This is a genomic window from Mesorhizobium sp. B2-5-3 (genome assembly GCF_006441005.1).
Classification (GTDB): Bacteria; Pseudomonadota; Alphaproteobacteria; order Rhizobiales; family Rhizobiaceae; genus Mesorhizobium.
This window is the reverse complement of record NZ_VFUS01000002.1, coordinates 1-55,408: the sequence shown is the minus strand read 5'-3', so window position 1 is coordinate 55,408 and position 55,408 is coordinate 1. Positions and strand designations below refer to the sequence as shown.

The window sequence follows — 55,408 nt, the reverse complement described above, 5'->3', positions numbered from 1 at the left end:
TATCTGCGCGACGCCGGCGTCTATTACCGCGTCTACGACAAGGCCGGCGCCAACGAGCGCGAATGGCCGCTGGCGCATGTCCCGGTGCTCATCGAGGACGCCGAGTGGGCAGCGATCAGCGCCGGCCTGGTGCAGCGCGCCGAGCTGTTCGAGGAGATCATCGCCGATATATACGGGCCGAACCGGCTGGTCGAAAAGGGCATCCTGCCGGCCGGACTGATCGCGGCGAGCCCCGAATATTTGCGGCCCGTGGTTGGCACTCGTCCGGCCGACGGCCATTTCCTGCATTTCTGCGCCTTCGAACTCGGCCGCGGGCCGGACGGCCGCTGGTGGGTGTTGGGCGACCGTACTCAGGCACCATCCGGCGCCGGTTTCGCTCTGGAGAACCGCGTCGCCACGACCCGCGCGCTGTCGGACATCTATGGCGAGATGCATGTGCACCGGCTTGCCGGCTTCTTCCGGCGCTTTCGCGATGCGCTGATCGGCATGGCCAGGGAAGCTGACGGCCGCGTCGCCATTCTGACGCCTGGACCGCTCAACGAAACCTATTACGAACACGCCTATATCGCCCGCTATCTCGGCATCATGCTGCTCGAAGGCGAGGACCTGACCGTTTCCGGGGGCCGGCTGATGGTGCGCACCGTTTCCGGGCTGATGCCGATCAGCGTGCTGTGGCGGCGGCTAGACGCGGCGTTCGCCGATCCGTTGGAACTGCGCTCGGAGTCGCAGATCGGTACGCCGGGCCTGATCGAGGCGATCCGGCAAGGCAGCGTGTCCACCGTCAATGCGCTCGGCTCGGGCCTGATGGAAACGCGCGCGCTGCTTGCCTTCCTGCCCAAGATCGCGCGCGAATTGCGGGGCGAGGAACTCAAGCTGCCCACCGTCGCGACATGGTGGTGCGGTCAGGCATCCGACCGAGCGCATGTGCTCGCCAATATCGACCGCATGGTGATTGGGCCGGCGCTGTCGACGAGGCTGGCCTTCGAGGACGACGACCAGACCAAGCTCGGCGCGGCGCTGTCGGCCGGGGAGCGGGCCGACCTGGTGGCGCGCATCGAGCGCGACGGCGACGCTTTCGTCGGCCAGGAAGCGGTGACGCTTTCGACGACGCCCGTCTATGTGGGCGGATGGCTGGAGCCGCGGCCGGCGAGCCTGCGTGTCTACCTGGCGCGCACGCCCGAGGGCTGGACGGTGATGCCGGGCGGGTTCGCCCGCGTCGGCCTGTCGCTCGATCCGACGGCAATCGCCATGCAGCGCGGCGGCCAGGCGGCCGACGTATGGGTGGTCAGCGACCGGCCGGTGGAGCGCGAGACGCTGCTGCCACAAGAGGGTGACAGCTTCAGCCGCACCAGGCCGGGCAGCCTGCCCAGCCGCGCAGCGGAAAACCTGACCTGGCTGGGCCGCTACATCGAACGCTCGGAAGACACTGTGCGCATCCTGCGCGCCTATCATGTGCGGCTCGCCGAAACCTCCGACCCGGATATGCCGTTGCTGGCCGACATCAGGGATCATCTCGAACCGTTCGGCATCGATGTCGAAACAGCGATCCCATCGGGGCTGATCGGCACGCTGGACAGCGCCGTCTACAGCGCCGGCCAGATCCGCGACCGTTTCTCGCCGGATGGCTGGCTGGCCCTCAAGGACCTGTCGAAGACCATCCATCAGTTCGCGACGACGGTGGCGCCGGGGGATGATGCGACACGGGCCATGACCGTCATCCTGCGCAAGCTCGCCGGTTTTTCCGGCCTGCTGCACGAGAACATGTACCGCTTTGCGGGCTGGCGCTTCCTTGAGATCGGCCGGCGGCTGGAGCGCGGCATACAGATCGCCAGCACGCTCGCCCGGCTGACCAGTGACAAGGCGCCGGACGGCTCGCTCGACATGATGCTGGAGATCGGCGACAGCGTCATGACGCACCGGCGGCAATACCCTGTGCAAGCCGGCCGCCGCACGGTGATCGACCTTCTTGCGCTCGATCCGCTCAATCCGCGTTCCATCCTGTTCCAGCTCGAACGGCTGAAGGCCGAGATCGGACTGCTGCCGGCGATCGGCGGCGAAGGGCACATGTCGCCTGCGGCCAAGGAGATCCTGCAGCTCAACACAGCCATCGCCATCAAGGAGCCAGCGGACATGAGTGTGAAGGCGCTGAACGATCTCGCCGGCGAGATAGGCGGGCTCTACAGCAGCCTCGCCAAGGCCTATTTCGGGTAAGGCGGCGCTCCGGCATGCTCTACGACATCAGGCTTCACCTTCACTACGATTACGCCGCCGTCGCCGGCGGCGGCCGTCACCAGGTGCGCGTACTGCCGCCGACCATCGAGGGCGTGCAGCGCGTCGTCGCTGCGTCGCTGTCCTTCGCGCCGGCGCCCAACGAACGCTCGGATTTTTCCGATTTCTTCGGCAACAACATCACCTCGATCGCCTTCCGCGACGCGCATGACGCACTCGACATCAGGATGAGCGCGCGCGTGGCGGTGTCGCGGCCCGAGCCCGGGCTCGACGTGTCGCCCGACCTTAGCCGGCTGCGTCAGGAGCTCGCCGCCGTGCGCTCGCTGGCACCGGATACACCGCACCATTTCCTGGCCCCCAGCGGTCACGCCGGCATCGATGCGGCGATCACCGCCTATGCGCGCGATAGCGTCGGCGGCTCGGCCGCCGGTACGGCGATGAACCTCTGCAATCGCATCCACCGCGATTTCACCTATGATGGCGAGGCGACAACCGTGCGGACCCTGGCTGGCGACGCATTCCGGCTGAAGCGCGGGGTGTGCCAGGATTTCTCGCATATCATGATCGCCGGCCTGCGCGGGCTCGGCATACCGGCCGGCTACGTCAGCGGCTTCCTGCGCACCATTCCGCCCAAGGGCAAGCCCAGGCTGGAGGGCGCCGACGCCATGCATGCATGGGTCAAGGTGTGGTGCGGGCGCGATGCCGGCTGGCAGGAGTTCGACCCGACCAACGGCATGCGGGCCTCCAACGATCACATCACCGTCGGCTATGGCCGTGACTATTCGGATGTCGCGCCGATCGTCGGCGTTCTCAAGACCACCGGCGGACAGGTCGGAGAGCAAGCCGTCGACGTTATTCCGGTGGTGCTGGAGAAGACCTGACGTCAGGCCTGCTTGCGCAAAGCGCTTTGCAGGGTTCCGCCCCAGCGTGGGTGGCCGCCGACTTTTCGGACAGGAATGGAACCAGTGCTCGGCCCAGAGGCTTATCTACGGGTGTTTTCCGTGGGGCCAGCATGCTGCAGAAATCCGGATTGACTATCGACGGCGAGGCCGCACCAAAGAACGGCGCTCAGATCTCTGCCGAGGAAGCCGCACTGATCTATGTCAGCGATACCGAGCCCGGTATCCGCCGGCTGAAGTCGGGCAAGGGATTTTCCTACAGGGGACCTGACGGAAGGCCGGTCTCGGATGCCACCCGAGCGCGCATCGAGGCGATCGTTATCCCGCCGGCCTGGACGGATGTGTGGATCTCGCCCGAGGCGGACGGCCATATCCAGGCAACCGGCAGGGATCAGCGCGGGCGCAAGCAATATCGCTACCATCCGCGTTGGGCCGAGGAACGCGACAGCGCCAAATATTCGAGCCTTGTCGCTTTCGCCGAAAGCCTGCCGGAGCTTCGGCGCAGGATGGACAGCGACCTGCGCCGCCATGGCCTGCCGCTCGAACGCGTCGTCGCCGCGATCGTCTGGCTGCTCGACAACACCATGATCCGAGTCGGCAACGCCGCTTACGCCCGCGACAACAAGAGCTTCGGCCTGACGACGCTGCGGGACCGCCATGTCGACATCAAGGGATCGAGCCTGCGGTTCGCCTTCAAGGGCAAATCGGGCAAGGAATGGAAATTGAAGCTGGTCGATCGCCGCATCGCGCGAATCGTGCGGGGCGCGCAGGACCTGCCGGGCCAAAAGCTGTTCCAGTATCTCGATGAGGACGGCAACAGACACCCGGTGCGCTCCGAGGACGTCAACCGCTACATCCGCGAGGCCATCGGCGATGCATTCAGCTCGAAACATTTCCGTACATGGGGCGGCACCATTCACGCCGCGTCGCTGTTCGCGCAAACGGTGCTGCCCGACAGCCAGGCACAGCAGAAACGGGCGATGAACAGTGTCATCGACAGGGTCGCCGAGCGGCTGGGCAACACGCGCGCCGTCTGCCGCCAATGCTATATCCATCCGCAAGTCTTCGAAGCATGGCTGCAGGGACGGCTGCTTGCCGAAATGGCGGAAGCCAACAAGCGCAAACGGTCGATAGACGGTCTCGATGACGAGGAAGCGCTCGTGCTGCGATGGCTGAAGACGCACGAAAGCGGACCCGCGGCAACCACCGGCCGCTGAATCCACGGCGCCTCGATTTTTTTATCGACGCCGTGTCGGGATCGGTCCTAGTGTTTCGTCCTTTGACACAGAAGAGGACAAACCATGCTCTACGCGATCTTGTGCTATGCTTCCGAAGACGTCGTCTGCTCCTGGAGCAAGGAACAGGACGACAAGGTCATGGCCAACATTCTCGATGTCCAGCAGAAATACGCGGACGCCGGCCGGCTTGGCCCGGTGGCGCGGCTTTTGCCGACGACGGCGGCGACGACGCTGAGGAAGGTCAAGGGCGAATCGATCGTCATCGACGGGCCGTTCGCCGAGACCAAGGAACAGTTCCTCGGCTTCTACACGCTCGAATGCGCCGATCTCGACGAGGCGGTGGAGTTCGCGCGCGAACTTTCCGAGGTCAATCCGAGCGGCGGCTCCTACGAAATCCGGCCGGTATCCATCTTCAATCCCACTAGGGTCGCCGTATGACCGAACTTGCCTGGATCAGCTCAGCGATCAGCGCCGCCCGCCCGCAGGCGATGGGTGCGCTGCTGCGCTATTTCCGCGACCTCGATACGGCGGAGGAAGCTTTCCAGGACGCTTGCCTCAGGGCGCTGAAGAACTGGCCGCAGAACGGTCCGCCGCGCGATCCGGCGGCCTGGCTGATCTTCGTCGGACGCAACAGCGGCATCGACGCGGTGCGCAAGCGCGCCAAGCAGGCGCCGATGCCGGAAGAGGACCAGATATCTGATCTCGAGGACGCAGAGAGCGACATCGCCGAGCGGCTCGATGGCGCGCACTACCGCGACGACATACTGCGACTGCTGTTCATCTGCTGCCATCCCGACCTGCCGGCAACGCAGCAGATCGCGGTGGCGCTCCGCATTGTCTCCGGCCTTACGGTCAAGCAGATCGCGCGCGCCTTCCTGGTCGGCGAAAGCGCCATGGAGCAGCGCATCACCCGCGCCAAGGCACGTATCGCCGACGCCGGCGTGCCGTTCGAGACGCCGGGCGCGGTGGAGCGCTCGGAGCGGCTCGCCGCGGTCGCAGCCATGGTCTACCTGATCTTCAACGAGGGCTATTCGACCAACAGCGGCGAGGCGCCGGCCCGCGCGCCGCTGTGCGAGGAGGCGATCCGGCTGGCCCGGCTGCTGCTCAGGCTGTTCCAGACCGAGCCGGAGATCATGGGGCTGACGGCGCTGCTGCTTCTCCAGCATGCGCGCGCACCGGCCCGCTTCGATGCGGACGGAGAGATCGTTCTGCTCGAGGATCAGGACCGCAGCCTGTGGAGCCGCAAGATGATCGATGAGGGGCTGGCGCTGGTCGACAAGGCGCTGCGCCACCGAAAGCCCGGCCCTTACCAGGTGCAGGCGGCGATTGCCGCGCTGCATGCGCGGGCTGAAAAGGCCGAGGACACGGACTGGGTGGAGATCGACCTGCTCTACGGCCTGCTCGAACAAATGCAGCCGTCGCCTGTCGTCACCCTCAACCGTGCGGTTGCGGTCTCCAAGGTGCGTGGCCCGGAGGCCGCGCTCGCCATGATCGAGCCGCTGGAGCAGAGGCTTTCCGGCTATTTCCACTTCTTCGGCCTCAAGGGCGGGCTTTTGATGCAACTCGACCGGGGCGAGGAGGCGCGGGTCGCCTTCGATCGCGCCATCGCGCTTGCCAACACCGCGGCGGAAGCGGCCCATATACGCATGCACATCGACCGGCTGATGAAGGACAGCGCAGCGCGCACCGCAAGCTGACCCTGGTTCAATGGTCTGGCCCGGGCTTGGACCATGCCGGGGTGGCGATTTTTTCCTGAAACCGCTATTGGCACGCCAAGACAGCGCCACCCTGCGCCTGACCGCACAGGGAATGCACGGCGCAATGCTTGACCACGCCACATGAATGGCGGGATCTGAAAGGGACAGACATGACGATAGCGAAGGAAACCGCCGAGCTGCTGGCGAAACTGGGTGTTGCCAAGGAGGCGCTTGTCGGCGGCGACCTGATCGTGCGCAGCCCGGTCACGGGCGAGCAGATCGCGGCATTGAGCACGATCTCACAGGCCGATGCGGCCAGGACCATCGATGCCGCGCACAAGGCGTTCCAGGCCTGGCGGCTGGTACCGGGCCCGAAGCGCGGCGAGCTGGTGCGGCTGCTCGGCGAGGAATTGCGCGCGCACAAGGCCGAACTTGGCCGGCTGGTGTCGATCGAGGTCGGCAAGATCCCCTCGGAAGGGCTCGGCGAAGTGCAGGAGATGATCGACATTTGCGACTTCGCCGTCGGTCTTTCCAGGCAATTGTACGGGCTGACCATCGCGACCGAGCGTCCAGGACACCGCATGATGGAAACCTGGCATCCGCTCGGCGTGGTCGGCGTCATCTCCGCCTTCAACTTCCCGGTCGCGGTGTGGTCGTGGAATGCGGCGCTGGCGCTGGTCTGCGGCGATGCGGTGGTATGGAAGCCTTCCGAAAAAACGCCGCTGACGGCGCTTGCCTGCGAGGCGATCTTCAAGCGCGCCGTCAAGCGCTTCGGCACTGATGCGCCGGAAGGGCTCGCGTCGGTGCTGATCGGCGACCGCGCCGTCGGCGAGATTCTGGTGGATCATCCCAAGGTGCCGCTGGTCTCCGCCACCGGCTCGACCCGCATGGGCCGCGACGTCGGCCCGCGCCTGGCCAAGCGTTTTGCACGCGCGGTGCTGGAGCTCGGCGGCAACAATGCCGGCATCGTCTGCCCGACCGCCGATCTCGACATGGCGTTGCGCGCGATTGCCTTTGGCGCGATGGGCACGGCGGGCCAGCGCTGCACGACGCTGAGGCGCCTGTTCGTGCATGATAGCGTCTACGACGCCTTGGTACCGCGGCTGAAGAAGGCCTATCAGAGCGTCTCTGTCGGCAATCCGCTGGAGACGTCGGCGCTCGTTGGACCGCTGATCGACAAGGCAGCCTACGAAGCCATGCAGAAGGCGCTGCAGGAAGCGTCCGCCCACGGCGGCAAGGTGACCGGCGGCACGCGGGTCGAGAATGGCCATCCGGACGCCTATTACGTGCATCCGGCGCTAGTCGAAATGCCCAGCCAAGTGTCGCCGGTGACCGAAGAGACGTTCGCGCCGATCCTCTATGTGATGAAGTATTCCGATTTCGACGCCGTGCTTGACGAGCACAATGCGGTGGGAGCGGGGCTGTCGTCGTCGATCTTCACCCGCGACCTGCAGGAGTCCGAGCGCTTTCTCGGCGTCGACGGCTCGGACTGCGGCATCGCCAACGTCAATATCGGCACGTCGGGCGCCGAGATCGGCGGCGCCTTCGGTGGTGAAAAGGAAACCGGCGGCGGCCGCGAGAGCGGCTCCGATGCGTGGAAAGCCTATATGCGGCGCGCCACCAACACGGTGAACTATTCCAAGGCGCTGCCGCTCGCCCAGGGTGTCTCCTTCGACATCGAGTGACATTGCGCACCCGGGCCGTTCTGCGGCCTGAGGTTCACTGCTGAGGGCAGTTATGCTGTCATTCTTCGTATGGTGCTGACGTCCCGCCGCCGAGGCGGCTTTTTTGTTTCGAGGATACGCAGCGGCACGGACCGCCTTCATAGCCTGGGCAGTGGCGAGTCTCAGTGGTCGGTGGAAAAACACGCTGCGAAGGCGGCATCCACGACGGCCAGCTTGGCGGCCTGGACGGTCATGTATTCCTGAAAGAAGCGGTGCGAGACCCACATCACGGAATTGCCGCGCTGGCCCAGCCAGCCGATGCTGCCGAGCGCCTCGGCATCGCGTAGTTTTCGGGCGAGGTGGGTGCGCGACAGTTTGAGCCAACTGGCGAATTCCGCCACCGAGACCACGCTGGTCGGAATCCGATCTAGGCCGGCATGGTCGGGGTCGATGCCGGACATGAGCCGATCCATGACGATGCCGCCATTGTTGAGCCAGATGAACAGGGAAAAGGTCTGGTTGGGTTCGCGCACCGGTTTGGACGAAAGCAGGCCGTCGGCCACGAGGGGCTGCAGGGCGGCGAGCATATCGGGCCGCTCCAGGTATCTCGCCAGCCGGTCCGCGCCGTCGAGTCGGTCAAGGGTCCGTAGATGTGCGTGCACCCATCCGGTGAATGTCCGCACCGTGTCCGCTGTCGGCTGCAACGGGTGGGTGCGCCCGTCTCCGCCCGCGACGTATTCGGCGATGCGGTAATTCAGCATCTCCTTGATGAAAGCGTCGGCGGTGTTGCGGCTGGCGACCTTGTGCTGATGCACGAACTCGATGAAGCGCGACACCGTCAACGCGGTGCGACGGTCGCCCGGGTCGCGCCTGAAATGCATGGCAAGGCCGACATGGCCCATCAGCCAGCGCTGCTGCGTGGCGAATATGGAAGCAAGCCGCGGGCTGGCTTCGTAGATGTGGATCAGCGCCAACGACTGCTCCTGGACGTGGCGGTGCAGATCCGGATGAGCGGCTATGTCCTCGATGTCCAGCATCCGCCTCCTTCTGGTTGGCCAAGCTTACTGCGCTCCAAGAGCGGGTCGCGTCGAAGCGGATTCATGCGACGCGCTTTTGGCTTTTTTCGTGCATGTCGTCCTCCCAAAACCGAGGTTACTTTTGGGCGACATGCATTAAGACATTTTCAGCCTTGCGCTTTTGTGTCCAGATGAGACAGCTCGGACTAAAGTCCAGTTCTGTAGCCAATGATGGCGGCGAGACGTCGGCGGCAACCCACACGGCGGCAAGTACGGCGCGCTTAGCGATCTGGACAACCGCAGCTACGCCCCGGGTGTCGTCCTGCCGCCCGGCCATGATGGGCTGACGCGGGGTCCGCCGGCGCATACGCATCGGGAGGCCGCCGATGGCGGGTTCTGCCGCCTACTCGGCCGCCTGAACGCGATGTGCCTGGATGATGGCGCGGATCTCAGAGCGGCAGGAGCCGCAATTGGTGCCTGCCTTCAGCGCGGCGCCGATGGCTTCCACGTTCGTGCAGCCGGAAGCCACCGCCGCCGTGATCTGCTTGATCCCGACGTTGAAACAGGAGCAGACGGTCGCGCCGGCATCGGGCCGTTCGGCGCCGGCGCGGCCGGCGACGATGCGGAAGCGCTCGCGTTGGCTGGCATGGGCCTCTTCGAGCTGCTGCGTTGCCCATCCGCGCGACACGGCGACCGGGCCGGGAGCGACGAACAGGGCGCCCGCGAGCTGTACGCCATCGAAGGCGGCGATGCGATGCTGGCCGGCATCGCGGTCGTGATAGGCGAGTATTTCGGCATCGGTCGAGGCGCCGAACAGGGATTGGGCAAAAGTCGTCCAGTCGATTTTGTCGTCTGCAAAGGCGAGCTCGACCCGCCAGCCATCCCTGCAGCGGGCCACGGCCCAATAGTCGCCGGCGATCGCTTCGGGCCTTTGTCGGGTCACGGCGAAGCCGAACGCCATCGCGGCGAATTTCTCGATGTGCACCGCGACGTGCTTCAGTGCCGGCTGGCCGGAAACTGGGTCGGTGAGTGGCGCGGTGAGCGTGTCGAGCCGGCCCTTGGCGGTGAACTGGTCCGTCCAGTGCATCGGCGCGAAGATGCTGCCCCGGCGCTGGCGGGACGTGATCAGCGCGCGCACGAGCACGGCGCCGCGCGGGCTGGAAACGCGCGCGATGTCGGCGTCGCCGATGCCGTATCGCGCGGCGTCGTCGGGATGAATCTCGACGAAGGGTTCGGCGATGTGCTGCGACAGACGCGGGCTTTTGCCGGTGCGTGTCATGGTGTGCCAATGGTCGCGGACACGGCCGGTGTTGAGGATGAGGGGGAATTTCTCGTCCGTGCGGGTTTCCGTGACAGGGCGGACGGCGATGAAGCGCGCCTTGCGGTCGGGCGTGTAGAAATTGCCGTCGGCGAAGAAGCGGGTGTTCGGTGGCCCTGCTTTATCGTTCTCCGGTTGGGGCTCAGCTTGAACGTTCCCCTCCGAGAGATGTCGAGCCCAGGCGCCCCCCTCTGTCCTGCCGGACATCTCCCCCTCTAGGGGGGAGATCGGCAGTTTTGTCGACGGCGCTCGTCCTGCGGTATCGGCGATTGGCGAAGGCCGTCGTGGCATCCAATCTCCCCCCTTGAGGGGGAGATGGCCGGCAGGCCAGAGGGGGGCGCCTGGGCTCGGCGCCGGCCATTGGAATGGCGCAAGCGCTTCGTAAGCTTTCTCATCGACACCGGCATACCAACCAATATCGAAATCGCGCGCGCCATCATTCTCGAAGCCCGACAGCGCCGCGTGCTCGGCGAATATCCCGGCCGGCGCGTCATAGGAAAACGCCTCGCCAAACCCCATCCGCCGCGCCACTTCCGCAATGATCCACCAATCTGGCCGCGCCTCGCCGGGCGCGGCCAGGAACGGGCGCTGGCGCGAGATGCGGCGCTCGGAATTGGTAACGGTGCCGTCCTTCTCGCCCCAGGCGGTGGCCGGCAGCCGGACATGGGCATGGCGCACCGTGTCTGTGTCGGCCTGCACGTCCGACACCACCACAAACGGGCAGGCCTTGATCGCTGCTTCGACGGCGTCGGCATCGGGCATCGAATCGACAGGATTGGTGGCGAGGATCCACAGCGCCTTGATCCGCCCGTCGGCGACCGCCCGGAACATGTCGACCGCTTTCAGGCCGGGCTTTTGCGCGATGTCAGGTGCATTCCAGAAGCGCTTCACGCGTTCGCGATGCCCCGAATTTTCAATCTCCATATGCGCGGCCAGCATGTTGGCCATGCCGCCGACCTCGCGTCCGCCCATGGCGTTGGGCTGGCCGGTGACCGAGAACGGCCCGGCGCCGGGCCTGCCGATGCGACCGGTGGCGAGGTGGCAGTTGGTGATGGCGTTGACCTTGTCGGTGCCGGACGACGACTGGTTGACGCCTTGGCTATAGACCGTGACGGTCTTGGCGGTCGCGGCGAACAGGCCGTAGAAGCGGGCGAGCTCGTCCTCGCTCAGGCCCGTGGCGGCAGCGATGCCGGCAAGGTCGAGTGCCGAGGCGGCGAAAAGGGCTTGTCCGAAGCCGGTCGTGTGAGCGGTGATGTAGGCGCGGTCGAGCGCATTGTGCTGGCCGAGCCAGGCGAGCAGGCCGGTGAACAGGGCGACGTCGCCATCCGGTGCGATCGCCAGGTGCATGTCGGCGATATCGGATGTCATGGTGCGGCGGGGGTCGACCAGGACTATCTTCATTTCCGGGCGCTTCTCACGCGCGGCAGCTATGCGCTGGTAGAGCACGGGATGGCACCAGGCGAGATTCGAGCCGACCAGCACGATGAGATCGGCAAGCTCCAGATCCTCGTAGGTTCCGGGCACCGTGTCGGAGCCGAAGGCGCGGCGATGGCCGGCGACCGAGGAGGCCATGCAGAGGCGCGAATTGGTGTCGATATTGGCCGAGCCGATGAACCCCTTCATCAATTTGTTGGCGAGATAATAGTCCTCGGTCAGCAACTGGCCGGAGACATAGAAGGCGACCGCATCCGGCCCATGTTCGGCAATGGTTTGCGAGAAGGTCGACGCGACAAGATCGAGTGCCTCATTCCAGGAGGCGCGGCGGCCGTGGATCTCGGGGTGGAGCAGCCTGCCGTCGAGGCCGATGGTCTCGGCAAGAGCAGAGCCCTTGGAGCAGAGCCGGCCGAGATTCGCGGGATGGTCGGGGTCGCCGCGGACCGACACCTGTCCGTCCGCGGCGACCTTCGCCAGCACGCCGCAGCCTACCCCGCAATAGGGGCAAGTGGTCCTCACCTCGCGTGCTTCGCCAATCTGCATGGGTCAGGCCGCGCGGCTTGCCAGCGCTTCGAGCGCGATGAACAAACGCTCGCCCTCGATCTTCACCGGAATGGTGCGCACCGCGCCCTCGTCGGCGCCGAGCGCCTTGCCGGTCTCCAGCGAGATGACCCAATTGTGCAGGGGGCAGGTGACCGCCGCGCCATGCACGATGCCCTGGCTCAGCGGCCCGCCTCTGTGCGGGCAATGATCGTCGATGGCGAAGACCTGATCCTCGGCGGTGCGGAAGATAGCGATCTTGCCCTGCGGCGTGGCAACACAGCGCGCGCCCCGGCGGGGGATGTCGGACAGGGAGCCGATCGGTGTCCAGGTCATTGGGTCGCCTTTACTTGATACGAATGCGCCCAGGCGCCCCCCTCTGTCCTGCCGGACAATTCCCCCTCAAGGGGGGAGATCGGCAGTTTTGCTGATGGCGTCCGTTCTGCGAAGTTGGCGATTGGCAAAGGCCGTTGTGGCATCCAATCTCCCCCCTTGAGGGGGAGATGGCCGGCAGGACAGAGGGGGGTGGCTCGCGCGAACATCTCCATCACTCCGCCGCCTCCGCGAACCCGACCGAGGCCATCGGCCGGAACTCGTGCTTGTCCTTGCCTGACACGCGTTCCGACCACGGATCGACCTGGGCGAATTTCTGGGAAAAGACGAAGCGGTCGTAGAAGGCCTTGCGCTTGTCGCCATCGTTCATGATCTGGCGCTTGATCTCGGCGATGCCGACGCGCTTGGCCCATTTGTAGATGCGTTCGAGATAGCGGGCCTGCTCGCGGTACATCTGCGTCAGCGCCACGATATGCTCCAGCGCTTCGTCCTCGGTCTTGACCAGGCCAAGCACTTCGGTGCCCTTGATGTCGAGGCCTGCCGCACCCGCGAAGTGGATCTCGTAGCCACTGTCGACGCAGATGACGCCGACGTCTTTGCAGGTCGCCTCGGCGCAGTTCCTCGGACAACCCGACACCGCCATCTTGACCTTGGCCGGCGTCCACGAGCCCCACATGAATTTCTCGATGCGGATGCCGAGGCCGGTGGAATCCTGCGTGCCGAAGCGGCACCAGTCGGAACCGACGCAGGTCTTCACCGTGCGCAGGCCTTTGGCATAGGCGTGGCCGGAGACGAAGCCGGCCTGGCCGAGATCGGCCCACACCGCCGGCAGGTCTTCCTTGCGGATGCCCAGCATGTCGATGCGCTGGCCGCCGGTGACCTTGACCATCGGGATATCGAACTTATCGACGACATCGGCGATGGCGCGCAGTTCGGCGGCATTGGTGACGCCGCCCCACATGCGCGGCACCACCGAATAGGTGCCGTCCTTCTGGATGTTGGCGTGGACGCGCTCGTTGATGAAGCGTGACTGGTAGTCGTCCGCGTATTCGTCCGGCCAGTCGCAGACGAGATAATAGTTGAGTGCCGGCCGGCATTTGGCGCAGCCGCAGGAGGTTTTCCATTCCAGTTCCTGCATGATCGCGGGAATGGTCTTCAGCGCCTTGGCCTTGATCAGCCGGCGCACCTCGTCATGGCCGAGCGTCGTGCAGGAGCACATGGGCTGTACGGCGGCCGGGTTGTACTTGTCGCCGATGGTCAGCACCATCAGTTTTTCGACCAGCCCGGTGCAGGAGCCGCAGGAGGCCGACGCCTTGGTGTGCGCGCGCACATCGTCGAGCGAAGTCAGCCCCTTGGCCGCGATCGCGCCCGTGATCTTGCCCTTGCAGACGCCGTTGCAGCCGCAGATTTCCGCATCATCCGGCAAGGCTGCAACGGCCGCCATAGGGTCCAGTGGGGCACCCCCCTGGTAGGACTGGCCGAAGATCAACGTATCGCGCATTTGCGATATGTCTGTTTGCTTCTTCTTGAGGTCGTTGAACCAGGCGCCGTCCGCGGTCTCGCCGTAGAGCACGGTGCCGATGATGCGGTCGTCCTTGAGCACGAGGCGCTTGTAGACGCCGGCCGCCGCGTCGCGCAGCACGATCTCCTGGCGGTCCTCGCCCTCTGCGAAGTCGCCGAGCGAGAACAGGTCGATGCCGGTGACCTTGAGCTTGGTCGGCGTGTCCATGTGGACAAAACCGACCGCCTCGTCGGCGGCGAGCTGGCGGGCGGCGACGCGGGCCATCTCGTATAGGGGGGTGACCAGCCCATAGATCTGGCCGTTGACCTCGGCGCATTCGCCGAGCGCGTAGATGTCCGGGTCGTTGCTGCGCATGCCGGCATCGACGACGATGCCTCTGTTGACGGCGATGCCCGCCTCCTTCGCCAGCGCTGCGTTCGGCCGGATACCGACGGCCATCACCACCAGCGTCGCGGGGATGACGGTGCCGTCGACGAGTTCGACCTGCTCGACCTTGCCGTTGCCCGTGATCGCCTTTGTATTGGCCTTGGTGACAACCTTGATCCCGCGCTGCTCGACGGCGCGCTGTAACAGATAGCCTGCCGCCGGATCGAGCTGGCGCTCCATCAGCGTCGGCATGACATGCAGCACGGTGACGTCCATGCCTTGCGCGTTGAGGCCCGCTGCTGCTTCCAGTCCGAGCAGTCCGCCGCCGATGACCACAGCCTTGGCGCGCGACTGGGCCGCGAGCATCATCGCCTGGACGTCGTCGAGGTCGCGATAGGTGAGAACGCCGGGCAGGTTGTGGCCGGGCACCGGGATGATGAACGGCACCGAGCCGGTGGCGATGACGAGCTTATCGTAGGGTTCGGTGACGCCGTGGTCCGACGTGACGGTCTTCGCTGCGCGGTCGATGGCGACGATCTTGTGGCCCTTGTAGAGGGTGATGTTGTTGGCGATGTACCAGCCGTCGCCATGGATGATGATTTCTTCGTAGGCCTTCTCGCCCGAGAGGACCGGCGACAGCATGATGCGGTCGTAATTGACGCGCGGTTCCGCGTTGAAGATGGTGACGCTGTAGCGGTCCGGCGCCTGTTCCAGCAGGTGCTCCAGCATGCGCCCGGGGGCCATGCCGTTGCCGATGATGACGAGTTTTTGGGTCATGTTCCTAATCCGCTCCGGTGTCACTCTGCAGCATAGGAAAGGGTCGACGCCTTGGTTGATGCGGCCCGCCCCATCCGCCTGACGCTGACATGCATCCAGGCAAAGCAGGCGACGACCAGGACGAAGAGCAGCATGAAGCAACTCGACCAGACGCCGGTGAGATCGTTCAGCGCGCCAAAGGCGATCGGCAGGATGAAGCCGCCAAGGCCGCCGATCATGCCCACGACGCCGCCAACGGCCCCGACGCTCTGCGGATAGTAAGCCGGGATATGTTTGTAGACGGCGGCCTTGCCGAGGCTCATGAAGAAGCCGAGCACGCAGGCGACGGCGATGAAGGCGAGCGGGCCGATCTCGAAATGGAAGGCGATCGGCCCGCTGATGCCGCGCACCACATAGTCTGCCGAGGGGAGAGACAGCACCAAGGTCGCGACGGCACAAACGGAGAAGGTCCAGTAGAGTACGGTACGAGCGCCGACGCGGTCGGAAAGCACTCCGCCATAGGCGCGGAAGATGCTCGCGGGAATCGAATAAGCCGCGCCGATCATGCCGGCGGTCGCCAGCCCGAAGCCGTAAACGCCGATCAGGTAGCGCGGCAGCCACAGCGACAGCGCCACGAACGCACCGAAGGAGAAGAAGTAATAGAAGGCGAAGCGCCAGACCTGCGGGTTCTTCAGCGGCGCGAATTCCTGCCAGAAGCTCCTCGCAGGCGTGGTCTTGCCGGCGCGGCGCTCGCGAATCACGGGATCGTCGCCGGTCGTGAACCAGAAGATGGCGGCCATGATGACGAGTGCTGCCGCCCAGATCAGCGCGACCGATTGCCAGCCCCAGGCGAGAAGCACGAAAGGCGCCAGGAATTTGGTGACAGCGGCGCCGACATTGCCGACACCGAAGATGCCGAGCGCCGTGCCCTGCCTGCCCGCCGGGAAGAAGCGCGAGACATAGGCGACGCCAACGGCGAAGGAGCCGCCGGCAAGCCCGACGCCGAGTGCAGCGATCAGCATCTGTCCGTAAGTGTGCGCAAAAGCGAGCAGGAAGGTCGCTACCGCCGCAGCGAGCATGGTGGCGGTGTAAACCAGCCGTCCGCCATAGCGGTCGGTCCAGACGCCGAGCACCATGCGCACGAGGGAGCCGGTTAGGATCGGCGTGCCGACGAGCAGGCCGAACTCCGTCTCGTTCAGCCCAAGTTCCTGCTTTATGCGCACGCCGATGATGGAAAAGATCGTCCACACCGCAAAGCAGACTGTGAACGCGATGGTGGACATCACGAGCGCCTGCCGGGGGGCATTGTCCTGGCTGGGCGCGGCTGGGAGGATTGCGGTCATGTCAGGCTCCGGTTTGCGATGGAGAAGCACCGCGCGTGTTTTCTTGATCGATGGTCAGCGGCGCGGCATCAGCGCGGCGAGCTTGGCGCGTTCACTTGGGCACCTTTGCCCTCGGCCACGGCGCCAACCGGGAACAGCATCTTCGCTGCGACGAACAGCGCCGCCGCCAGCGCGCTGCTGGCGACAAAATCGCGGCGCGTGAAATCCTTGAGGGTTGTTCCAGTTCCGATCCGTTTCGTCATCGTCGTCTCCGGTTGGGCGCTGCCTGGGACCAGCACCGTCGATTGCGTGTTCGGCCAAACAAAAAAGCCGCCGGCCAGGTCTTCGCGTCCGGGAATCCGGATCGCGTCTTGACCTGAGCGGCAGCTTTGCCTGTGGGCGCCCGCCATTGGACGCTTGTTCCGTGACCCGCTAAGGGTCCGGTTATTTCAATGCAGGAACCGTGCCAGTCTCGCCTTAGAAAGGAATTTCGAATGAATTCAGCTGAATAGCCGATTCACGGGCAGATCCGGCCACCAGGTGACAAGGCCAAACATTGGTCAGCTACGCGATCAGTCCGCATAAATTTTGTGCAATGCACAAGAATGGCGCGGAAATGATCACCCTGGCCGCTGCGCCCCGATATAAGCGTCGATCTGGTCCGGATCGAAGATGCGGCCGTCGAAGAAACCGTCGGGGCCGAGCACCAGGCTTGCCCCGGCCGAGCCGACGGGCGTTGCGATCTTCAACGCCCCCTCGACCTTGGCATTGGCGCCCGGCAGCGCTACGCCGAGCGGCTTCAGCGCCGCCCGATAGAGGTCGGGCCGGTAGCAGTCGCGGGCGACGGCGAGGTTTTCAGGCGTGTGCGCGATATCGCCCCAGCGCACCATCTGGGTGTAGAACCACAGCGCATGGCTCTTCCAGGGAAAGTTCGCCGCCTTGTCGAACGGAACGAAGAAGTCCTCGACGTTCCGCTCGGCGGCGCTGCCGAGGCGGAGATGTCCGGTCAGGACCGGCATCTGGATCTCGGTGGACTGGCCAAGGAAGCCGGGCTGCGCCATCAATGCCGCCAGTTCGCCTCGATTGGCCGGGTCCTGGCACCAGCGGGCGGAGTGGTGCAATGCCCTGAGCAGCGCCGCCAGCGCCTCCGGCTGCGCTTCGGCCCAGGCCTTGCGCGCACCGATCACCTTTTCGGGGCTGTTGCGCCACAGCAGCGCCTTGACGGTGACGATATGGCCGGTGCCGGCCGAGACGGAGGCGCTGTTCCAGGGTTCGCCGACGCAATAGCCGTCGATGCGGCCGGCGGCCAGCGCGTCGGCCATGAAGGGCGGCGGCACGATGACGATCTCGATCTCACCGTCGGGGTCGATGCCGCAGGCGGCGAGCCAATAGCGCAGTTCGTAATTGTGCCCGGAATGCGGATGCACGACGGCGAAGCGTAGCGGGTCGCGGCCGGCCGCCGCGCGTTCGCGGATAAACGCGCCGAGCGCCGCGCCGGCGCGGGCCGGATCGAGATCCGATACGGCGCCGTGCGCCGCCATGCCTTCCCAGACGGCGTTGGAGATGGTGACGCAATTGCCGCCGAGGCCGAGCGAAAAGGGCACGATCGTCTCGGATGCCAGCGGCGTGAGCCCGAGGTTGCAGGCGAGCGGCATCGGCCCAAGCATATGGGCAAGGTCGAAATGGCCAATGGCGATGCGGTCGCGGATGTTGGCCCAGGAGGTTTCGCGGTGGAGGACGAGATCGACGCCTTCGCGCGCGGCAAAGCCCATTTCGCCGGCCGCGACCAGCACGGCGCTGTCGAACAGGGGCATGAAGCCGGCGGTGATCTGATGCGCAGCTGTCATGCTCATTCATCCTCCAGCGGCCCGAGCAGCCCGGCTGTCGTCACCAGGCTATGGGCGATGTCGCTGATCTTGCGGTTCTGGTTCATCGCCGTCTTGCGCAGCAGCGTGTAGGCCGCGTCTTCGCTCAGACCCCGCGATTTCATCAATATTCCCTTGGCGCGGTCGATGACCTTGCGGTTCTCGAGTTCGCTGCGCGCTTCCTCCAGTTCGCGTGCCATGCGAGAAAAGGCGTTGAAGCGGCTGACGGCCATGTCGAGGATCGGCTTCACGCGTTCCTGCCTGAGGCCATCGACGACATAGGCGGACACGCCGGCATCGACCGCGGCCTCGATAGAGGCCTGGTCGGAACGGTCGACGAACATGGCGATCGGGCGCTTCACCGCGCGCGACAGCTGGAACATGTTCTCCAGCATGTCGCGGTTGGGATTTTCGAGGTCGATGACAATCACGTCGGGTTCGATCTCGGCGATGCGGCGCGCAATGCCCGCCACGTCATGGACGACGGTCACCCGCTGATGGCCGGCCTCGCGCAGTCCCGCCTCGATGATCGAGGCGCGGATACGGTTTTCGTCGATCACCAGGACGGCTAGGGAGGATAGGACCATGCCCCGCATTGTGGGCAAGGTCGCGGAATTGTGCAATGCGGCATAGCCAGTGCAGCAGAAGGGGCGTGGCCGCAGCTTACCGCATTGCAATCAGGCCACGCAGATGCACTTCAGCGATCCTCGGGTCAGGTGCAGACACGAACCTCTTCGATCACCCTGTGATGGTGGCGCCAGTGTTTCACCAACTCGATGTGGCAGCGGTGGTGACGATGGTAGCGGCGGTATTCGCGGTCGCTGTAACGAACATCGCTGTCCTCGTCGTCGTTATAGCGATTGTCGATATAACGCTGGCGATCGTGATGGCGGCGCACGACGACCTCGCCATTGTCATAGTCGTCGTCGGGCGAATACTGGGGCTCGTCGCCGGACTGGATGGTGACGCTCGCGGCCTGCGTCGGCGCAATGACGGAAGCCGAAGCGGCCAACGCCATCATCGAGGCCAGGAAAAAGCTTCTCATGTCTCGTCCTCCTGTTGTCCAAGCCATATCAACTCGCAAAAGGAGCCGCCGTTCCGATACCGCCCTACACGCTTTCCAACGCGGTCGACATCAAGGCGTTATCGGCGCGTGGCTACAGGCGGACAAAGGCGGTCAGCGGCAGATGGTCGGAGGCGACCCGCGACAGCGGCGTGTCATGCGCTTCGACGGCCGCGATCATTCCGTGCCGGTTGGCCATGATGCGGTCGAGCGCCAGCAGGGGCAGGTTCGAGGGGAAGGTGGGAACAGCCGGAGGCAACGGTCCAAACGTCAGATGCAGCGTGTTCAGCGCGGAGCGGTTTCCGAGGCGCCATTCGTTGAGGTCGCCGAGCAGCAGCGTCGGCTTCTCGTCGGGGCTGTTCATGATATCCAGTACGACCTGTGCCTGCTGCGACCGCGAACGGCGCAGCAGGCCCAAATGCGCCGCGATGACGCGCAGGGACTGGCTTCCGTCGAGGTCGATTTCTGCCACCAGAGCGCCACGCGGTTCCAGCCCGGGAAGCCTGATCTGATGCACGTCGCGCACGACGCCCTTTTTGAAAAGCAAGACGTTGCCGTGCCAGCCATGGCCTTTGCCGGTTGCCGAAATCGGCACCGGCACCAGGCCGGTTTCCAGTTCGAGCCGGGACAGGTCGAGAAGTCCGGTCCGGTCGCCGAAACGATTGTCCGCTTCCTGCAGGGCGATGACATCCGGGTCGATCTCGCGGATGACGCGACTGGTGCGCTCGGGATCGAACTTGCGGTCGACGCCGATGCATTTGTGGACATTGTAGGAGGCGACCAGCGTTCCGGTGGCGTCCGCCTTGTTGGTCGACGTGGCATTGGCCTTCCGCATCCGCTTGTCGCGAATGGACAAAAGCATGCTTGCCGGCAGGCTGCGCCCGTTCACCCGCATCGTTTGCCCGCCATTCCTGCTGCTTGCACCATGCACCTCAAAAAATAGAACCTTTCGGCATCTGTTCCATCATCGATTTCAAGCTATCTGGCAAACACGTCCTTTTGTTAAAGATAGGGCGAGCCCAGCCACAGGATGCGATCGAACAGACGGATGACGAATGGCCGCGCCCGCAATGCTTCCAGCGTGACAGGGACGGCCGTCTCGATCGCCGCCGCGATCCGCTTTTCGACCTCGCTGGCGAAGCCGGCGTCGAGTACCTCCAGGTCGATCTCGAAATTGAGCCGTAGCGACCTGGCGTCAAGGTTGGAAGACCCGATATAGGCCCATGCGCCATCGATCGAAAGCAGCTTCGAATGGTCGAAAGGTCCTTCCGTGCGCCAGACGCGGCAATAGTGCTTCAGAACCTGGTCGAATTGCGCCGTCATCGCACGGTCGACAAGGAAAAGATTGTTCACCGCCGGCACCACGATATCGATTTCGACACCGCGTCTTGCCGCGGTCGTCAGGGCGCTGATCAGTTCGCGGTCCGGCAGGAAATAGGGCGACATGAGGCGGATCGATTTGCGCGCGACGGAGAAGGCGCCGATCAGCAGCTTGTGATTGGTCTCGACGCTGGCGTCCGGGCCGGACGCGACCGCCCGCACCAGCATGGGCGTGGCGGGCGCCGGCGACAGCGGGGCAATTCGCCAGGCATCGCCCGTCAGCGCCTCGTTGCTGGCGAAACGCCAATCTTCGGCGGCAACCGAAAAGAGGTCGGCTACCACTGGACCGGTCACGCGAAAATGCGTGTCCCTGGAACTGTTGGAGCCGGCAAACTCGGCGGAAAAGCCCTTGCGAATGTTCATGCCGCCGGTAAAGACAACCGTGCCGTCGACCACCAGGATCTTCCGGTGGGTCCTCAGATTGGCATAGGGCAGGTGCAGGCCCATGACGATGTTGCCGTTGAAGAGCCCGGCGGTGATGTCGGCGCCGCGCAGGTGGCCCAATATGCTGGGCACGGAATAGCGGGCGCCTACGGCGTCGATCAACACGCGCACGCTGACGCCGCGGCGGACCGCCCGGGCAAGGGATTCCACGAAGAGCAGGCCGACGGGGTCATTGTCGAAAATATAGGTTTCGAGCAGGACGCTGCGTTCGGCGCCGTCGATGGCCGCACACATCGCGGTATAGGCTTCGTCGCCTGTTTCCAGGACCGTGATGGCATTTCCCGGATGAAGCGCGCGCCGCGCCACCCTGTCGCCCAGCGTCCTGAGGCCGATGAAGCGCGGCCCGTATCGTTCGACGATCAGGGCCTCCTCGGCGGCAATGTCGCGGTCGTGCCTGGCGGACGCCAGATCGCCGGCAAGCGAGCGCTGTGCGCTGATCGAGGCGCGCCGGATGCGGTTGATGCCGGCCACGGCATAGATCAGCACGCCCAGGATCGGCGACAGCACCATCACGCCGACCCAGCCGGTGGCGGCCCGGACGTCCTCCTTGGTCATGACGGCATGGGCAATGCCAACGCTGGCGATCATCACCGAGATGATCGCCAGGATTTGAGGCCAGTGAGTCGTCAGGCTCTGCAGCATGGCCGGAACTATCCAGCGAGCGGGTACAGAAGGCAATGCGGCGGGTCATTCGCCCGTTCTCATGCTTCCGCGGGTTATCGCGTCCGCACGCCGGCTACGCGCTGGCCATTCCTGATCGCGTCAGACCGCGCGGCCCTCGCCGTCGAAGAAGTGCAGGTTCGTCGGGGCTGCGTCCAGGCCGATCTCGGCGCCGATCTCGGGCGCCGTTCCTTGATTGTGGATGACAAGACAAGTCTGGCCCGCGTCCAATTCAACGTGGATGAGCGTGACGGCGCCAGTGTATTCGGCAAGCTTTACCTTGCCGCGCAGCGTGGCGGACGAAGGCTGGGCCAGCGACAGGTGCTCGGGCCGAACGCCGATCGAGACGGCCGCCGCAGGCACGGACGCCCCGTGGGTGATTGGCCGTCCATCGGCGAGCGGCAGGATGTTCATCTTCGGGCTGCCGATGAACTGGGCGACGAAAATGGTTCGGGGGCTGTCGTAGAGCTCGCGCGGTGAGCCGACCTGTTCGATCTTTCCGTCGCGCAACACCACGATCTTGTCGGCAAGCGTCATGGCCTCGATCTGATCGTGGGTCACGTAGATCATCGTCGTCGACAGGCGCTGGTGGAGCGCGGCGATCTCGGAGCGCATGTGCACACGCAGTTCGGCGTCGAGGTTCGAAAGCGGTTCGTCGAAAAGGAAGACGTCGGGATTGGCGACGATGGCGCGGCCGATGGCCACGCGCTGGCGCTGCCCGCCCGACAGCTGACGCGGGAAACGGTCGAGCAACGGCTCGAGCTTCAGCGTCGCGGCGGCCTCCGAGACGCGCCGGGCGCGCTCGCCGGCCGGCACTTTGCGGACCTTGAGGCCGAAGCCCATATTGTCGCGGACGGTCAGGTGAGGGTAGAGCGCGTAGGACTGGAACACCATGGCCACGCCGCGCCTGGCCGCCGGAACCTCATTGACCAGACGGCCGCCAATGTGGAGTTCGCCCTCGCTGAGATGCTCGAGGCCGGAGATCAGCCGCAACAGCGTCGACTTCCCGCATCCCGACGGGCCGACGAAGACCACGAACTCGCCATCCTCGATCTCGAGATCGACGCCACGGATCACCTCGACCGTTCCGAACCGCTTGCGGATGTCCTTGAGCAGAAGCTTTGTCATGACTCCCCTTATCCCTTGACGCCGGAGAGGGCGAAGCTCTCGATGATCTGGCGCTGGGCGATCAGATAGATGATGAGGATGGGAACCACGGCCAGGCTCGTCGCCGCCAATTGCAGGTTCCACAAGGGCAGGCCGTAACTGTCGTTGAAGTTGGACAGCGCCAGCGGCAGCGTGAATTTTTCAAGCGAACTGAGGAAGATCAGCGGTTCGAGGAACAGGTTCCACGAATGCAGGAAGGTGATGATCGCAACCGCCGCAAGCGCCGGCCGCGCCATGGGCAGGGCGATCTTCAACCAGACGCCGAAGCGCGAGAGGCCGTCCATCTTGCCGGCCTCTTCGAGTTCCCTGGGCAGCGCCAGGAAGAACTGACGCATCAGGAAGGTCGCCACCACGCCCTGCGGGCCGAAGACCGGCAGAAGGATGAGCGGCCAGTGCGTGTCGATCAGGCCCATGGCGCGGATCAGGAAGAAATTAGGGATGATGGTGACCTCTTCCGGCACCATCAGTGCCATCATCAGGAACAGCATCAACAGCCCGGCGCCGGCAAAGCGGATGCGCGCCAGCGCGTAGCCCGCGAGCGAGGCGATGAACAAGGTCAGCACCGTCACCGTCGCGGCGATGTAGAGCGAGTTGAAATACTGCCGCGCGAAGGGCTGATAGGTGAACACTTCCGCGAAGTTCTCGAAGCGCCAGACGCGGGGAATCAAGGTCGGCGCGCCGAAGATTTCGGTGGTGCTCTTGAAGCCGCCGGAAATCATCCACAGGAACGGGAACACGAAGGGCACGGCCAAAAGCAGCAGCGCCATGGTCCAGCAGATGCGATAGAGAATCTCGGTCCGGCGCTGGGTCACTCCATCTCCTTCCGCCGCAACATCACCTGCACGAGGGTGAGCGCCATCACGATGACGAACATGATCAGGGCCAGCGCGGCCGCGTAGCCGACGTTGAAGAATTTGAAGCCTTGCTGATAGATGTAGAAGGCCAGCACCAGGGTGCCGTTTTCCGGGCCGCCGCCGGTCATCTGGTAGATGTGGTCGAACACCTTGAACGAGCCGATCGTCGTCAGAACCATGATGACCAGCGTCGTCGGCGCGAGCAGCGGCCAGGTGATCATGCGAAAGACCTGCCAGCGCGAGGCGCCTTCCAGCGCCGCTGCCTCCTCGTAGTCGCGCGGTATCGATTGGAGCGCGGCGATGTAGAGGATCATGTTGAGGCCGACCATCTTGATGACTCGGGTGACGATGACGGCCGCCATCGCCCAGTTGGGCTCGCGCAACCAATTCGGGCCATCGATGCCGATCCAGGCGAGCATCTGGTTCACGGCGCCGCCTTCGCCCTGCAGCATGAATTTCCAGACGATGGCCCAGGCGATTGCCGATGTGACCACCGGCGCGAAGAAGACCGTGCGAAAGAAGACGACACCGAAGAACGGCCGCGAAAGCGCCAGCGCGAGGGAGAGCGCCAGCGCCATGTTCAGGGGAACGAGCCCCAGCGCGAAGATCACGGAATTGCGCACGACATGCCAGAAGTCGGGGTTCTCCAGCAGCGCATTCTGGAAATTGCGAAGCCCGACGAAGGTCGCCTGCTGGCTGAGCAGGTTCCACTCGGTCGTCGAATAATAGAAGATGGCGACCAGCGGCCCAAGGAAGAAGACCAGGAAGCCGATCAAGGTCGGGCTGACGAACAGCCATGCCTCCAGCATCTCCCTGGCCTTCAAGCTCAGCCACGGCGCGCTGGCAGGGCGCGCCGCATTGTCCCGGGATGCCATGCCGGCCATGAACCGAAATCCTGTCAGAGCAATGGCTGAATGGCGGCGCAGACGCCCTTCAGCGCCTCTTCGACATTGGCGTCGGCCCGCCACAGCGCGTCGACGCGCGGCGCCATCGCGGCGAATATCTGCGGCACATGCTCATGCGAAGGGTGAACGCGGCCGTTGACGATCGCTGCGGCGACGCTTTTCATCTGCTCGGGCGGGATCAGCTTGTTGGAGTTGACGAAGGCGTCGCTCTCCAGGACGCTCTTGCGGGCCGGCGGAAAGAACTGGGCCATGACAGCCACATTGTCCTTGCTGGTCATGTCGGCCACCAGTTGCGCGGCAAGCTCCTTGTTCTTGCCGGACGCAAAGACTGTCAGCGCGGCCTGGCCGATGACCGGAGCTTCGCCGGCGGGTCCCGAAGGCAAGGGGGCGATGCCCCATTTGAAGCCTGCCTCGGGCATCTTCGAGGCTCGCGAGATCTGGTTCACGGTCATCGCCGAATTGCCGGAGAAGTAGTCGCCCTGCTCTCCCGGCGGCACGATCGACCTGTCCTTGAACACCATATCATGGAGCTGCTTGATGGCAGCCACCGCTTCAGGCTTGTCGAGGCCGCACTGGCCGTCGGCCCACAGATCACCGCCGTAAGCGCGCACGGGCGGCAGCAAGGCGTGCGTCATACGCGATGCGTAACCTTCGCCATCCTTGAATTCGAAGCCCCATTTGCCGGGATTGGCCTCGGTGATCTTCTTGGCGACCTCCTGGAATTTCTGCATGTTCCACTCGCCCTTCGCGGCGAGCTGGTTGGGATCTTCGACACCTGCTTTGTCGAACATGTCCTTGTTGTAGTAGATCAGGAAAGGCGAGGTGGAGAAGGGCACGCCGTAGACCTTGCCGTCCTTCTGCCAGAGCGCCATGGCGGGCTGGGAGAAATCGTCGAAATTGTATCCCTCGGTCGCCTTGAGCGTCGGGCCGATGTCCATCAGCAGCCCGGCGTTCTCGAAGGCGGGTGCGGCATCCTCCATCATCCAGGCGATGTCGGGGGCGTTGCCCCCGGCGACCTGGAAAGTGAGCTTCTGCGTGTAGTCGGCGACCGGAACGGTCTCGAATTTCACCGTGACGCCCGGATGCTTGGCGATGAAGCCCTGGGCGATGCCGTTCAGCATCTTGAGGTGGGCCTCGCTGCCCGTCCACACGGTCACTCGGAGTTCCTGGGCCAGCGAGTGCGCCGACAGGGCGCACAGCGCCAAGGTCGATAGTGCAAGTTTGATTGCGGTCTTCATGGTTTCCTCCCGAAACGCCGATGGTCCAATCAACAACTGCGGGCGCGCAACGAACGGGCCGGCAGGCGGCGGCGACTTGTCATGCTGTTGTCCCCGGCAGCGCGCTGGGCGCGTCGCCGATCGTCCAGCCGCCGTCGACGGGCAGGTCAGCCCCGGTGACGTAGCGGGCGGCGTCGCTGCACAGAAAAACGAAGGCGCCGACGAGGTCGTCGGCCTGGCCGTGGCGGCCGGCGGGAATCTTCGCCGCGACCGCTTGGCGGAAGGCTGCGTCCCGGTAGCGCTCGGCGGTTGCCTCCGTCTCGATCGCGCCGGGCGATACCACATTCATGGTGACGCCATGCGGCGCAACCTCGCGTGCCATGGCGCGCACCGCCGTAAGTTGCGCCGCCTTCAGCGAAGCATAGACGATTGTTTCCGCGCGCGGACGCCTCGCCATCACGCTGCCGGTCGCGACCACGCGTCCCCACCCGCGCTTGGCCATGGCGGGAACGAGCCGCGTGGCCAGGGTAAGCAGGGCCGTGAAGTTTGCCGCCACATGGGCCTGGATATGCGCTTCGTCGATCTCGCTCCATGCACGGCGCCGCTCGATCGCGCCGTTCGAGACGAGGATGTCGATGGGCCCGGCGCCGGCGGCTTCATCGGTAAAGGCCGACATTGACTTGCTATCGGTGAAATCGGCCTCGAGAACCGCGGTGCCCGGGCCGATAGCGGCAGCCGTTTCGCGCGCGCCGGCGGCGTCACCGAAGTGATGCAGCGCGACGCTGGCGCCATGCTGCGCCAGGGCGATCGCAACCGCGCGCCCGATGCCGGAGCTGGCGCCGGTCACCAGCGCCCGCCGTCCGGCAAGGGAAAAACGGTCCTTGCTCACGGCGACGGCTCCCCGAGCTTGCCGGCCACCTCGAACGAGGCGATGTCGGCCGCGTCGAAATGCTCGTGAATGCGCCGGTCCGCGAGATCGGTGTCGCCCGCCATGATCGCGTCGTAGATCGCCTGGTGCCGTTCGACGGTGGCCCGCCAATCCGTTTCCGTGCGGTTGGAGCGCTGGGAGAACAGTTCCGAAACCTCGCGTTGGACAGACCGCATCCCTTCCATCTGAATACGGATCATGGAGTTGCCCGTGGCCGTCGCGAGGCCGAGGTGGAACAGAATGTCGGCTTGCGTGAAATCGCCAGGCCTCCCGATGCCGGCGTGCATGTCGAGCACGGCCTGGCGCATCATTTCCAGGCCGCGCGGATCGCGGCGCTCGGCGGCCAGCCTGGCTATGCCAACCTCGATGACGCGGCGCATCTCGTTGGCTTCCTGAAGCCGCGTCAGGCTCGAACGGACCGCATAGGCGTAGATGCGCTCCATCGGCTCGCCGCTAAGTGCCTTGGCGCGGGCAACTTTTCCTTGCTGGGTCGAAACGAGGCCGGCGCTGGTCAACTGGCGCAGCGCCTCGCGTGCGATGGGCTTGGAGACGCCGAATTCCCGGGCGATCTCGCCTTCCGGCGGCAGCGCTTCGCCAGGCGCGATGCGTCCGTCGAACAACGCCGCGGCGATCGCATCCGAGACGCCGTCCGCGAGGCGGGAAGGGCTCGCGAGTTTCGCGGAGAAAATCGGCTTGCGTGCTTCGTCCAGGGGCATTCGGAATCCTTTCCGAGCTCACTAGCACGGTTTTCCCAAACATAGCAACTAAGTTTTTTGGTTGCTAAGTTTACAAGTGAAAGCTATGAAGGCGGTGCGAGAGGACCAAGGGAGAAATCTGGAGCCGATGCACGTGAGCGATCCAATCGCGGCGGGGCCGCTGAAGATTGCCGAGGTGATTGCCCATCCCCTCAGCCAGACATTGCCCCGGCCCACGGTCACGTCCTGGGGCGTCTATGAAAAGGTCTCGCTGGTCCTGGTCGAAGTGCGCACGAGCGAGGGCATTGTCGGCGTAGGCGAAACCCTGGCGCGGTTCTCGCCCAAGGCTTATGTCGAGCTGATCGAAAGCTCGCTCAAGCCGCGCCTGCTCGGCCAGGACGCGCGCAACATCGGCGCCCTATGGCAGTCCATGCGCCGCGCGCTTTCGGGCAGGGCGGGCGGCGTGCTGATTGAGGCCATCGCCGGCGTGGACATCGCGCTATGGGATATATTGGGCAAGGCGACCGGACAGCCGATCGCGAAGCTTCTCGGCGGTGTCGGACGCGACCGCATCGACGTCTATGCCGCCGCGGTCAACTGGGTCGACGACGATGCCGCCGACGCTGAACTCGATCGTTATCTCGGCGAGGGCTTTACGCGCATCAAGGTTAAGATGGCGCGGCCCGTGCGCGAAGCCTGCAAACGGATCGAGCGCATCCGCAAGCGCGCCGGCGATGCGATCGGGCTCTGCGTCGATGCGAACTGGGCCTACAATCTGGACGAGGCGGTCGAGGTAGGTCGTGCGCTTTCGGCAAACGGCTATTTCTGGTTCGAGGAGCCGCTGCAACCGGAAAACGAGCAGGGCTACGAGGAACTGCGCCGGCGCTGCGACGTGCCGCTGGCCGCGGGCGAGAGCAATTTCACGTTGGACCAGGCGCAGCGCCTGATCGCCAACCGGACGCTGTCCGTGCTGCAGCCCGACGTGGCGCGCGCGGGCGGCATCTCCGAGACGCGTCGCATGGCCGACTACGCCGCGGCGCATGATGTCCGCTACGCGCCGCATATCGGCATGTCGGGCATCGTCTGCGAGACCGCAAGCGTCCATCTGTCAGCCGCGATGCCGAACTTTGGCGTCATGGAGTGCGAGTGCGACGCCAGCCCGTTCAAGGCCAGCCTGGCCGATCTCGCGCCCGGTTGCGTCAGGCAGAAGAACGGCACGCTCGACGTCCCGCAGAAACCCGGGCTCGGCATCGAGATCGACTGGGACGCCGTCAAGAAACTGAAAGCCGGATGAGGCCGAGATGAAGAACCAGGTTCCAAACCAGGGCGCTGACCTCGCCGAGGCGATGCGGCTGGCGTTGTTGCGCGCGGACCCCGCGCTCAGCCGCTTCGACCCGCTGCCGCGGATATTGTCGTTCGACGATTTCGCGCGCGGCCATTGCGGCTGGTCGCAGCTTGTCGGCAACTATGAGGACGATCTGGACACCATGCTGCCGGGCTACGCGCAGCATACCAGCGCCATGCTGTCGACGCTCGCGCACTGGGACGCCGGCTCACACGGGGGGATGGATTCATCCTATGCGTTGAAGGTTGCGACACGTCCCCTGCCGGGAGCCCGCAACGTCGCCATCAAACGCCACACATTCAGGAAGCGCGGACCGATCCGCTTCGAAATGTATTTCACCTTCAAGCCCGAAGCCAATGCGCTGAAGCTTTCCGAAACCGATGTGCGCTCCGTCGGCTTCCTGTTCGACCTGCAGGGCGGAGATCAGGATGGCAACAGCGATCGGGTCATGCCGCATCTGCGCTTTTTGAACGCGCTCGACGGCCAGCACTTGCAAAAATGGCAATACAAGCGCGAGACCGAGAAGATCATCCCGATCGGCAGCGACGACAAGACGATCAGCCACTATCACCTGTCGCCGGAGGGATGGCTCGACCTTCCCGGCGGATCGCAGCGCCTGTGCTACAACGAGATCCCCACCAAGGTGAACTGGACTTATCTGTGCTTCGATTTCGATCTGGAATCGATGACGGCGCTCGGGCTGCGCTGCAACGATCGCAGCTTCGATCTCTCGGGATTCGATTCGATCCGCATTCCGGCGATGAAGAACCTGTGGTGCATGCTCAATTTCGGCCTCTTCGCTGAAACCGACGTTGCCAAACGGGCCTTCCTCTATGTCGATTCCATCTGCATTTCCGGAGACTTCTGATGCTGCCCGAGAACATCACCGCGGTCGTCTCGCGCAACGAGCGCTGGCGCGGCGAGGCCGCCAGCGAGCCTTACGAGGCAGGATGGGCGCGCGAGGCGATCTTCTTCGTGCGCGCGTTGAAGCAACCTGTCGGCCCTGCGGCAACGGCGTGGATCGAGATCTCGCCGGATGGAATGCACTGGCTGCGCGAAGGCACCGAGTTTGTCATGCCGGCCGAGCGCGACGGCATGGCAATGGCGCGGCTTAGCCATTTTGGCAACTGGCTGCGCGTCGCGGCGCGTTTCGACAGCGGCGCGGAGTGCAGCGTGCTCGTGACGCTGCACCTGAAGGCCTGAACACGCCGTGCCAAACCTTGCCGCCGGCCAACCCTTACTGTTCACGGAGACATCATGATCGATCCCTATCCGACGTTTGCCCAGGACAGTTTTGCCGGCAAGACCGTGCTGGTGACCGGTGCCGCGAGCGGCATGGGTTTCGAGACCGCCCGTGCCTTTCTCTCCAAGGGCGCCGAGGTCGTGATGTGCGACCGCGATACCGAGGGGTTGGCGAAGCGCCATGACGAATTGAGCGGAACGGCCGGGACACCACCGCACAAGGTGGTGGCCGACATGGGCGACCCCGACAGCATCGCGCGCATGTTCGACTATTGCGACGCCAAGCTGGCGCGGCTCGACAACGTCGTGACCTGCGCGGCGATCATCACTGCCAAGAGAATCGCGGAGCAGGATTGGGCGCACTGGCGGCGCGTCCTCGGCGTCAATCTGCTGGGCACCTTCTTCACCGTCCAGGGGGCGGTGCAGCGCATGCAAGGCAATGCCGGCGGGGGGAATATCGTGTGCGTGGCCTCCGACGCCGGTGTGCATGGCGGCGGCGGGCTCATCGCCGACACCGCCTATGCGGCGTCCAAGGCCGGCACGCTGTCGCTGGTGAAGTCGGTTGCGCGCGAATTGGCGGGAAAGAAGGTGCGCATCAACGCCCTCAATCCGGGGCCGACCGATTCGCCGATGCATTCCCATATCGACCAGGCTCTCAAGGACCGCATCGCGGCCAATTTGCCGATGCGCCGCATGGGCCGGCCCGACGACATGGCCGCCGCGATCCTATTCCTTTGCTCGGACGCCGCGAGCTTCGTCTATGGCGCGGCGCTCGACGTTGATGGCGGCTCGATGTTCCGCTGACCGGCACCGCCAAGCATGGTGACCGGCGTTAGCACCGGTCACCGCGCCCTGCCGGCGGCACGACCTACGGAATTAGGCGCTCTCCATGACTTTGCTCGGAACCTGACATACTTGAAACCGAAGGTTCGGCGAACGTTCTCCTCAGGCGGAAATGCCGCCTCTGCCCGTCTTGATCCCCGCCATCCAGGGTATGGAGGTCGAGACGTCTTCAAGGATCCTGGCCGAGCGCGCAAAGCCGGCAAAAGCATCGCGTGCCAGCGAGGCTGGGACATGGCCGTCATAGGCGCGTTGACACGCGCGCAGGGCGGTTTCGAAAATCGGGCCTCTGCGGTTCCGGGGCCAATTCTGCAGAAACTCGAATGCATCTTCGAGGCACGCTACTTCCTCGATCATGAAATCCCCGTTCTTCACCAGAACAGGCTGCTCGAACATTTTGTCATTCATGAATTTCCTCCATTGGCTGGATGCTTTTGAGGGGTTGGACCCAACCCCTTCATTGGGGCAGTTCATCGTTTCACGAGACGCCGAACTGCTCTAACCGTCTGTTTCCACGTAATTTCCAGGGAAAAAGCGGTATGCGCTTTTCTCGGGATTGCTCTAGGCTGCTTCAGGTTCCGGCAGGGAAAATGCCCCGCCACCGCCTGCCCTCGGCGGGATCGCCGCGCAGACCGGGCTCGGAGGTGGATCGTCATCATCGTCTTCACCTCGGATGCCCGCGATCCAGCGGGACCAACTCCCTCGACGGAAGCGGCCGAAAGAACGCCGCTGGGACCGAGACGCCGCCCTGTGCGGCGGATGCCCTTGCTCGCGCTCATCCAGTGCCTTCAGCGCGCGAAGGATCTCATCCACATTCATGACCGAGCCGTCATCCAGCCTGCGCAGCGACGGAGCGTCGTCAACCGCATGCGCGTCCGAGGCCCATGAGGCAAGCAAGGCACGCTTCGCCTCAAGGCTCATGGTTGAGCAGTTGAGAACGTCGCCGGGGTTTTTCGGCACCGGCGAGACGTCGATGCGGGTCGGTTTTCTTGTGCCGGCTTGAAGAAAGATATCAGCTTCGCTTGTCATCTCCGTTCTCCGCAATCTTGGCTTCCCGGCGTTGCCGGGAGGCGGACCGCAGGTTGTTGCGACATTCTAGGCCGCCTTGCGCGACACATCCTGGCTTATCGACTTCGTTGTATTTTCAGGGTCGCGGACGCCAATCTCGATGCGACGCGGCTTGAGTTCCTCGGGCACCTCACGCACGAGCTCGATGGCGAGCAAACCGCAGTTCAGCGTCGCAGCCTTCACCCTTACGTGGTCGGCCAGCCTGAAGGCCTGTCTGAAATTACCTATCGCAAGGCCTTGGTGGAGAACTTGCCGCTGCTCTGGATCGGGCTTCTTGCGTCCGGTAACGCACAGTTCGGCGCCGTTCTGCACGAGTTCGAGCTCGTCCAGGTCGTAGCCTGCTGCCGCCATGGTGATGCGGTAATTGTTCTCATTCTTCTTTTCAATGTTGTAGGGAGGCCAGTCCGAGCGAATGCTGCTGTCGAGCATGTCGAAAAGACGCTCGAAGCCGACCGTCGTGCGGTAAAGGGGTGCAAAATCCACGCTTCTCATATCCATATCCTCCGAAAAGCAACATGGGACGCCGCAGGTGTCGCGACGCCTTTTTCATCGAGCCGAAGCCTCGACGCGAAACGATCTGGGAACGGCCAGAAATCTCTTCAAGAGGGGTCCCAAAAATTTTTTGATGCTAAGTTGCCATGCAAGAACAGTGGCTTGCGGTAGTTCTGCCGCACGACCCTTTCACTCTTGCAACAGCAGGATCTGCCCCGAAGCGGTACATGGCCCGAGACTTCCGCGATGGTCGGGGCGCCGATACCGATCCCACGGACTCGGTAGAAGTATCCCTATGCAGTGTCGCCGCGCACGTCGCCATCCGTCGCGGACGTGGGGCGAGATCGGCTGTGCCTACGCTTCCTCGGAAACTTCGTTCATCATGGACTTCAGCGGCTCCTCGCCGACATTGTCCTCGATCTGGTCGTGTCCAGGCGTGTCCGGCAGCGCCTTGCGGAAATTCCTCGCATAATCCGGTGGCATCCTGGGCGGCATCATTGGCTCATAGGCGTCCACGACGGCCTCGATGATCACCGGTCCCTGCGTGGCGAAGGCCGCCTCAAGCACGCCCTCGACCTCTTCCGGCCGCGAGACGCTGTAGCCGATGCCGCCCATGGCCTCGGCTGCCATGGCGAAATCGATGGGCTGCAGCTCGCAGCCGAATTGCGGATTGCCAAGGAACATCATCTGCTCCCAGGCGATCTGGTTCAGCATGCCGTTCTTGAGCACGAGGACCTTGAGCGGAATGCCGTGCCGGACCGCGGTCGAGAATTCGCCGAGTTGCATGGCAAGCCCACCATCGCCAACCACTGCGAAGATAGGCCGCCCCGGAAAGGCAATGCCGGCGGCAATCGCATAGGGAAGGCCGCAGGCCATAGAGGCGAGCGCTCCAGAAACCCCGAATGCCTGTCCGGCCTTCATGTCGATGTGCCTGGCAGCCATCTCGGTATTCTGTCCTGAATCGGCTGCCAGGATCGCGTTCTCAGGCATACGCCTGCCGAATGCCTTGACCACGAGTTGCGGCTTCAGCGGCACATCCGGCTTGGCTTCGGATAATGCCATTGCATCGCGCCAGCGGGTCATTTCCTGCCGCGCCTTTTCCAGGAAGGAGCGGTCGCTCTTGCGCTCGAGGCGTTCGTTGAGAAGACGCAAGGTGTCGGCGGCATCGCCTACGAGCCCTGCCTCGACGGGATAGCGCAGGCCGATCCTCTGCGCGTCACGGTCGATCTGGACGCCGCGCGCCTTGCCGGGTTCGGGATAGTATTCGATGTAGGGGAACGTCGATCCGACAATCAGCAGGGCGTCGCATTCGCTCAGCGCATCCTGCGAGGCGCGGGTGCCGAGAATGCCGATGCCGCCAGTCGTATTCGGATGGTCATCAGGGAGCACGGCTTTGCCGAGCAGCGCCTTGGCGACGGGCGCCGCCAGCAGGTCCGACGCGCGTTCGAGTTCTTCGCGTGCGCCGAGTGCGCCGCGCCCGGCCAGGATAGCGACTTTTTTCGCCGCATTGAGAATCTCAACCGCCTGGTCGAGCTGGTCGGCAGCCGGAAGCCGGCTGCCTTCGAACCATCGATCGGGGGTGTGGGAGGGCCGGTTTCGCTTCGAGCGGTCCGCCTCGGGCAACTCGTTTTCCTGTACATCGCTGGCAATCGACAGATGGGCGACCCCGCGCCGGGCAAGAGCCGAGCGGCAGGCGAGACCCGCCAGGTTTTCCATGTGGGCGGCATCGGAGACCTGCGCGTTGAAGATCGCGACGTCGTTGAAGGCGCGGGTCAGGTCGACGTCCTGCTGCGTAAAAGTCTCGATAAGGTCGTGGAACTGCATGCCGGTGATGGCAAGCACGGGAGCCTGGTCGAGCTTGGCGTCATAGAGGCCGGTAAGGAGGTGTGTGCCCCCCGGTCCCGAGGTGGCCAGGCAGACGCCCAACCTGCCGGTCCATTTGGCATAGGCGCACGCCATGAAGGCGGCAGATTCCTCGTGCCTGACCTGGACGAACCGGATGCGGTCCTGACGGGTGCGCAACGCCTCCATGATGCCGTTTATGCCGTCGCCCGGCAGGCCGAAGACGACCTCCACTTTCCAGTTGATCAGCGTGTCGACGAGGATTTCGGCGGCATTGGGCATGGCGGATTTCCTTTATTGAGCACGCCGGCCTCTCGAACCGAGAGGAGGTTCAGTGTTTCGTATCGGGATCGGGACAGAGCTGCCGTACGTCCGCAGGCAGCGAGGCGCGGATCTTTCTGATCTGGCCGGGGTCGATATGATGAAAGAGGACTTTGAAGACCGATTGAACCGCAGCTTTCGGGTCGACGGGACGCGTATCGTCCATGCCCTGCTCAACGGGGCCGAGAAACTCTTCCAGGGAACGGCTCTTTTGCGGCATGCGTGACGGCTCGAACTGCTCATAGTAGGTGCCGCGCACGAGCAGCGGCAACTGCGCTCCAAGATGCGAAGCCATGTCGACCGGAAGCCGGTCCCTGACGGTGCGCAAGACGACGCCGAGCAGGTGCCAAGCGAACTGGCGATCCTGTCCGTGGTCGGCCATGATCTCGTCCAGCCAGACATTGGTGGTTTGGGTGGTCTTGTCGAAAATCTCGAGTCCGGTAGCGCTCATCGCCGCCTCCTCAATCGAATCGCTCACCCGCAAAACCCGTCGGCAAAACCATCGGTGGCAGGGAAAGTTTCATGCCGGGCCGAAATTTCTTCGCTTCGGCAGTTCACGCGAGATGCTGCACCGGCTGTCGCAGTCGCTGTCCGACGATCACAACGGCCGGAGCGTCCGCAACGTGATCGAATAGCGATGCTCTTTCATCGGCGGTATGCTGTGCTCCCACTCGGTCCGGGAGGCGCCCGCCATCAGATATGCGGATCTCGGCTCGACCGTGACGGTTTCGCGGTCCCATTTCGCACCGTTCCTGCGGCGCAGGCGGAAACTGCAAGCAGCCAACAGCGACACTCCGGCGACAATGCCGAAGTGCGGCTTGTCGCGATGCCATCCGATGCCGGCGCCCGGCCGATATTCGTTGATCAGGACCTGCACGAAATCGGCGGCAGGCAGGCCGGCAAAGCCGGCTACCTTGTCCCTCAAGGGCAGCAAGAAACCTGGTATGGGCGGCGCCTCCATCACCTGGCGCCGCTCATAGTCGTAGCGCAGGCCGAAGCCTGCCACGCGCCTATTGGCGAGATAGCCGTGGAAATCGAATGGCTGGAAGGACAGGCTCTCGAGCTCCCGCACCAGTTCAGCTTCCTGCGCCGGCGTGATCAGTTCGGGCCGGTAACGAAATCCTTCCGGTAAGCTGTCGGGCGCACCAAAGAGGTCGTCCTGGCGAGGGTCCGTGGGATTGCTGGATCGGGGCGATGGCATCGCCTTTAGATGGTGAAATCCGCGGCTGAGGCAAGATTTCCCCGGCCGGCTGCGTGGGGCGGCTCGCATTTGATGGGAACCTCGACTTCGCTGTCGGATTATTCAATGCGGGCGGCACGCATCGTATTTCAACCAGCTTTGCCAAGGAGAAACTCGTGCGGGCAATGCGTAGCCGGCCTAAACAAGGAGAGCTCGATCTCATCGACCGTTATTGGCGGGCGGCGAATTTTCTGTCGGTCGGACAGATCTATCTGATCGACAATCCGCTGCTGAAGGAGCCGTTGCGGCCGGAGCACATCAAACCTCGCCTGCTTGGCCACTGGGGGACCACGCCCGGGCTGAATTTCATCTACGTCCATCTCAATCGCATCATCAGGCAGCGTGATGCCGACGTGATCTACATTTGCGGCCCAGGCCATGGTGGACCGGGGATGGTCGCCAATACCTATCTCGAAGGGACCTACAGCGAAATCTATCCCGAGGTCAGTCGCGACGAGGATGGGCTGCGCAAGCTCTTTCGCCAATTCTCCTTTCCGGGCGGCATCCCGAGCCATGCCGCAGCGGAAACGCCGGGGTCGATCCATGAGGGCGGCGAACTCGGCTATGCGCTGGCTCACGCCTATGGCGCCGCGTTTGACAACCCGGACCTCGTCGTGGCCTGCGTGATCGGCGACGGCGAGGCGGAAACGGGGGCGCTGGCAGCCTCCTGGCATTCGAACAAATTCCTCAATCCGGTCCATGACGGCGCTGTCCTGCCGATCCTTCATCTCAACGGCTACAAGATCGCGAATCCGACGGTGCTCGCCCGGATCGACGCGCAGGAGTTGCGAAGCTTGCTGGCTGGATATGGCTATGAACCTTTTTTCGTCGAAGGCGACGAACCGCGGGCGATGCACCGGCTGATGGCCGAAACGCTCGATACTGTCTTCGATCGGATCGATGAAATCCAGAAGGAAGCGCGCGAGACCGGCAGAGTGGATCATCGGCCCCGCTGGCCGATGATCGTGCTGAGAAGCCCGAAGGGCTGGACCGGCCCGAAGGAGCTGGATGGCAAGAAGGTCGAGGGTTTCTGGCGCGCGCACCAGGTGCCGATCACCGACCCGCGAAACGATGCAGGCCATCTCGCAGCTCTGGAAAATTGGATGCGCGGCTATCGGCCCGAGACGCTTTTCGATGAAGCGGGCAGGTTTCGAAACGAGCTACAGGCCCTGGCGCCGGACGGCGAGCGGCGCATGGGCAGCAATCCACATGCCAATGGAGGGATGCTCAAGCAGGAGTTGCGATTGCCGGATTTCCGCCACTTCCGGGTCGCGGTCCCGAAACCCGGCGGCGCAAGGGCCGAGGCGACGAAGCTCATGGGAGCGTTCATCGAGGAGGTCATACGGCTGAATGCCGATGCCCGCAATTTCAGGCTCATGGGACCGGACGAGACATCGTCAAACAGGCTGGACGCCGTGTTCGACGCGACCGAGCGCGTCTGGATGGAAAAGATCGAGCCTTATGACGAGCATCTGGGGCGCGACGGCCGCGTCATGGAGGTGCTGAGCGAACATCTTTGCCAAGGCTGGCTGGAAGGATACCTGCTGACCGGCCGGCACGGCCTCTTCTCATGCTACGAGGCGTTCATCCACATAGTCGATTCCATGTTCAACCAGCACGCCAAATGGCTGAAGGTCTCGCGCGAACTTGCCTGGCGGCGGCCAATCGCGTCGCTCAACTATCTGTTGACCTCCCATGTGTGGAGGCAGGACCACAATGGCTTCAGCCATCAGGATCCCGGCTTCGTCGATCTCGTCGCCAACAAGAAGGCGGACATCGTGCGCATCTACTTCCCGCCGGATGCCAATACGCTGCTCTGGGTCACGGATCACTGCCTGCGAACCTACAATCGGGTCAACGTGATCGTTGCCGGCAAGCAGCCGGCTTCCCAGTGGCTGCCGATGGACGACGCCATACGTCATTGCGAGGCCGGCATCGGGATCTGGGATTGGGCGGGAACCGAGCGTGGAGAAGAGGATCCCGACGTGGTGATGGCCTGCGCGGGAGACGTGCCGACGCTGGAGACGCTCGCGGCTGTCGACCTTCTTCGCCAGGCGATACCGGATCTCGCCATACGCGTCGTCAACGTAATGGACCTGATGGCGCTGCAACCCAAGGAGCAGCACCCCCACGGCCTGGCGGACGCGGAATTCGACAGGCTGTTCACGACCGGCAGACCGGTGGTCTTCGCCTACCACGGCTATCCCTATCTCATTCACCGGCTGACCCACAAACGGGCCAATCACGACAACTTCCACGTTCGCGGCTACAAAGAAGAGGGCACGACGACCACGCCCTTCGACATGGCGGTGCTCAACGAACTGGACCGTTTTCACCTAGCCATCGAGGCGATCGACCGGGTGCCGGGGCTGAGCGCCAGGGCAGCCGATGCGAGGGCCCGATTTGCCGACGGCCTGAACGAGCACACGCGCTATGTTCGCGAACATGGCGAGGACATGCCCGAGATCCGGAACTGGGCCTGGCGCGACAAAGCGGGCGCGGCGGATGGTTAAGGCTGTGCCCGCCGGGGAGTGCCGCTCGTGACCAGCGCAATACTCGCCCTCAATGCAGGCTCGTCCAGCCTGAAGTTCGGCCTGTTCGAAGCCGGATCACAGGAGGGGCCGGTGCTCACGGTGAGCGGTGCGTTCGAAGACTTGGATGACGAGCCAAGCCTCGTCGCCAAGGACGCGTCGGGCAAATCCATCTTCAAACGCGCCGTCAAGCCCGCAAGCCCGCCCGTAGAGGTTCTCCTGCGGGACTTGTTCGATGTCCTCGATCCGTATCTTGCGCAGGCTCCGCTGAGCGCGGTCGGCCATCGCATCGTCCATGGTGGCAAGCGGTTTTCGACTCCGGTCCTGCTGACCGGCGAGATCGTCGAGGCGCTCGACGCGCTGACGCCGATGGCACCGCTCCACCAGCCGGCCGGCCTGGCGCCGGTTCGTGCGATCTCCAAACTGCTGCCCGGCCTACCCCAGATCGGTTGCTTCGACACCGCCTTTCACCGCACGCTGGAGCCGCCGGTCAACCGCTATGCGCTGCCGCGCGAGTTCGAGGAAAGCGGGATCCGCCGTTACGGCTTCCACGGCCTTTCCTACGAATTCGTCGCAGGCCAGCTGCAGGCGCTTTCGCCCGGACTCCGGGGCAAGCGTTGCGTGGTCGCGCATCTCGGCAGCGGATGCAGCCTGTGCGCCATGCGCGAAGGCAGAAGTCTCGACACCACCATGGGGTTCACCGCGCTTGACGGGTTGATGATGGCCACGCGGCCGGGCGCCATCGACCCCGGCGTGCTTCTCTACCTTCAGCAGGCGCGCGGCATGTCCGTGAAAGAGTTGGAGACCTTGCTCTATCACAAGTCCGGCCTGCTCGGCGTTTCGGGAGTGTCGGCAGATGTGCGGACCTTGCTTGGCAGCAAGGATCCTCGTGCGGCGGAGGCGATCGATCTCTTCACGTTTCGGATCGCCCGCGAGATCGCGGCGATGGGAGCCACGCTCCAGGGTATCGAGGCGCTGGTGTTCACGGGAGGGATCGGAGAGCATTCCTGGCAGATCCGTGAAGCGGTTTGCGAGCGCCTGCGATGGCTGGACGTGTTGCTCGACGCGAATGCAAACCGGTCGGGAAAAGAGCGGATCACCGGCGAGGGCAGCGCGGTCGATGTTTACGCAATCGCCACTAACGAAGAATTGATCATCGCCCGCCAGGTGCTGGCGACCGTGCCGATCTGACCGCTGAACTCGGTCCGCGGCGACCCGCCGGGACCATCAGGCAGGAACCTCCGGCCTTGGGGATTGTTTATGGGCCAACCGAGAGTTGATATGGAAGGACTTCCTCATGGCAAGGGAGAATCCGGCTTCCACGGCCAGCATCGCCGGCCATCCCATCCATCCGATGCTCGTGCCCATTCCCATCGCCTGCTTCGTCGGCGCATTGCTGACGGACCTGAACTACTGGCGGACGGCGGAGATGATGTGGGCGAATTTCTCCGCCTGGCTGCTGACGGTCGGCGTGATCGTGGGCGTGCTGGCCGCCATTGCCGGCCTCACCGACTTCCTGGGCGATCGCCGGGTGCGCGCACATAAAACCGCGTGGCTGCACATGTTGGGCAATGCGGTGGCGGTCATACTGTCCTTCTTCAACATGCTCATACATACCCGTGATGCCTGGACCTCGGTGATGCCGACAGGCCTTATCCTGTCGGCGCTGGTGGTACTCATCCTGATATTCACCGGCTGGCTGGGCTGGGCCCTTGTCTACCGCCACCACGTGGGAGTGGCCGATGAAACCGTTTGATCGATCCGGCAAGCGACGCGCTTATGGTACAGGGCTTGCGTTCCTTTGCTTTGCGACGCTCGGCGCCGCGGGCTGCAGCAACGATGCCGCCGACCCAAGCACTCAGATAGGCCCCAACCCGAATTTGCCGGAGATAAAGCAATATCTGTTCCCGCCGATGCATCTTGCATCCGTGGTCGGCTGGAAGAAGGATGAAACGCCGACGGTAGCGCAGGGCCTGCAGATCCATGCGCTGGCGACCGGGCTTCAGCATCCGCGCTCGCTCTACATCCTGCCGAACGGCGATGTGCTGGTCGTCGAATCGAAGGCCCCGCCGGAACCGCCAGCCAAACGGCCGAAGGATATCGTGATGGGCCTGATCGAATCGCTTGTCACCTCGGGCGGCGATACGGGACCGAGCAACCGCATCACCTTGCTGCGTGACAGCAATGGCGACGGCGTGCCTGACGTCCGGGATGTGTTCCTCGATCACCTGAATTCGCCCTTCGGCGTCGCCCTGGTGGGAAACGACCTCTATGTTGCCAACACCGACGCGATCATGCGCTACCCCTACAAGCCAGGCGACACCAAGATCACCGCGCCGGGTGTCAGGTTGACGGAATTGCCGGGCGGTCCGATCGATCATCATTGGACCAAAAGCCTCGTCGCCAGCCCGGACGGTTCGTTGCTCTATGTCGGCGTCGGTTCGAACAGCAACATCACCGAAAACGGCATCGGCGCGGAAAAGGATCGTGCCGCGATCTGGCAGGTGGACAGGGCCACCGGACGATCGCGCATTTTTGCCAGCGGATTGCGCAATCCGAACGGCTTGAGCTTCGAGCCGCAGACCGGAGCACTCTGGACTGTCGTCAACGAGCGCGATGAACTTGGGCCAAATCTGGTTCCAGACTACATGACATCGGTGAAGGATGGCGGCTTCTACGGCTGGCCGTACAGCTATTACGGCCAGCATGTCGATCCCCGGGTAATGCCGCAGCGCCCCGATCTGGTCGCCAAGGCGATCGTTCCCGACTATGCGCTGAGCTCGCATGTGGCACCGTTGGGCATGGCCTTCTACACCGGAACCAGCCTGCCGCAGACTTATCGAGGCGGCGCCTTTGTCGGCGAGCACGGCAGCTGGGACCGTCCCGGGCTGAATGGCTACAAAGTCGTCTTCGTGCCATTCAGCGGTGGCCGTCCGAGCGGCATGGCTCAAGACGTCGTCACAGGTTTCCTCAACGACCAGGAGGAGGCGCGTGGTCGGCCGGTCGGCGTTGCCATCGACAAAACCGGAGCGCTGCTGATCGCGGACGATGTCGGAAACACAGTGTGGCGCGTCACACCCTCGGGGTGATGATCGCTGCTTCAGGCATGTCGCTCTCCCGCCGGTCGGCATCAAGCTCGGTCCGCCTTCGTCCCTTTGGCAGGATGTCACGAAATATTACGTGAGGGAACGTCGGCGCCGAAATCTGCATTCTCCGGGGGAGACGACCGTCGTCTCGAAGTTGGATTGAAAGGAGAATTACCATGCCCAATCAAGGTGGTAGCCACGAGCAACATGTGAAGGCGGGCCAGCAGAGCCACAAGAACACGGAAAACAAGAACCGCCAGCAGCAACAGGCCGCAGGCAACAATGAGCGGCAACAGGGCGACGGCTCCAACATGCGGGGTGGCTCGCACGAACAACATGTAAGAGCGGGCCAACAGAGCCACAAAAACCGCTAGGCATTTCAGCCAGGCGCGCTGACGCTCGCTCCGTATCATGACATGAGAAAGGTCCATCCCGAGGAATCGGGATGGGCTTGTGTCTACCCCGGCTCAAGGTCAGTCCGCGGGAGCAGTGTAACGGCGGCCAATGGCCTCGGCGATGGCCGCGCGGCTCTCCTGCATGTCCGTGCCGGTATCCGTTTCTATGTCCGCCACCTCGTCGGCGAGGTTCTTGTCCTTGATCTTGCTGCGGAACCATTTCGAATAGTCGCCGGCGCGCAGGTGATGTTCCCAGGTGCGATCGTCGATGCCTTCTGCGATGTGAAGGAACATCATCAGGTTCTGCGCTTTCAGGTTAAGCGCTCCGTCCGGCCCCCGGAAATAGAAGCTGTTGTCGCCAAGGTCGCCCTCGGCATATTTGCGCATGTGCCGCTTGCGAACCTGGCGGGGCCGTTCGACCTTGACCGTCCTGATCGGCTCGCCCGATGATCGTTTCCAAAACAGGACTTCGTCCTTTGGCGGCGGCACGGCGCCGTCGGGGACGTCGATGCCGGTGGCGGCACAGAAGCTTGCGACGATCTTGTCGGCTTCCGGTCCAAGCGCCAGGACGGTTTCGACGCCAGCCAGGACGTCGCGCGAAACCAGATCGGGGTGCACGGTGATCAGGATGGTCGCGGGGAGGCTCTTGGGCAGCGCGAAAGACGCGCCGTCACGGGCCTGGGGCAAGAGATGATGCGCCTCATCGATGATCAGCCAATGCGGTCGGCCGGTGCGCGCGCGAATGCTGGCCATGTCCGGCAGCAGCTTGGCAAAATTGCCGGGCCGTTCAGCGGTCTTCAGCCCCAGCATGTTGACAGCGACATTGTTGGTTGGCTTGGACAGAAGATCGAAGACCTCACGCGAGATCGGCGGGGTCTTGGCGTCGCCAACCACCACCACATTCTCGAGTTCCTGATAGTCGCCTTCGGGGTCGAGAACGCAAAACTGAAAACCCTTCTCGACAAAGCGCTCGGTCAACGCGGTGGCAAGCGTGGATTTGCCGATACCGGATGTGCCGGCCAGCAGCACGCCGCCGCCATGCGGTGAAAGGTGCACCTGCGCGCCCGCTATGTCGGTTCCCACTTCCACATGTTGGCGAGCCGTCTCCACGAAGCCGGCATCGCGCGATATGAGCTGTTCGATCAGTTCCACCACGCCGGCACCTCGAGGGCTGGCTGTGACGAAATCCGCCGTCTCCTTAACGGTCGGCAATGCGTTGGCTACGGCGACGCCGAAGCCGGCGGCGCGCAGGAATGCATGGTCGTTCTCGGCATCGCCGACACCGACGACGTTGTGGGCGGAAAACCCCAATTCCTCGAGTGCGCAGGCAAGGCCGGTGGCCTTGTTGACCCCGCTTGGCAGCACCATCACCGCGCCCTTGTTGAAGATGATCTCGAGCTCAAGTCCAAGCTCCTTGATCTCCGACAGCACGGCGGCTTCCTGTGGTTCCCAGGTGGCCACGACGCAGCGTCCGACCGACAGGGGCGCGACCCCGCGACGCTTCAGCCGGTCGACGAATTCAGCCGGGGGCGCCGGCGCCAAAAGCCGCTCCTTCTTCGAAGCGGGCGTATAGATCAACGCGCCGTTTTCGGCGACCACCCTGTCGAAGATGTCGAGTGCCGGAAAGACCCGCTCAAGATCGGCAAGCTCGCGGCCGGTCACCATGATCAGCTTGCGGCCCGTCTGCTTCAGCCGTTCGAGCGCAGCATAGGTCGCATCGGAGACGACCCCGTCTTCGGCGAGCGTGCCGTCATAGTCTGTCGCTAGGGCAAGAACATACATCCTGGATATCGTCTGCGCTTGAAACCAGACACCCCGATCGCCCGAAGGCAGCTTCGGCTGTCCGGGCTAACGATGCCGAATGGCGATGGTTCCATGCAGGGAAACGGCCCATGCAACCATATTGAAACCCAGGACTCCGCGGGTAATTTTGCCCGTCGCGCCCGATTTCCTTCAGGCCGCAACGCGACCGTGGCGGAACCAGGCAGGGTTCCCGCTGTTAACAACGCGGGCGATCAATCGGTTGCCGATGTGTGGGAGCCATGCGTGCCATGATCAACGATCCGTTGCCGGGAACTGTTCCGGCATCCCTTCCCGCGATCGACGCAAAGGCCGCCCCGACGCTCAAGAACGCCGAGGCGGAGGTGTTCTATACCGAAGCCATTCGCGAACTCGCCGCCACCGACATTCCTTTCCTTGTCGCCGGAACCTATGCGGTAAGCGCCTACACCGGCGTCATCCGTCAGACCAAGGATCTCGATATCTTCTGCAAGGCAGGCGACTTCTCGCGCATCCTGGCCCATTTCAAGCAGCTCGGCTATGCGGTCGAAATCGAGGATGACCGGTGGCTTGGGAAGGTCTTCAAGGGCACGCATTTCTTCGACATCATATTCGCCTCGGCGAATGGAACGATGCCGGTAAGTGACCAGTGGATGGAGCATGCCCGCCAAACCGAACTGCTGGGAAGCCGGGTGAGGATCGTCGGCCCGACCGAGCTCATATGGTCCAAATGCTTCATCCAGGACCGAGGGCGTCATGACGGGGCGGACATCGCCCATACGATCCTCAAGGCGCAGGACCAGATCGACTGGCACAGGCTGCTGTCCTACCTGGAAGTCCACTGGGAAGTGCTGCTGATGCAGATTCTCAGTTTCAGATGGATCTATCCGAGCGAGCGCGACCGCATCCCCACATGGCTGCTTGACGAACTGCTCGACCGCCTTGCCAAGCAGCGCCAATTGCCTTCCCCCAGAATGAAGATCTGCCGCGGGCGCCTGCTTTCGCAGACCGATTACGAAATCGACGTCAAGGAATGGGGCTTCGCCGGCGTCGGCGGTACAGGAGAATTTCGTGATGGCTGAACGGACCGAAGACGCTCCGGCGATGGAGGGCACCGCCACGATCAAGGTGGCGGCCGTTGGCGACCTGCATGTGAAGGAGGACGCCCAGACATCGTATCGCGATCTCTTCGGCGAAATGTCGCGCGAGGCCGATATCCTCGTTCTTCCAGGCGATCTGACCAATCTGGGCAAGCCCCGCGAAGCCGAGATCCTCGCCGAAGACCTGCGCGCCTGCTCTATCCCGGTGGTCGGCGTGCTCGGCAACCATGATTATGAATCCGGTGCGGTCGAGGACGTCGCGGAAATCCTGCGTCAAGCGGGCGTCCATCTCCTCGACGGGCAGACGACCGAAATAGAGGAGGTCGGTTTTGTCGGCGTGAAAGGGTTCGTCGGGGGGTTCGGTTCACGCATGCTCGGCTCCTTCGGCGAGCCGGCCATCAAGTCGATGGTCGCCGAGAGCGTCAGCGAGGCCATGCGGCTTGAGAACGCGATGCGCCAGGTTCGCGCAAAACGCACGCTTGTCATTTTGCACTACGCTCCGATCGTCGAGACCATCGCCGGCGAACCCCTGGAGATATTTCCGTTTCTGGGCTCGTCGCGGCTGGCGGAAACGATCGACCGGTTCCAGGTCAGTGCTGTCGTGCACGGCCATGCGCATCGGGGAAGCTATGAGGGCCGCACGCCCGGCGGGGCGAGGGTCTACAACGTCGCCATGCACGTTTCCAAACCGACCGGCCGACCCTATGCCTTGCTTGAAATCTGACGGAGTCGGGGCGCCGTCCCGACGGTCAGCTTACCGCTTTGATCGATTTTGCCAGTTCTTCGAGCTTGTGCGGATCGTTGCCGTGACGGCGCACGAGCTCGCGTGCCTGATTGGACGGCAGATCGGCTGTCGCCACCAGTTGCCGGACCTGTTCACTGTCGACCGCGACTTGGGGCAAGTTGCTGCCGGAAATTCTCTCGTCACCAGCCATCGTCTTTCTCCTCGATCGATGTCGAGACAACGGATTGGAAAACCGTCCGGTTCCGAAAGACGGGGCTGAAGTCGACCGGCGGATCCGATCGGCAGCGCGCCGTCTCGATCCGTGGCGGCAAGGCCGGAGGCGACCGCGAATTGGCCATGGAACAAATGACGCCGGCCAGGAGTTGCGTCCCGAATGAAGGGAGGTGATCCCGATGCCAAACCCAGGAAAACCAGATCCCAATCGCGACGTGCCGATGCCGGCGCCGACCTGGAAGCCCGAACCGATCGAGGAGCCTGATCCGGAACAACTCCCGGACGAGGCGCCTCTGCCCAATCCCGACGAGAACGAAGAGTCGCCGATGCATGCCGGCAGCCGCGTCGTCTGAACGTGCGACGCATGAATCCCGATCCCGTGGCAATGGAACCTCTTGGGCCGGCGCCATTGTCCCTCCATCGTGTTTCCATCACAGCAACGGCAAGGGGCGCTTCAACCAAAGGAGAACATCATGAAAGTTGGCAACTGCATGACGCAAGGCGTTCAGGTCGCCAGTCCGGACCAGACCCTGCGGGAGGCCGCCGCCGCCATGGCCAGCCTCGATGCCGGCGCTCTGCCCGTAGGCGAGGACGACCGGCTGGTCGGAATGATCACTGATCGCGACATCGCCGTCCGTGGCGTCGCCCAGGGTAGGGGCCCGGATACGCGGATACGCGAAGTGATGAGCGCCGAGATCAGGTACTGTTACGACGACGAGGAGATCGAAGACGTGCTCCAGCAGATGGGGGACCTTCAGGTTAGACGGCTGCCGGTGATCAGCCGTGAAAAACGGCTGGTTGGCATCATCTCGCTTGGCGATCTCACGAAAAACGGCGAGGCAGCACGAGCAGGCGAAGCGCTGAACGGCATCTCACAGCCAGGCGGTGCGCATTCGCAGACGGCACACTGACCATCGATGACATGGCGAGAGCGCTGCCCGCGTCCCGCGGGCGGCGACGGCGGTTCAGCGATCGATCTCTCCAAAGACTATGTCGAGGGAGCCGATGATCGCCGAGACGTCGGCGATCATGTGCCCCCGGGACAGATAGTCCATCGCCTGCAGATGTGCGAAGGACGGCGCGCGAATCTTGCACCGGTAAGGAACATTGCCCCCATCCGAAACCAGATAGACGCCGAACTCGCCTTTCGGCGCCTCGACGGCGGCATAGACCTCGCCCTCGGGCACGTGATGGCCTTCCGTGTAAAGCTTGAAATGGTGAATGGTCGCTTCCATGGAGCGTTTCATCTCCGCGCGGCGTGGCGGCGTGATCTTCCGGTTGGGAATTGCGACCGGTCCTTGGCCTTGCGGCGACCGTAGCTTGTCAAGACATTGCCTCATGATCCGGACCGACTGGCGCATCTCCTCCATTCGTACGAGGTAGCGGTCATAGCAGTCGCCGTTCTTGCCGATGGGAATATCGAAATCCATCTGCGGGTAGCATTCGTAAGGCTGCGCCTTGCGCAAATCCCATGCCGCGCCCGACCCACGCACCATTACGCCCGAAAATCCCCAAGCCCAGGCATCGTCGAGACCGATGACGCCGACGTCGACATTGCGCTGCTTGAATATGCGGTTTTCGGTGAGCAGTTCTTCGAGATTGTCGCAGACCTTGAGGAACGGATCGCAGAAATCCCACATATCGTCCAACAGGTCCGGGGGAAGATCCTGATGTACGCCGCCGATCCTGAAATAGTTGGCATGCATGCGGGCGCCCGATGCCCGTTCATAAAACACCATCAGTTTCTCGCGTTCGGCGAAACCCCAGAGCGGCGGCGTGAGGGCGCCGATATCCATCGCCTGCGTGGTGACATTGAGCAGATGGGACAGCAGCCGGCCGATCTCGCAATACAGCACGCGAATGAGCTGGCCGCGCTGTGGAGCCGAGATCCCGAGCAGCTTCTCCGCCGCCAGGCAGAAGGCGTGCTCCTGATTCATCGGCGCCACATAGTCAAGCCTGTCGAAATAGGGCAGGGCCTGTAGGTAGTTCTTGTACTCGATCAACTTCTCCGTGCCCCGATGCAGCAGCCCGATATGCGGATCGACGCGTTCGACGACTTCGCCGTCGAGTTCGAGCACCAGCCGCAGGACGCCATGCGCCGCAGGGTGCTGCGGCCCGAAGTTTATCGTGAAATTGCGGACCGTCGCGTCAGCCATGACGCCCTCCTTCGACCGTTGCCGCCTGGCACCGGGAATGGGACATCCGCCGAAGCACCGGGTTCTGTCCCACGCCGTCAGGTCGTGGTCTGGATGATCAGCGTCAGCGTGCCGTCGCCGTCAATGTTGGCCGCCACCACTTCGGAGGCATCAAGTCCATTCGCGGCCAGGACCGAGGAAGCTTCCGGCGATGCGCTGACCGAACGCTGCAGGACGTGAAGGTCTTCCTGACTGGTCTGGGCAACCACGGTCTCGACCTTGGCCTTGAGGTCGGGTGGCAAGTCCGCCAATGCGACGATGGCTATGTTGGTGAATGTCTGTCCGGTGATGCCCTGGTCGGGGCCGGTCTGACCTGGCACGGCTTCCGGTGCCGGTGCGTCCGGGGGAAGGGGTGCGTTTTGGGACTGAGCATGGGCAGGCAAAGCCAGAGTGAGTGCCGCCAGGATGATGATTGCCTTGTTCATGATATCTTCCTTCCTTGTTCGAGGAGGGTCGATCGGGATGACGCGCGACAGGGACAGCAAGCCATCGCCTCGAACAGTGTTGCGTGTTCAAAGCGCGAAGTCCGGATTTGTTCCGGCTCCGGTCGAATCCAAGGCAGGGACGAGGACGCATCGCTGCCCTGCCTATGGTCGGGGACCTTTATCGCTGATCGCGTCAAACCGTTCGATGTCGTAGCGCGGACTGATCCGCGCCAGTATCTCGACGGAGGGTTTGGCCGCGTCGGGCTGTTTCCAGCTCAGCTCGAAGGAGAATACGAACCGGCCGCGCTCGATGTCGTGCTGCATTCCGAGAAAGCGCCAGCGATAGCCCAGCGGTTGAACCAGCGCGTCGAGGTCAGGCGGAACGCCGTTCGCCGACGAGATCGCCAGGATCGCATGATGGGTTCGTGGGACCCACAGATCGACCTGCTTCAGCACCTGAAGCGTTATCAACGTCAAAACCGTCCCCGCTGTGCCAAGTGCCAGTTGCCCGCCGCCGAAGGCGAGGCCGATTGCGGTCGTGACCCACAAGGTGGCGGCCGTGGTGACACCCGTCACGAAATCGCCGCGGCGGAGAATGGCTCCGCCGCCAATGAAACCGACACCCGTCAGCACGCCCAGCGGAAAACGGAGCACGTCCATCACACTGAACGAATCGGGGCCCTTGCCGCCCACCTCGAGCAGGATATTGGCCTGCATCATCGCGATCGCGGCCGCCAGGCCGACCAGGATGGTTGTTCTGAGCCCGGCGGTGTGGCCGCGGGCTTCCCTGTTCATTCCGATGATCACGCCGGCAACAAAAGCAAGAGCCAGGCGCAGGGCTAGGTCGGTCAAGGTTGGATGAAGCGGCATGGTCATAGCGGGGACGACTCACGCAACGGGCTCGTTCTCCAACACCGCGGAGCGTTCGATGGTTCCCTAGGTGGAAGGTGAAGCTTCTTGTCGGGTTCAGGCAACCCACGACGTCCCGCTGCGTTTGGCACAGAACGCACTCGGGAGATCTTTCCATGCCGCTCACCGCCTTTGCGCTCAATTGCACCTTGAAGGCCTCCGACGACGCCGAGAAATCGTCCACGGACCGCCTGCTGGCGGATCTGCTGGCGGCAATGGTGCCGCATGGGGTCCGCGGCGAGATTGTTCGCGCCCTCGACCATGACGTCAAACCCGGCGTGCTGTCGGACATGGGCGAGGGAGACGGTTGGCCGCAGCTCCGCAGGAAGATCCTCGACGCCGACATCTTCGTGCTGGGCCTGCCCATCTGGCTCGGCCAGCCGTCGAGTGTCGCCAAGCGCATCCTGGAGCGCATGGATGCGTTTCTATCGGAGACCGACAAACAAGGCCGGATGCCGGCCGCCGGCAAGGTCGCGATCGTGGCGATCGTCGGCAATGAAGACGGCGCTCACGCCTGTCACGCGGCGTGCTTTCAGGCGCTAAACGACGTCGGCTTCACGATTCCTGCCAATGGCGGCGTGTATTGGGTTGGGCAGGCTATGGGCGACGTCAACTATGTCGACCTGCCCGGAACGCCGGAAGCCGTGGTCGAGATGATCGAAATGACGGCTTCGAATGCGGCCCATCTGGCCAGCGTGCTGAAGGAAAGGCAGTATCGCGGCGTCGGAAAGTGAAGAGATTTTCGTGGCGGCACAGAGTGCCCGTTGCCCTGACACGATCGGCCACTCGATGGTTGCCGGGCGCCAGCAAGATCAGTGTCGGCGCCCTTGGGGTCAGGGCTCGTCAAAGGGCCCGGCTCGCCTGGCCAGATCGCGCGATATGGCACCTTCCTCTTCGTCATCGGGCAATGCCTCGTCGCTGTTCTGGTAGGCGTTGTCATCGTCCTCCTCCGGCAGGTCGCCTTCCTTCTCGACGTCGACGACGGCGTCGACATTGTCGGACACCTTGTCTGGAAGAACCCTGCCGCCCTTGATTGCATCCCAGTCCGCCTGCTGGATTGCCGGGGCTTCAGTTTCGTCCCGTTGTTCGGATCGTTGCTTCTTGCGCGGTTCCATCTCATGTCTCCGATATGAACGGGTGCCTCATGTGGCCCCTTTGTCGCCAGTTGCGTCGCCTTCCGCCGCCAGAACTCGGCTATCCTGATGGGTCGTGGAATCGGAAAGGCTAACGGATAACCGCCGACCCGGCCCGTTGTTCCTCTCAGCGGGATCGGTTGGTGTTCCGCCTTGGGCCTGGGATGCAGCATCGCGGGGTAGCCGCCGCATTCGCGCAACCAATCCCGCATTACCTCGTTTTGCCTTTGAGACCGGCCCTTGAACTTTACCGATTGGAAACCTCAGAGACACTCAAATGAACCCTTCAGCCGAGCCCCGATCACCGTCGGGAAACAATCTCCATATTCAGCCTTTCCATGGAACGGTGACTGTCAGATTCTCCGACGCCATCATCGCCTCCACCGAACATGCGCTGCAGGTCCAGGAAACGGGGAGGGATCCTGTGTTCTACATCCCGTTCCAGGACATCTATTTCGACCTGCTCGAGAAAACCGATACCACCTCGATATCGCCAAAAGGCACTGCGAGCTATTGGCGCGTGCATGCCGTTGGCGGATCGGCGGATGATTTCATGTGGGCGTATGAAGAGCCCGAGGCGCCTGTCCGGATGCTTGCTCGCCATGCCGCCTTCGATCCCGGCAAGGCTCGCATAGACGCCGATCCCGCTGAAGACGAGCGCCACACGCCTCACATAGTGGAATAGCAGGGCAGCGGCAGGATTTATCCAAGGGAACCGATTCCATTGAGTTGTCGTGCGATGACACCGCGGCCCAGGTCGCCTTCACGCTGCGCGGTCTTCGTCGAGAATGCGCAGGCCCTCTTCAAATTTCGCGATGGGAATCCCGGCCCGCCGCGCTTGCCACAGGTTGTCGGCCAGATCGGCACGCTTGACCGGCCGCGCCAGGGGATTTGACGCAGCCCGGCGCACGAAAGCGATTTCATTCTCGCCAGGCCTCTTCGTCAGAGCATCGACCGCGGCGACAATCGAGGGGCCAAACCCCGCCGATTTCAGCCTTGTCCTTGTCCAGCCCTCCCCTTTTTCGAGGACGTCATGCAGATATGCCACGATCTTCTGGTCAAGGGTTTCGACCGTGTCGACCACGCGCCTGCAGTGTTCGATATAGGGTTGCCCGGTCTTATCGGTCTGCGATCGATGCGCGTCCTCGGCAATCTTGGCCGCGCGGTAGAGCATGCTCATTGCCAGCCTCCCTTCATTCAATCTGTTCGAACCTGCATTGCCGGGGCGCCTTGTCCGGTCGCCATCGCAACAGTTTGGTTCCGTGGCGGAATCGATTGCCGGTGACATGATCGAAACGGACTTCGACCACCAGCTCCGGCCGCACGGGCTCCCACTCCCCGCTGCGTTCGGTGCTCCAGCGGCTCGGCCCGCCGGGAGCCTTGCCGGTAAAGCCGGGTCCGCCTCTCAGGTTCTCGAGCTTCGCGGTAATTTCTGCCCTGTCGTCCTTGCCGATCGTCGACGTAAACCCGACATGGTCGAGCTTGCCGTGGTCGTCATAGAGTCCGAGCAGCAGGGATCCGACCTGGCTGCTGCCCGTCAGGTAGCGGAACCCGCCGACGACACAGTCCGCGGTGCGCAGCCGCTTCACCTTGATCATGGTGCGCTCGCCCGGCTGATAAGGGTCCGTCAGCAGTTTGGCGACAACTCCATCGGTGGAGCCGTGGCCGGCCTCGCCCAGCCAGCGCCTGGCGGTGGTCACGTCGGTGGTGCGCGGCGACAACCGCAACGAGGAAACGCCCGACCTCGTGACGAAGCGCTCGATCGCGGCCCGTCGTTCCGTCAAGCTCTTGTCGAGCATGATCCCGCCGTCCGGATCGACGAGAATATCGAACAGGACGAGATGGGCCGGGGTTTGCGCGCTCAGCATGCGAATCCTGCTTTCGGCAGGGTGAAGCCGCATCTGCAAGGCCTCGAAGGAGGGATCGCCATTCACCTCGATGACTATCTCGCCGTCGAGAACGAAAGACTGGGTATCGAGATCGCGCAACAGTGTCGTTATTTCCGGAAAATACCGGCCGAGCGGCTTGCCGGACTTGGCCCTGAGATCGACGCTTGCGGTGCCTTTGAAGGCCAGGCAGCGGAATCCGTCCCACTTCGGCTCATACTGCCAGAGACCGTCGTCGCCCGGCAGTGCGTCGGCCGCCTTGGCCTCCATGGGGCGGGTATCCAAAGGCAGCGGAAAAGCAGCGGCCACGGCCTCTACCACCGCTCTTCGGCGTCGTGGTGCGGCAGGTCCACACCGCAGCATGTCCATCCGAGCCGTTGCGCGGATCCGTAATTGTAGCCTGGCTCGAGATCGGCGGGATCGTCGAAGGTTCCGACATGCAGGGCGATCTCATCCGGCGATGCATCGTAGGCCAACGCGATGGGCGATCCGCAGTCGCGGCAGAAGCTTCTTTGTGCGATGGGTGATGACCTGCGGCAGAAAGGCTTGTTGGAAAGCCATTGCAAGCTGGCCGATGGTACCCACGCCAGGACTGCAAACGCACTGCCGGTCGAGCGTCGGCACATGTCGCAGTGGCAATAGTGAGCGCGCGGCCTGGAGATGGTGCGATAGCGGACGTTGCCGCACAGGCACCCCCCGGTTCGTTCTCTCATTTCTTGCTGCGCGACCATTGGCCGATCTCTCGAACCTCGATGCTGGTCAACGTTCCACCGATGATGTGGTTTCCGAAAGCCCAAGGGGAACGAGTTTCGTTGCCTCGCGTTTGGTCGGCACTCGAGAAACTGGGGACTAGCGCAAGGATGTCGACTTGAACGGAACCCCTATCCGGCTGGCATGTGCGTTCAGGTATCTGTCCATGGCCGCCTTGTGCCGGCTCGACGCCGAAGACGACAAAGCGGGTTGCTGCTGATGTCGGTTCGGGGTCTGGCATATGGACCTCTGGGCGATCATTGCGCCCATCTGTGTGTCGACATGCAGCGGCTGTTCGCCGAGCCGTCGGAGTGGGCGACACCCTGGATCACCCGTGTCCTTCCCCGGATCGTCAGCCTTGCCGAAAGATATCCTTCACAAACGATCTTCACTCGCTTCCTTCCGGCGCGAAGCCCGGGGCAGGGCGCCGGCACCTGGAAGCGGTACTATGAACGCTGGGCATCGATGACCATCGACAGGATCGGCGAGGAGATGATCGAACTCCTGCCGCCGCTGGCGGCATGCTGCCCGCCGGCGATCGTTGTCGACAAGCACATCTACTCACCGTGGCCCGAAGGGCATCTGCACACGCTGCTTTCATCCCGCCGGATCGACACTCTCGTCATCACCGGCGGCGAGACCGACGTCTGCGTTCTGGCGACAGTGCTTGGCGCGATCGATATCGGCTACCGCGTCGTTCTGGTGACGGATGCCCTGTGCAGCTCTTCGGATGCAACACACGACGCGCTGATGACCGTCTATCATCAGCGGTTCGCGCAGCAGGTCGAAACGGTCGAGATGGAGACGGTTCTTTCCAACTGGACCTGATCTCGAAGCAATGTCCAGGTCAGGCGCTCAGGTCGATCAAGGCGATGCCGAGATCGGCGTGTTTCCTGCGGCGCAGATGAGCGGGGGACTCGACCAGTGTGACCTCCAGGGTCGGTCGCACGACGCCGCCCAGCAGATGTCCGCCCCGCGTCGCTCCGTCGCTCAGTCCGAGCACGGCATGCAGGTGGAGGCTGGGCTTGCCGTCATCGCCCAGGGCAATGTCGCCGATCGCGCTGAGAACCTCGCACTGCTCGTTGACCGGTATCTTGCGATAGTCCTTTGCCTCGAAATCGAACCAACCGACCGCTGCTCGCTCGAACGCGCCGAGCGCGGTCAGCGATGCGCCGTCGATCTGTTCTTCGCTGGCAAAGGCAGTGAGCACGCCAATCGCCTCTTCGCCAGGCTCGAGCACCACCACGAAGGTCCTCTGTCCCGCGACTTTCGAAACCAGTTTCGATTTCATTGCCGTTGTCCTGTGGCCAAGGTGCAGAAACCTTGGCGGTGAATTTTCAGGCCGGCCCACTTATTCGAACGAACCGTTCGCGTCCCGGTTCCATATTGCGGCAGGCGCGCGGCGTCGAAGCGACCGGCAGTATCCGCCCGAACGCCTACCCCTCAGCCTTGAAGTTCTTGGCTTCCTTTTTCACCTCTTTCCTGTCGTTGTCGTGCTTGCGGATGAGATCTTTCGCCTGCTTGGGCGAGACGTCGGTCGTTTCGGCCAGATGCACGGCTTCGCGATCTTCGTCTTGTGGCCGGATCTTTTCCTTGGCCATCGGTCTGTCTCCTTTTTTCCGTGTCATGGGACGTAACCAGACAAGCGCCGCCCGGTTCCATGAAACTGCCTTGCTCGAAGGAGCGCCTGCCTCGGTAGAAGCTATTTCGCGGAGGAACTCGACTTGGGAGAGCGCAGCAAAAGTGCGAGCGGCACGAGCAGGGCGGTCGCGATCGCGGAGTAGCGAAACAAGTCCACGTAAGCCAGAAGCGTCGCCTGCCGGCCTATCGTCTGGCCAATCCAGCCGACCGCCTGGACTTTCGCCTCGACCGCGGGCGAGCCCTGAGCGACGAAATAGTCAGTCATGCGCCGAAGCATCTGCTGATAGACAGGCGAGGACTGCGCCGTGTTGCCGATCAGATGGGTCTGATGCAGTTGTGCGTTCTGCGCCACGACGGTGTTGGAGAGCGATACGCCGACGCTGCCGCCGATATTGCGGGCGACATTGATCAGCGCCGAGGCCTGGTTGGTCTTTTGCGGCGGCAGGCCGACATAGGCGGCCGTCGAAATGGGGATGAACAGGAAGGGAAGCCCTACCGTGATGAAAATGCGGGCATAGGTGAAATAGCTGAAACCGGCATTCGGCGACAGTGAAGTCAGGTGCCACAATCCCACGGCAACCGCCGACATGCCGATCATGATCAGGTATTTCGGCTGCACGAAGCCGGAGGCGAAGCCGGAAATCGGCATCAGCATCAGCATGGCGATGCCGCCAGGCATCATCGAAAGTCCCGAAAGCGTCGCGGTGTAGTCGAAGGT

The 55,408-nt window shown here is 63.6% G+C and carries 56 protein-coding genes and 1 pseudogene (1 of these 57 cut by a window edge); 22 read left to right on the top strand and 35 right to left on the bottom strand.

Features of this window, described 5'->3' with window-relative positions:
- The 6 genes from FJ867_RS04870 to FJ867_RS04845 all read left to right on the top strand — a co-directional run.
- A protein-coding gene (locus FJ867_RS04870) for a circularly permuted type 2 ATP-grasp protein (protein ID WP_140816692.1) crosses the window boundary here: on the top strand, positions 1-2,211 show its 3' portion. It extends 201 nt beyond the left edge of the window; only the last 2,211 of its 2,412 coding nucleotides appear in the window; its start codon lies off the left edge, out of view; the stop codon is at positions 2,209-2,211.
- A gap of 14 nt (positions 2,212-2,225) precedes the next feature.
- Positions 2,226-3,110, top strand: a complete 885-nt coding sequence (locus FJ867_RS04865; RefSeq protein WP_140816690.1) for a transglutaminase family protein — start codon at positions 2,226-2,228, stop codon at positions 3,108-3,110.
- A 131-nt stretch (positions 3,111-3,241) separates the two neighbouring features.
- The gene (locus FJ867_RS04860; RefSeq protein ID WP_140816688.1) at positions 3,242-4,345 is read left to right on the top strand and encodes a DNA topoisomerase IB; all 1,104 of its coding nucleotides are present in this window, start codon (positions 3,242-3,244) and stop codon (positions 4,343-4,345) included.
- An 84-nt stretch (positions 4,346-4,429) separates the two neighbouring features.
- On the top strand, positions 4,430-4,804 hold the full coding sequence (locus FJ867_RS04855) for a YciI family protein (RefSeq protein ID WP_140496184.1): 375 nt from the start codon (positions 4,430-4,432) through the stop codon (positions 4,802-4,804).
- Complete coding sequence (locus FJ867_RS04850) at positions 4,801-6,063, top strand: RNA polymerase sigma factor (RefSeq protein ID WP_140496183.1); 1,263 nt, start codon at positions 4,801-4,803, stop codon at positions 6,061-6,063. The genes FJ867_RS04855 and FJ867_RS04850 overlap by 4 nt, the downstream gene beginning before the upstream one ends.
- A gap of 170 nt (positions 6,064-6,233) precedes the next feature.
- Positions 6,234-7,748, top strand: a complete 1,515-nt coding sequence (locus FJ867_RS04845) for an aldehyde dehydrogenase family protein (protein ID WP_140761455.1) — start codon at positions 6,234-6,236, stop codon at positions 7,746-7,748.
- A gap of 161 nt (positions 7,749-7,909) precedes the next feature.
- Here FJ867_RS04845 and FJ867_RS04840 read toward each other — a convergent pair whose 3' ends face one another.
- The 17 genes from FJ867_RS04840 to FJ867_RS04760 all read right to left on the bottom strand — a co-directional run bounded on the left by FJ867_RS04840 (position 7,910) and on the right by FJ867_RS04760 (position 27,533).
- The gene (locus tag FJ867_RS04840) at positions 7,910-8,764 is read right to left on the bottom strand and encodes a hypothetical protein (RefSeq protein ID WP_140816686.1); all 855 of its coding nucleotides are present in this window, start codon (positions 8,762-8,764) and stop codon (positions 7,910-7,912) included.
- Positions 8,765-9,146: 382 nt separating this feature from the next.
- Positions 9,147-12,038 (bottom strand): nitrate reductase, encoded by a 2,892-nt coding sequence (locus FJ867_RS04835; RefSeq protein WP_140816684.1) that lies wholly within the window; start codon positions 12,036-12,038, stop codon positions 9,147-9,149.
- Between the two features lie 3 nt (positions 12,039-12,041).
- Positions 12,042-12,371, bottom strand: a complete 330-nt coding sequence (gene nirD, locus FJ867_RS04830) for a nitrite reductase small subunit NirD (RefSeq protein ID WP_140522291.1) — start codon at positions 12,369-12,371, stop codon at positions 12,042-12,044.
- A 211-nt stretch (positions 12,372-12,582) separates the two neighbouring features.
- A complete protein-coding gene (gene nirB, locus FJ867_RS04825) occupies positions 12,583-15,033 on the bottom strand; it encodes a nitrite reductase large subunit NirB (RefSeq protein ID WP_140584387.1) in 2,451 nt (816 codons plus the stop codon).
- Between the two features lie 20 nt (positions 15,034-15,053).
- Positions 15,054-16,355 (bottom strand): nitrate/nitrite transporter, encoded by a 1,302-nt coding sequence (locus FJ867_RS04820; RefSeq protein ID WP_140496177.1) that lies wholly within the window; start codon positions 16,353-16,355, stop codon positions 15,054-15,056.
- A gap of 68 nt (positions 16,356-16,423) precedes the next feature.
- Entirely contained in the window at positions 16,424-16,744 is a 321-nt protein-coding gene (locus tag FJ867_RS04815; RefSeq protein WP_140496176.1) for a hypothetical protein, read from the bottom strand.
- A gap of 210 nt (positions 16,745-16,954) precedes the next feature.
- Positions 16,955-18,181 (bottom strand): CmpA/NrtA family ABC transporter substrate-binding protein, encoded by a 1,227-nt coding sequence (locus FJ867_RS04810; RefSeq protein ID WP_181168328.1) that lies wholly within the window; start codon positions 18,179-18,181, stop codon positions 16,955-16,957.
- A gap of 2 nt (positions 18,182-18,183) precedes the next feature.
- On the bottom strand, positions 18,184-18,786 hold the full coding sequence (locus tag FJ867_RS04805; protein ID WP_140496174.1) for an ANTAR domain-containing response regulator: 603 nt from the start codon (positions 18,784-18,786) through the stop codon (positions 18,184-18,186).
- Between the two features lie 125 nt (positions 18,787-18,911).
- Positions 18,912-19,244 (bottom strand): hypothetical protein, encoded by a 333-nt coding sequence (locus tag FJ867_RS04800; RefSeq protein ID WP_140496173.1) that lies wholly within the window; start codon positions 19,242-19,244, stop codon positions 18,912-18,914.
- Positions 19,245-19,356: 112 nt separating this feature from the next.
- The gene (locus FJ867_RS04795; RefSeq protein ID WP_140549708.1) at positions 19,357-20,157 is read right to left on the bottom strand and encodes an endonuclease/exonuclease/phosphatase family protein; all 801 of its coding nucleotides are present in this window, start codon (positions 20,155-20,157) and stop codon (positions 19,357-19,359) included.
- Positions 20,158-20,264: 107 nt separating this feature from the next.
- Positions 20,265-21,728, bottom strand: a complete 1,464-nt coding sequence (locus FJ867_RS04790; protein ID WP_140560354.1) for a phosphatidylserine/phosphatidylglycerophosphate/cardiolipin synthase family protein — start codon at positions 21,726-21,728, stop codon at positions 20,265-20,267.
- Between the two features lie 120 nt (positions 21,729-21,848).
- Positions 21,849-22,874, bottom strand: coding sequence for an ABC transporter ATP-binding protein (locus FJ867_RS04785; protein WP_140496170.1), 1,026 nt, complete (start codon positions 22,872-22,874; stop codon positions 21,849-21,851).
- 8 nt (positions 22,875-22,882) lie between these two features.
- Entirely contained in the window at positions 22,883-23,725 is an 843-nt protein-coding gene (locus FJ867_RS04780) for a carbohydrate ABC transporter permease (protein WP_140496169.1), read from the bottom strand.
- Positions 23,722-24,642, bottom strand: a complete 921-nt coding sequence (locus FJ867_RS04775) for a sugar ABC transporter permease (protein ID WP_140496454.1) — start codon at positions 24,640-24,642, stop codon at positions 23,722-23,724. The genes FJ867_RS04780 and FJ867_RS04775 overlap by 4 nt, the downstream gene beginning before the upstream one ends.
- Positions 24,643-24,665: 23 nt before the next feature.
- Positions 24,666-25,910: a sugar ABC transporter substrate-binding protein gene (locus FJ867_RS04770; protein WP_140496168.1), complete on the bottom strand. Its 1,245-nt coding sequence runs from the start codon at positions 25,908-25,910 to the stop codon at positions 24,666-24,668.
- 79 nt (positions 25,911-25,989) lie between these two features.
- The gene (locus FJ867_RS04765; RefSeq protein ID WP_140496167.1) at positions 25,990-26,778 is read right to left on the bottom strand and encodes an SDR family oxidoreductase; all 789 of its coding nucleotides are present in this window, start codon (positions 26,776-26,778) and stop codon (positions 25,990-25,992) included.
- Positions 26,775-27,533 (bottom strand): FadR/GntR family transcriptional regulator, encoded by a 759-nt coding sequence (locus FJ867_RS04760; RefSeq protein WP_140496166.1) that lies wholly within the window; start codon positions 27,531-27,533, stop codon positions 26,775-26,777. The genes FJ867_RS04765 and FJ867_RS04760 overlap by 4 nt, the downstream gene beginning before the upstream one ends.
- 133 nt (positions 27,534-27,666) lie before the next feature.
- On the opposite strand from FJ867_RS04760, the gene FJ867_RS04755 reads away from it, so the two are divergent.
- Genes FJ867_RS04755 through FJ867_RS04740 form a run of 4 tightly spaced genes read left to right on the top strand, consistent with a single transcriptional unit; the run spans position 27,667 to position 30,903 of the window.
- Positions 27,667-28,806, top strand: a complete 1,140-nt coding sequence (locus FJ867_RS04755; protein ID WP_224518899.1) for a mandelate racemase/muconate lactonizing enzyme family protein — start codon at positions 27,667-27,669, stop codon at positions 28,804-28,806.
- 52 nt (positions 28,807-28,858) lie between these two features.
- The gene (locus FJ867_RS04750) at positions 28,859-29,725 is read left to right on the top strand and encodes a DUF6772 family protein (protein ID WP_140632677.1); all 867 of its coding nucleotides are present in this window, start codon (positions 28,859-28,861) and stop codon (positions 29,723-29,725) included.
- Positions 29,725-30,060, top strand: coding sequence for a hypothetical protein (locus FJ867_RS04745; protein ID WP_140496164.1), 336 nt, complete (start codon positions 29,725-29,727; stop codon positions 30,058-30,060). The genes FJ867_RS04750 and FJ867_RS04745 overlap by 1 nt, the downstream gene beginning before the upstream one ends.
- Before the next feature lie 54 nt (positions 30,061-30,114).
- The gene (locus FJ867_RS04740; RefSeq protein WP_140658511.1) at positions 30,115-30,903 is read left to right on the top strand and encodes an SDR family oxidoreductase; all 789 of its coding nucleotides are present in this window, start codon (positions 30,115-30,117) and stop codon (positions 30,901-30,903) included.
- A 141-nt stretch (positions 30,904-31,044) separates the two neighbouring features.
- On the opposite strand, the gene FJ867_RS04735 is transcribed toward FJ867_RS04740, so the two are convergent.
- The 6 genes from FJ867_RS04735 to FJ867_RS04710 all read right to left on the bottom strand — a co-directional run bounded on the left by FJ867_RS04735 (position 31,045) and on the right by FJ867_RS04710 (position 35,863).
- Positions 31,045-31,347: a DUF982 domain-containing protein gene (locus FJ867_RS04735; protein WP_140496450.1), complete on the bottom strand. Its 303-nt coding sequence runs from the start codon at positions 31,345-31,347 to the stop codon at positions 31,045-31,047.
- 153 nt (positions 31,348-31,500) lie between these two features.
- Positions 31,501-31,968: a hypothetical protein gene (locus FJ867_RS04730; protein ID WP_140665774.1), complete on the bottom strand. Its 468-nt coding sequence runs from the start codon at positions 31,966-31,968 to the stop codon at positions 31,501-31,503.
- 66 nt (positions 31,969-32,034) lie between these two features.
- The gene (locus FJ867_RS04725) at positions 32,035-32,499 is read right to left on the bottom strand and encodes an Hsp20 family protein (RefSeq protein ID WP_140665771.1); all 465 of its coding nucleotides are present in this window, start codon (positions 32,497-32,499) and stop codon (positions 32,035-32,037) included.
- Between the two features lie 354 nt (positions 32,500-32,853).
- Positions 32,854-34,623, bottom strand: a complete 1,770-nt coding sequence (locus FJ867_RS04720; RefSeq protein WP_140496160.1) for a thiamine pyrophosphate-dependent enzyme — start codon at positions 34,621-34,623, stop codon at positions 32,854-32,856.
- A 49-nt stretch (positions 34,624-34,672) separates the two neighbouring features.
- A complete protein-coding gene (locus tag FJ867_RS04715; protein ID WP_140566322.1) occupies positions 34,673-35,113 on the bottom strand; it encodes a DUF2267 domain-containing protein in 441 nt (146 codons plus the stop codon).
- A 147-nt stretch (positions 35,114-35,260) separates the two neighbouring features.
- On the bottom strand, positions 35,261-35,863 hold the full coding sequence (locus FJ867_RS04710) for an alpha-ketoglutarate-dependent dioxygenase AlkB (protein ID WP_140566325.1): 603 nt from the start codon (positions 35,861-35,863) through the stop codon (positions 35,261-35,263).
- Between the two features lie 164 nt (positions 35,864-36,027).
- Here FJ867_RS04710 and FJ867_RS04705 point away from each other — a divergent pair, with 164 nt between their 5' ends.
- From FJ867_RS04705 to FJ867_RS04685, 5 genes are all read left to right on the top strand, one after another.
- Entirely contained in the window at positions 36,028-38,415 is a 2,388-nt protein-coding gene (locus FJ867_RS04705) for a phosphoketolase family protein (protein WP_140816951.1), read from the top strand.
- An 18-nt stretch (positions 38,416-38,433) separates the two neighbouring features.
- Positions 38,434-39,624: an acetate/propionate family kinase gene (locus FJ867_RS04700; protein ID WP_348641345.1), complete on the top strand. Its 1,191-nt coding sequence runs from the start codon at positions 38,434-38,436 to the stop codon at positions 39,622-39,624.
- Positions 39,625-39,730: 106 nt separating this feature from the next.
- Positions 39,731-40,189: a DUF2231 domain-containing protein gene (locus tag FJ867_RS04695; RefSeq protein ID WP_140556674.1), complete on the top strand. Its 459-nt coding sequence runs from the start codon at positions 39,731-39,733 to the stop codon at positions 40,187-40,189.
- Complete coding sequence (locus FJ867_RS04690) at positions 40,176-41,522, top strand: sorbosone dehydrogenase family protein (protein ID WP_140556675.1); 1,347 nt, start codon at positions 40,176-40,178, stop codon at positions 41,520-41,522. Before FJ867_RS04695 ends, FJ867_RS04690 begins: the two co-directional genes overlap by 14 nt.
- 173 nt (positions 41,523-41,695) lie before the next feature.
- Entirely contained in the window at positions 41,696-41,893 is a 198-nt protein-coding gene (locus FJ867_RS04685) for a hypothetical protein (protein ID WP_140496155.1), read from the top strand.
- A 99-nt stretch (positions 41,894-41,992) separates the two neighbouring features.
- On the opposite strand, the gene FJ867_RS04680 is transcribed toward FJ867_RS04685, so the two are convergent.
- On the bottom strand, positions 41,993-43,696 hold the full coding sequence (locus tag FJ867_RS04680) for an HAD family hydrolase (RefSeq protein WP_140816682.1): 1,704 nt from the start codon (positions 43,694-43,696) through the stop codon (positions 41,993-41,995).
- A gap of 269 nt (positions 43,697-43,965) precedes the next feature.
- On the opposite strand from FJ867_RS04680, the gene FJ867_RS04675 reads away from it, so the two are divergent.
- Together FJ867_RS04675 and FJ867_RS04670 are read left to right on the top strand one after the other, a co-directional pair.
- The gene (locus tag FJ867_RS04675; protein ID WP_140496153.1) at positions 43,966-44,775 is read left to right on the top strand and encodes a nucleotidyltransferase family protein; all 810 of its coding nucleotides are present in this window, start codon (positions 43,966-43,968) and stop codon (positions 44,773-44,775) included.
- Positions 44,768-45,517 carry a metallophosphoesterase gene (locus tag FJ867_RS04670; RefSeq protein WP_140496152.1) on the top strand — a complete coding sequence of 250 codons (750 nt, stop codon included), beginning with the start codon at positions 44,768-44,770 and terminating at the stop codon, positions 45,515-45,517. The genes FJ867_RS04675 and FJ867_RS04670 overlap by 8 nt, the downstream gene beginning before the upstream one ends.
- Before the next feature lie 25 nt (positions 45,518-45,542).
- On the opposite strand, the gene FJ867_RS04665 is transcribed toward FJ867_RS04670, so the two are convergent.
- Positions 45,543-45,728 carry a hypothetical protein gene (locus tag FJ867_RS04665; RefSeq protein WP_140496151.1) on the bottom strand — a complete coding sequence of 62 codons (186 nt, stop codon included), beginning with the start codon at positions 45,726-45,728 and terminating at the stop codon, positions 45,543-45,545.
- A 202-nt stretch (positions 45,729-45,930) separates the two neighbouring features.
- Here FJ867_RS04665 and FJ867_RS04660 point away from each other — a divergent pair, with 202 nt between their 5' ends.
- Positions 45,931-46,104, top strand: coding sequence for a hypothetical protein (locus FJ867_RS04660; protein WP_140522262.1), 174 nt, complete (start codon positions 45,931-45,933; stop codon positions 46,102-46,104).
- Positions 46,105-46,224: 120 nt separating this feature from the next.
- Complete coding sequence (locus FJ867_RS04655; protein ID WP_140632650.1) at positions 46,225-46,662, top strand: CBS domain-containing protein; 438 nt, start codon at positions 46,225-46,227, stop codon at positions 46,660-46,662.
- Between the two features lie 54 nt (positions 46,663-46,716).
- Here FJ867_RS04655 and FJ867_RS04650 read toward each other — a convergent pair whose 3' ends face one another.
- From FJ867_RS04650 to FJ867_RS04640, 3 genes are all read right to left on the bottom strand, one after another.
- Positions 46,717-47,907 (bottom strand): NADH-quinone oxidoreductase subunit D, encoded by a 1,191-nt coding sequence (locus FJ867_RS04650; RefSeq protein WP_140560363.1) that lies wholly within the window; start codon positions 47,905-47,907, stop codon positions 46,717-46,719.
- 77 nt (positions 47,908-47,984) lie between these two features.
- Positions 47,985-48,371 carry a hypothetical protein gene (locus tag FJ867_RS04645; protein WP_140513581.1) on the bottom strand — a complete coding sequence of 129 codons (387 nt, stop codon included), beginning with the start codon at positions 48,369-48,371 and terminating at the stop codon, positions 47,985-47,987.
- A 162-nt stretch (positions 48,372-48,533) separates the two neighbouring features.
- Positions 48,534-49,247 (bottom strand): MgtC/SapB family protein, encoded by a 714-nt coding sequence (locus FJ867_RS04640; RefSeq protein WP_348641344.1) that lies wholly within the window; start codon positions 49,245-49,247, stop codon positions 48,534-48,536.
- A 149-nt stretch (positions 49,248-49,396) separates the two neighbouring features.
- Between FJ867_RS04640 and FJ867_RS04635 the strand changes: the two genes are divergently transcribed.
- Complete coding sequence (locus FJ867_RS04635; protein ID WP_140522254.1) at positions 49,397-50,014, top strand: NAD(P)H-dependent oxidoreductase; 618 nt, start codon at positions 49,397-49,399, stop codon at positions 50,012-50,014.
- A gap of 99 nt (positions 50,015-50,113) precedes the next feature.
- On the opposite strand, the gene FJ867_RS04630 is transcribed toward FJ867_RS04635, so the two are convergent.
- The gene (locus FJ867_RS04630) at positions 50,114-50,395 is read right to left on the bottom strand and encodes a hypothetical protein (RefSeq protein ID WP_140496145.1); all 282 of its coding nucleotides are present in this window, start codon (positions 50,393-50,395) and stop codon (positions 50,114-50,116) included.
- A gap of 364 nt (positions 50,396-50,759) precedes the next feature.
- On the opposite strand from FJ867_RS04630, the gene FJ867_RS04625 reads away from it, so the two are divergent.
- Positions 50,760-51,098 carry a DUF427 domain-containing protein gene (locus tag FJ867_RS04625; RefSeq protein WP_348641343.1) on the top strand — a complete coding sequence of 113 codons (339 nt, stop codon included), beginning with the start codon at positions 50,760-50,762 and terminating at the stop codon, positions 51,096-51,098.
- A gap of 78 nt (positions 51,099-51,176) precedes the next feature.
- On the opposite strand, the gene FJ867_RS04620 is transcribed toward FJ867_RS04625, so the two are convergent.
- The 3 genes from FJ867_RS04620 to FJ867_RS04610 are packed head-to-tail and all read right to left on the bottom strand — an operon-like array spanning position 51,177 to position 53,030.
- On the bottom strand, positions 51,177-51,593 hold the full coding sequence (locus tag FJ867_RS04620; RefSeq protein ID WP_140816678.1) for an HD domain-containing protein: 417 nt from the start codon (positions 51,591-51,593) through the stop codon (positions 51,177-51,179).
- Positions 51,594-51,606: 13 nt separating this feature from the next.
- Positions 51,607-52,662: an ATP-dependent DNA ligase gene (locus FJ867_RS04615; protein WP_140816945.1), complete on the bottom strand. Its 1,056-nt coding sequence runs from the start codon at positions 52,660-52,662 to the stop codon at positions 51,607-51,609.
- Entirely contained in the window at positions 52,614-53,030 is a 417-nt protein-coding gene (locus FJ867_RS04610) for a GFA family protein (protein WP_140816676.1), read from the bottom strand. The genes FJ867_RS04615 and FJ867_RS04610 overlap by 49 nt, the downstream gene beginning before the upstream one ends.
- 238 nt (positions 53,031-53,268) lie before the next feature.
- On the opposite strand from FJ867_RS04610, the gene FJ867_RS04605 reads away from it, so the two are divergent.
- On the top strand, positions 53,269-53,877 hold the full coding sequence (locus tag FJ867_RS04605; protein WP_140632656.1) for an isochorismatase family cysteine hydrolase: 609 nt from the start codon (positions 53,269-53,271) through the stop codon (positions 53,875-53,877).
- A gap of 19 nt (positions 53,878-53,896) precedes the next feature.
- Here FJ867_RS04605 and FJ867_RS04600 read toward each other — a convergent pair whose 3' ends face one another.
- The 3 genes and pseudogenes from FJ867_RS04600 to FJ867_RS04595 form a co-directional block, all read right to left on the bottom strand.
- Positions 53,897-54,340: a PPC domain-containing DNA-binding protein gene (locus tag FJ867_RS04600; RefSeq protein WP_140513575.1), complete on the bottom strand. Its 444-nt coding sequence runs from the start codon at positions 54,338-54,340 to the stop codon at positions 53,897-53,899.
- Positions 54,341-54,485: 145 nt separating this feature from the next.
- On the bottom strand, positions 54,486-54,650 hold the full coding sequence (locus tag FJ867_RS28655) for a hypothetical protein (RefSeq protein ID WP_181165226.1): 165 nt from the start codon (positions 54,648-54,650) through the stop codon (positions 54,486-54,488).
- A gap of 101 nt (positions 54,651-54,751) precedes the next feature.
- A pseudogene (locus FJ867_RS04595) lies at positions 54,752-55,408 on the bottom strand (EmrB/QacA family drug resistance transporter); the annotation flags it as partial.

What these genes read in the sequence shown, in the direction of transcription:
- FJ867_RS04640 (WP_348641344.1), bottom strand. Translation starts at nt 49,247, where the DNA reads ATGACCATGCCGCTTCATCCAACCTTGACCGACCTAGCCCTGCGCCTG.
- FJ867_RS04730 (WP_140665774.1), bottom strand. Translation starts at nt 31,968, where the DNA reads ATGACAAGCGAAGCTGATATCTTTCTTCAAGCCGGCACAAGAAAACCG.
- FJ867_RS04690 (WP_140556675.1), top strand. Translation starts at nt 40,176, where the DNA reads ATGAAACCGTTTGATCGATCCGGCAAGCGACGCGCTTATGGTACAGGG.
- FJ867_RS04620 (WP_140816678.1), bottom strand. Translation starts at nt 51,593, where the DNA reads ATGAGCATGCTCTACCGCGCGGCCAAGATTGCCGAGGACGCGCATCGA.
- FJ867_RS04795 (WP_140549708.1), bottom strand. Translation starts at nt 20,157, where the DNA reads ATGCGGGTGAACGGGCGCAGCCTGCCGGCAAGCATGCTTTTGTCCATT.
- FJ867_RS04630 (WP_140496145.1), bottom strand. Translation starts at nt 50,395, where the DNA reads ATGGAACCGCGCAAGAAGCAACGATCCGAACAACGGGACGAAACTGAA.
- FJ867_RS28655 (WP_181165226.1), bottom strand. Translation starts at nt 54,650, where the DNA reads ATGGCCAAGGAAAAGATCCGGCCACAAGACGAAGATCGCGAAGCCGTG.
- FJ867_RS04635 (WP_140522254.1), top strand. Translation starts at nt 49,397, where the DNA reads ATGCCGCTCACCGCCTTTGCGCTCAATTGCACCTTGAAGGCCTCCGAC.
- FJ867_RS04750 (WP_140632677.1), top strand. Translation starts at nt 28,859, where the DNA reads ATGCGGCTGGCGTTGTTGCGCGCGGACCCCGCGCTCAGCCGCTTCGAC.
- FJ867_RS04655 (WP_140632650.1), top strand. Translation starts at nt 46,225, where the DNA reads ATGAAAGTTGGCAACTGCATGACGCAAGGCGTTCAGGTCGCCAGTCCG.
- FJ867_RS04725 (WP_140665771.1), bottom strand. Translation starts at nt 32,499, where the DNA reads ATGAGAAGCGTGGATTTTGCACCCCTTTACCGCACGACGGTCGGCTTC.
- FJ867_RS04855 (WP_140496184.1), top strand. Translation starts at nt 4,430, where the DNA reads ATGCTCTACGCGATCTTGTGCTATGCTTCCGAAGACGTCGTCTGCTCC.
- FJ867_RS04735 (WP_140496450.1), bottom strand. Translation starts at nt 31,347, where the DNA reads ATGAATGACAAAATGTTCGAGCAGCCTGTTCTGGTGAAGAACGGGGAT.
- FJ867_RS04810 (WP_181168328.1), bottom strand. Translation starts at nt 18,181, where the DNA reads ATGACAGCTGCGCATCAGATCACCGCCGGCTTCATGCCCCTGTTCGAC.
- nirB (WP_140584387.1), bottom strand. Translation starts at nt 15,033, where the DNA reads ATGACCCAAAAACTCGTCATCATCGGCAACGGCATGGCCCCCGGGCGC.
- FJ867_RS04645 (WP_140513581.1), bottom strand. Translation starts at nt 48,371, where the DNA reads ATGAACAAGGCAATCATCATCCTGGCGGCACTCACTCTGGCTTTGCCT.
- FJ867_RS04820 (WP_140496177.1), bottom strand. Translation starts at nt 16,355, where the DNA reads ATGACCGCAATCCTCCCAGCCGCGCCCAGCCAGGACAATGCCCCCCGG.
- FJ867_RS04860 (WP_140816688.1), top strand. Translation starts at nt 3,242, where the DNA reads ATGCTGCAGAAATCCGGATTGACTATCGACGGCGAGGCCGCACCAAAG.
- FJ867_RS04805 (WP_140496174.1), bottom strand. Translation starts at nt 18,786, where the DNA reads ATGGTCCTATCCTCCCTAGCCGTCCTGGTGATCGACGAAAACCGTATC.
- FJ867_RS04840 (WP_140816686.1), bottom strand. Translation starts at nt 8,764, where the DNA reads ATGCTGGACATCGAGGACATAGCCGCTCATCCGGATCTGCACCGCCAC.
- FJ867_RS04715 (WP_140566322.1), bottom strand. Translation starts at nt 35,113, where the DNA reads ATGAGCGCTACCGGACTCGAGATTTTCGACAAGACCACCCAAACCACC.
- nirD (WP_140522291.1), bottom strand. Translation starts at nt 12,371, where the DNA reads ATGACCTGGACACCGATCGGCTCCCTGTCCGACATCCCCCGCCGGGGC.
- FJ867_RS04615 (WP_140816945.1), bottom strand. Translation starts at nt 52,662, where the DNA reads ATGCTGCGGTGTGGACCTGCCGCACCACGACGCCGAAGAGCGGTGGTA.
- FJ867_RS04670 (WP_140496152.1), top strand. Translation starts at nt 44,768, where the DNA reads ATGGCTGAACGGACCGAAGACGCTCCGGCGATGGAGGGCACCGCCACG.
- FJ867_RS04865 (WP_140816690.1), top strand. Translation starts at nt 2,226, where the DNA reads ATGCTCTACGACATCAGGCTTCACCTTCACTACGATTACGCCGCCGTC.
- FJ867_RS04720 (WP_140496160.1), bottom strand. Translation starts at nt 34,623, where the DNA reads ATGCCCAATGCCGCCGAAATCCTCGTCGACACGCTGATCAACTGGAAA.
- FJ867_RS04600 (WP_140513575.1), bottom strand. Translation starts at nt 54,340, where the DNA reads ATGAAATCGAAACTGGTTTCGAAAGTCGCGGGACAGAGGACCTTCGTG.
- FJ867_RS04650 (WP_140560363.1), bottom strand. Translation starts at nt 47,907, where the DNA reads ATGGCTGACGCGACGGTCCGCAATTTCACGATAAACTTCGGGCCGCAG.
- FJ867_RS04740 (WP_140658511.1), top strand. Translation starts at nt 30,115, where the DNA reads ATGATCGATCCCTATCCGACGTTTGCCCAGGACAGTTTTGCCGGCAAG.
- FJ867_RS04610 (WP_140816676.1), bottom strand. Translation starts at nt 53,030, where the DNA reads ATGGTCGCGCAGCAAGAAATGAGAGAACGAACCGGGGGGTGCCTGTGC.
- FJ867_RS04705 (WP_140816951.1), top strand. Translation starts at nt 36,028, where the DNA reads ATGCGTAGCCGGCCTAAACAAGGAGAGCTCGATCTCATCGACCGTTAT.
- FJ867_RS04665 (WP_140496151.1), bottom strand. Translation starts at nt 45,728, where the DNA reads ATGGCTGGTGACGAGAGAATTTCCGGCAGCAACTTGCCCCAAGTCGCG.
- FJ867_RS04710 (WP_140566325.1), bottom strand. Translation starts at nt 35,863, where the DNA reads ATGCCATCGCCCCGATCCAGCAATCCCACGGACCCTCGCCAGGACGAC.
- FJ867_RS04775 (WP_140496454.1), bottom strand. Translation starts at nt 24,642, where the DNA reads ATGGCATCCCGGGACAATGCGGCGCGCCCTGCCAGCGCGCCGTGGCTG.
- FJ867_RS04695 (WP_140556674.1), top strand. Translation starts at nt 39,731, where the DNA reads ATGGCAAGGGAGAATCCGGCTTCCACGGCCAGCATCGCCGGCCATCCC.
- FJ867_RS04675 (WP_140496153.1), top strand. Translation starts at nt 43,966, where the DNA reads ATGATCAACGATCCGTTGCCGGGAACTGTTCCGGCATCCCTTCCCGCG.
- FJ867_RS04815 (WP_140496176.1), bottom strand. Translation starts at nt 16,744, where the DNA reads ATGGCGGGCGCCCACAGGCAAAGCTGCCGCTCAGGTCAAGACGCGATC.
- FJ867_RS04680 (WP_140816682.1), bottom strand. Translation starts at nt 43,696, where the DNA reads ATGTATGTTCTTGCCCTAGCGACAGACTATGACGGCACGCTCGCCGAA.
- FJ867_RS04745 (WP_140496164.1), top strand. Translation starts at nt 29,725, where the DNA reads ATGCTGCCCGAGAACATCACCGCGGTCGTCTCGCGCAACGAGCGCTGG.
- FJ867_RS04800 (WP_140496173.1), bottom strand. Translation starts at nt 19,244, where the DNA reads ATGAGAAGCTTTTTCCTGGCCTCGATGATGGCGTTGGCCGCTTCGGCT.
- FJ867_RS04785 (WP_140496170.1), bottom strand. Translation starts at nt 22,874, where the DNA reads ATGACAAAGCTTCTGCTCAAGGACATCCGCAAGCGGTTCGGAACGGTC.
- FJ867_RS04850 (WP_140496183.1), top strand. Translation starts at nt 4,801, where the DNA reads ATGACCGAACTTGCCTGGATCAGCTCAGCGATCAGCGCCGCCCGCCCG.
- FJ867_RS04660 (WP_140522262.1), top strand. Translation starts at nt 45,931, where the DNA reads ATGCCAAACCCAGGAAAACCAGATCCCAATCGCGACGTGCCGATGCCG.
- FJ867_RS04845 (WP_140761455.1), top strand. Translation starts at nt 6,234, where the DNA reads ATGACGATAGCGAAGGAAACCGCCGAGCTGCTGGCGAAACTGGGTGTT.
- FJ867_RS04760 (WP_140496166.1), bottom strand. Translation starts at nt 27,533, where the DNA reads ATGCCCCTGGACGAAGCACGCAAGCCGATTTTCTCCGCGAAACTCGCG.
- FJ867_RS04835 (WP_140816684.1), bottom strand. Translation starts at nt 12,038, where the DNA reads ATGCAGATTGGCGAAGCACGCGAGGTGAGGACCACTTGCCCCTATTGC.
- FJ867_RS04685 (WP_140496155.1), top strand. Translation starts at nt 41,696, where the DNA reads ATGCCCAATCAAGGTGGTAGCCACGAGCAACATGTGAAGGCGGGCCAG.
- FJ867_RS04770 (WP_140496168.1), bottom strand. Translation starts at nt 25,910, where the DNA reads ATGAAGACCGCAATCAAACTTGCACTATCGACCTTGGCGCTGTGCGCC.
- FJ867_RS04605 (WP_140632656.1), top strand. Translation starts at nt 53,269, where the DNA reads ATGTCGGTTCGGGGTCTGGCATATGGACCTCTGGGCGATCATTGCGCC.
- FJ867_RS04790 (WP_140560354.1), bottom strand. Translation starts at nt 21,728, where the DNA reads ATGCTGCAGAGCCTGACGACTCACTGGCCTCAAATCCTGGCGATCATC.